The organism is Bathymodiolus japonicus methanotrophic gill symbiont (assembly GCF_019721995.1).
GTDB lineage: Bacteria > Pseudomonadota > Gammaproteobacteria > Methylococcales > Methylomonadaceae > Methyloprofundus.
The window spans coordinates 1-52,668 of the sequence record NZ_BLYC01000012.1 but is presented as its reverse complement, the minus strand read 5'-3'; the positions used below and the strand labels follow the sequence as shown (position 1 = coordinate 52,668).

Here is a 52,668-nt window from a genome sequence, read left to right as displayed (position 1 = left end):
GAGGCATAAGTGGTCGCGTTAAGTTTTTGCTGCTTGCTTGGGCTGGGATGCCCAAAACAAGCTTTCGCAAAAATAGCGACTCCCCGATTGCTGTTTTTTTCAGTATGGCAGGTATGATCAATAAAATGTCCATCCGCTGCTTCTATGGTGTATTCGTCAAGTTCCGGGAATGCTTTAAGATAATCAATGCCTTGCGATAGCAGTGTTTCAGAGTGAAGATGATAGCTCTGCTGTTCAAATGCCTCAAGCATACTTGTTCGTCTATGCGACTTCAGTGATTTAAAATACGTTGAGTGGGGAAGCAGCTGGCCATAAATCTGTTCATTGGTTTGGAGGAAATGGCGACCACTATCGGCTACACTGATACAGCGTAATAACCCAAGGCGAATAAAGTCGATATCCTTCAACTCTGGGCATGAACGAGCCCACAAAGGATGACGCTCTGCTAACAGGGCACGTTCCATACTTTCATTGCAGTGTTGGTGAATATGTTCAGAGAGTGGTAGGTCTTTAAGCACGGGTGATATCCGTTTATGAGGTGATTAAAACGGAAATTTTTAGAAAAATTCTTTCGGCAATTGCAAGCTTTATTTGAAATTATTTGTTGTTTTTTTACGGCGCCTACAGAGTGTCTATTTGCTGTTATAAGTGATTAAAATCAAAAATATGGAAATATTCGAGTGGTGCTACCTTCAGGTAGGTTATAGGCTGCTTTGTTTAGGTACTTCTTCTTTCAATGGGAACACTGATGATGTTTATAGCAAACCCCTACTTAATTCCCCTTAGGCAATAGCATTTGAAACGAATGAAAAGACTATTTTTTTTATATAGTTGTAGCATAGTTTCAATTTTACCATAAATAATTATTGGGAAACTTCAGTTTAAAAATCTTTGATGGTTATAGCATAGGCTCTAACGATTTGACTCAGCTTACACTGGGAGTTGATCGGGACAGTACTTTAGTTGCGCATATTTTTGATGAGCGTAATGAGGCAGTGAAGCGCATGTTAAAAATGGCAATTGATGCGTGTAAAAAAGAGGGCAAATATATTGGTATCTGTGGTCATGCTCCCTCTGATTATCCCGAGATCACTGAATTTCTGGTGGAAAATGGTATTAGTTCAATTTCGCTGAACCCCGATTCGGTACTTAAAATGCGTCAGGTTGTTGTGGAGCTAGAAAAAAGACTTATTTAAACCCTCAGTAGGGCGTGACTTTAGCCCGCCATTTTGCTTGGTATTTGATCGTTGGCGTGCTAAAGCAGCGCCCTACAAGGTAATGAGGCAGCAATGAAAAGATTATTTTTTGCTTTATGGCCTAGTGAGCAGACGAGAAAGCAAATTGATAACTTTAATCAATCGCTTAAACTAGATGGATTAAGAAAAGTAAGCTCAGCTAATTTACATATCACTTTGCTGTTTCTGGGCAATACAGATGCTAAAATTGAATGCTTGCTCAGGTAAATGGCAGGGAATATCAGTGTGCAGCCATTTAAATTACAGTTTAATCAGCTGGATTTTTGGCAAAAGCCTAAGATATTATGTTTAACAACGCAACGTTATGATGCGCAATTAACTATTCTGGTTGAAGCCTTAAATCAACTAGTCGAGCAGTGTGGTATACACACTGAAGAAAGACCGTATAAACCACATATTACCTTGGTAAGAAAAGCACAAAAGCCAGTAGATATTAACGTATTGCCGATAGCCTGGCAGGTAAATTCATTTTGTTTAATAGAATCTTGCAGTACGCCTAATGGCGTAGTGTACCAGGTGCTACAGCGCTGGAATTTCGAGGGTTAAAAAATATAAGGTGCGCAGCAGTAAATCCATGTACCTTGGATATACCGCTTCCAGCCCCATCTGCCTTCGCTGAAAATCAGGGAAACGGAGCCTAAGCGAAGTGATGATTTTTAGTCCGCGATAGCCGTAGGGCCGTTATTTTGTCGGAGTCTGAGCGTTAGCGAAGGTGGAGACAAAATAAAAGGCCATCCGACACGGCGTCAAGTCATTTGGAGCCTATGTTCCGACCCCTTGTTGGGTCGGGACGAGGTGACGAGGACGAATCGGGGCCGCCGGAGGCATAAGTGGTCGCGTTAAGTTTTTGCTGCTTGCTTGGGCTGGGATGGGATGCCCAAAACAAGCTTTCGCAAAAATAGCGACTCCCCTAGCTCCGTTATTACTCTTAGGTGCATTATGACACTGTTGGTGGGAGAGGAGTCCATATCATCAGCCTACGGTATTCAAGTTCAATATCAACGATTAAAACGACTCGCCAAAGCTATCCTGATAACGGGCCTTAAATTGCTCCATAGTGAAGTGATGATTCTGTGTACCATGATGCTCAATTTTTATCGAACCCAGTAATGAAGCAATACGGCCAGTGGTAGCCCAGCTATACTCATTCATAATGCCAAACAACAAACCTGCGCGATAAGCATCACCGCAGCCCGTTGGGTCACTTAACTGCTTCGCCTTTGCCGAAGGAATGTCTATACATTCGCCTGCTGTGTATATCTTGGAGCCTTCGCCGCCTAGAGTTATTACCAGCGCATCTACACGTGCGGCAATTTTCTCCAGGCTTAAGCCGGTCCCCTCCTGCATTAATTCAGACTCATAGTCATTAAAGGTCGCCCAGGTTGATAAATCCAGTAATTCCAGCAATTCTTCGCCACTGAACATCGGCATGCCCTGGCCAGGATCAAAGATAAACGGTATTCCAGCATCCGCAAATTCCTGTGCATGCTGCTGCATACCTAGCTTACCATCAGGGGAAACTATGCCTACTTCTATACCCGCATTCTGAGGTACTGAATTTGTATGTGAATCATTCATCGCACCGGGGTGAAAGGCAGTAATCTGGTTATCGTCTTCATCGGTAGTAATATATGCCTGCCCAGTATAATGGTCATTTAGCTTGGAAATATACTCACAAGTGATTTTGCATTGACTCAACCATTGTGCATACGGTTCAAAATCATGACCGACTGTCGCCATAATTTTGGGTTGTTCACCGAGTAATTGTAAATTATAGGCAATATTCCCCGCACATCCGCCAAACTCCCGGCGTATTGCAGGAACTAAAAAAGATACATTTAACATATGTACTTTTTCGGGAAGAATATGGTTTTTGAACTTATCATGAAAAACCATAATGGTATCGTAGGCCATAGACCCACAAATCAATGCACTCATTTATTATTTCCTCTAAATTAAAATTAGCGAACAGGTTAACGCTGCCAGCGCTAACGATAGCATAACCGCTGCCGAACCTATATCTTTTGCCCGACCAGAAAGTTCATGGTGTTCAGGGCCGATTCTATCAATTGCCGTTTCCACCGCTGAATTTAATAACTCCACCACCAGCACAAAAACAACACTAGCAATCAATAAGAGCCTTTCAATTTTATTAGCTGTTAGCCACAACGCCAGAGGGGCTGTTATTAGCAACAATAATAACTCCTGTCTAAACGCTTCCTCATGTTTCCAGACTGCTCTAAATCCCGTGTATGAATAAAACACTGCATTCACAATGCGCTTCAGGCCTTTGGTCTGTTGTCCAGCCATTTTTCCACAATCTCCTGTCAAGTAAAATATGCTTAATGTTTTTTGCTTACTCAAGTCTCACAACAGACTTAAGTCATTGATTTATAACACTGGCTATTATTTGGTCAATTTAACAAAATCATAATAATTACAGTCCTTTAACGTTCTTGCTAGCAAACTATCCACAAAGTTATACACAGCTAATGTGGATAAAGTTTTATGCTTACATTGCTCCTCTGCAAGCTAAATCAAGATATCGCTTGTTCATAACCTTCTGCATCCGGTAAGTTTTCTAAACCATCCTTATTATTAATTTTTAAGCTAAATAACCAGGGGCTGTTATCAGCAGCAACAACAATAATAACTCCTGTCTAAACGCTTCCTCATGTTACCAGACTGCTTTAAATCCCGCGTATGAATAAAACACTACATTCACAATGCGCTTCAGGCCTTTGGTTTGTTGTACAGCCATTTTTCCACAATCTCCTGTCAAGTAAAATCTGAAGTTGCCTAGTTTTTAAAGCATAAGAATATCAGCTAATGCTTATTTTTCTGAAGTATTAGATATTACTAATATTAACGGCATTCCGTTGACTAAAATCCTTGAATTCTTTTTAAAAACAACAGGTTAGTCGTGAATGAGGCCTAGTTTTAGTGTATAATGGAAGTTCCTAACACATTGATTATACAAACAAACCGGCCTCATTCATGTTCATTTTACGCGATACTTTACTTCCGCTTCAAGATCATTTTTCCAAAACCACTTTAGGCCGCGAACGAGCCTCTCTGTTTGTTTACACGATCCTGTCTATTATCGTTCCCTTTACGTCGTCGATGACATCTAATCTTTGGCGTTGCCTTGATACGTTGTTTGGGTTTGAGATCAAGAATAAGCGCTTTTACACTTTCATGGCTTCTTCAACTTTTCCGTGGGCTGGGCTGTGGAAAACTATCTGGGAGCTGATTCCGTCTCCTGAAACAGATGGGCGCATATTGGTTGCACTGGATGACTCCATTATCACTAAAGTAGGCAAGAAGATCTTCGGCTGTGAAGCCATTTTTGACCACGCGGCCAAATCGAATCAAAGCAAATATCCATGGGCACAAAACATTGTATCGGTAGGGTTGCTGAAACAGGTCAAAGGTCGCTGGGCGTGCTTATTTTTAGATTTCCGACTTTATCTGCCCTTAAAAACAATTCAGGCAAAAAAAGAAACCGCCACGATAAGAGGTGATGTCGTTCCTTTCCAGACCAAGATGGCTCAGGCGGCTCAAATGCTGATTGCAATTGCAGAACATTTTTCCACCGCTCCGATATTGACAGTCACTGATAGCTGGTTTGGCAACAATGGCCTATGGAAACCTGTTTACAAAGCTATCGGAAGCCGGTTTAATATTCTCTCTAGGTTAAGGTGCAATAATGTACTGTACGATCGTCCAGAAAAAAGAAAACCCAAGCAGAGGGGGCGGAATAAAAAGTACGGGCAGCGTCTAGGGTCAGCCACAGACATGGCAAAAACAGTACAACAAAAGGCCTGATCGTATGCCGTGGATCTCTATGGAAAACAGCGTGAAGTCAGGGCTTATAGTCGCGTTGTCATGCTGAAAACATTGAAACGACCCTTTCAGGTTGTCTGGGTGTTTCGTCGCACACAGTGGATTGCTTTGTTTACGAACGATCTAAGTTTATCCGTCACACAGATTATTGAGTATTATGGTGCGCGATGGAAAATCGAATCCGGGTTCAAAGAGCTCAAGCAAGACATAGGGAGTCAGAAAAGTCAGTGTCGAAATGCGCAGGCAGTGACCAACCATTTGAACTTCTGTATGATGGCAACAACGCTGACGTAGATTTACGCGGATCGTTTAAAAACCAATCCGGAACGTCGGCACAAAGTGAAGGGGCGAGCCAGTTTCGCCTTTTCAGATATCCGCCGCATCATTGCCGAAGCGGCTTTGGATCCGGATTTTGAAAGGGTTTGCCCCAAATACAGCAGCTCCCCTGTAAATTCGGTGGTAGCCGTTTTATTGCGAATGGTTCCTTGATGAATTTCTAAGAAACTTCAGGTAAAATATGCTTACGCTGAAAATCAGGGAAACGGAGCCTAAGCGAAGTGATGATTTTTAGTCCGCCGCTGAAAATCATGGAAACGGAGCTTAGCGAAGTGGTGATTTTTAGTCCCTGATAGGCGACAGGGCAATTCGCTGATTCGACGTGTGCTAGCAGCACGCGAGAGGAGCAAGAATTGCATTCCGAATAGCCGTCCAGCCAGTGAGGTAGTAATGACGAAGCGGCTTTTGTGCGTAGTCGTTGCGGACGCAGGGCGTTCAGGGCATCTCCCATCCGCTGCGTAGGTGAACGAATTATGGCGACAGGAGTCCCGGAATTTCGTGAGGTAGCATGGCGCGCCTGGATAGCCGTAGGGCCGTTATTTTGCCGGAGTCTGAGCGTTAGCGAAGGTGGAGACAAAATAAAAGGCCATCCGACACGGCGTCAAGTCATTTGGAGCCTATGTTCCGACCCCTTGTTGGGTCGGGACGAGGTGACGAGGACGAATCGGGGCCGCCGGAGGCATAAGTGGTCGCGTTAAGTTTTTGCTGCTTGCTTGGGCTGGGATGCCCAAAACAAGCAGCAAAAATAGCGACTCCCCCGCTGTCAGCCCCGGACGGGCTGATAGTCTCCAGAAGGCGCAGGGAAATTTGCCAATCCGAAGTGCGCGATAGCGCGCGAGGGAGGCTAAAATTTTATCCCGAATAGCCGTAGAGCCATTTGTGGTAGCCATGACTGAGCTGCTTTGTGCTCAGTCTGTGGCGGACGCAGGGCGGCTGGAGCATCTCCTATTCGCTGCGTAGGTGAACGAATTACGGCGACAGGAGTCCCGGAATTTCGTGAGGTAGCATGGCGCGCCTGGAATGTTTTTTGCTTACTCAAGTCTCACAACAGACTTAAGTCGTTGATTTATAGCACTGTCTATTATTTGGTCAATTTAATAAAATCATAATAATTACAGTCCTTTAACGTTCTTGCTAGCAAACTATCCACAAAGTTGTACACAGCTAATGTGGATAAAGTTTTATGCTTACATTGCTCCTCTGCAAGCTAAATCAAGATATCGCTTGTTCATAACCTTCTGCATCCAGCAAGTTTTCTAAATCATCCTTATTATTAATTTTTAAGCTAAATAACCAGGTGTTAAACGCGTCTTCATTCACTTGCTCCGGCGCATCGGCTAAAGTTTCATTCACCGCCATCACAGTTCCCGCTATTGGGCTAAATAAATCCGAGGCTGTTTTAACTGACTCAACAACCGCACACTGCTCTTCCATAGCTAACTGACGCCCTACTTCAGGTAACTCTATATAGACTAGGTCACCTAACTCTTCCTGCGCAAAATCGGTAATGCCCACTTTAATAATATTATCGTCTTCTAACTTCACCCACTCATGAGTGACTGCATATTTTAGATCTTCCGGGGTTTGACTCATTCTCGTTTTACCTTCGTTTTTAATTATTATCAGTGTGGGTATTTTATCCTAAATTCTGCTTTTGACCGCTAATATTACCATCAGTGTTCCCCTATCAATTGATGCCGTGAGACTAACCTCGCCACAAGAGAGCTCATAAAGCACTGTAAAGACATTCCTGTTATTATTGCGTTTTGAACTGCCCGAATGGTATACGAGCTGATACGAGATATTCTTGCCTGGAAAAATAATGGATTCACAAAACGATCTCGTTTTTGAGCCTGTTGCTGCCTTATCTCCAGAGCCTCGCTATATTTTTTATCCGATGGATGAATCAATTCTGGCTGTTGTGTTTTTGAACTCTCTTCAAACACGCGCATTAAATTATAGCTCATTGCAGTCAGGCGCATTTGATTTTCAAGTGAGCGGGTATTGGAAGACCAAGCTTTAGTTTCCTTGAAATTACTTTTAGTGTTATTGAATGTCTTTTCAATCGTCCATCGCTTGAAATACAGCATGGCAATGGTTCCAGGGTTAATAGTCATTGGCAAGGTTGTCACAAACCGGTGAAGTTTTCCGGTTTCTGGATCACGGTAATCCACCACGTTAAATTTGATGCCCTTGTTTTCGTACACACTGTATGCTTCAACCCCTGTATTGATCTCATGGCGGGAGTCAAAAGGGATAGACTCAACCAGAGTCGCAATTGAATTTTCTTTTAGCATTGAAATCATGTAATTAGCATGTCGTTTCTGCCGATCCCACCAGACAAAGTCGGTGACGGCTTTATCGTAGACATAGAGATGTTTCTGAGAGCTGTTATTTCCCTTGTTTTGCTTTTCAATATGATCTCGTAACACAGGTATTTCTTGATGCCTCTGAGTTCCGTTTGTCACCAGACAAAGAAATCTGAGCAACCCACTTCTGAGATTCAACGCGTAAATCCCCCCAGCCGCATAAACTTTCCCCTTGCTGTTTTTTTCAGTATGGCAGGCATGATCAATAAAATGTCCATCCGCTGCTTCTATGGTGTATTCGTCAAGTTCCGGGAATGCTTTAAGATAATCAATGCCTTGCGACAGCAGTGTTTCAGCGTGAAGATGATAGCTCTGCTGTTCAAATGCCTCAAGCATACTTGTTCGTCTATGCGACTTCAGTGATTTAAAATACGTTGAGTGGGGAAGCAGCTGGCCATAAATCTGTTCATTGGTTTGGAGGAAATGGCGACCACTATCGACTACACTGATACAGCGTAATAACCCAAGGCGAATAAAGTCGATATCCTTCAACTCTGGGCATGAACGAGCCCACAAAGGATGACGCTCTGCTAACAGGGAACGTTCCATACTTTCATTGCAGTGTTGGTGAATATGTTCAGAGAGTGGTAGGTCTTTAAGCATGGGTGATATCCGTTTATGAGGTGATTAAAACGGAAATTTTTAGAAAAATTTTTTCGGCAATTGCAAGCTTTATTTGAAATTATTTGTTGTTTTTTTACGGTGCCTACAGAGTGTCTATTTTCTGTTATAAGTGATTAAAATCAAAAAGATGGAAATATTCGAGTGGTGCTACCTTCAGGTAGGTTATAGGCTGCTTTGTTTAGGTACTTCTTCTTTCAATGGGAACACTGATGAATATTACAGCGAATACTTTATAACTGAAGTTTCCTAGTTTTTAAAGCATAAGAATATCAGCTAATGCTTATTTTTCTGAAATATTAGATATCATTAATATTAATGGCATTCCGTTGACTAAAATACTTTAATTCTTTTTAAAAACAACAGGTTAGTCGTTAATGAGGCCTAGTTTTACTGTATAATGAAAGTTTATAACACATTGATTATACAAATAAAACGACCTCATTCATGTTCATTTTACGCGATACTTTACTTCCGCTTCAAGATCATTTTTCCAAAACCACTTTAGGCCGCGAACGAGCCTCTCTGTTTGTTTACACGATCCTGTCTATTATCGTTCCCTTTACGTCGTCGATGACATCTAATCTTTGGCGTTGCCTTGATACGTTGTTTGGGTTTGAGATCAAGAATAAGCGCTTTTACACTTTCATGGCTTCTTCAACTTTTCCGTGGGCTGGGCTGTGGAAAACTATCTGGGAGCTGATTCCGTCTCCTGAAACAGATGGGCGCATATTGGTTGCACTGGATGACTTCATTATCACTAAAGTAGGCAAGAAGATCTTCGGCTGTGAAGCCATTTTTGACCACGCGGCCAAATCGAATCAAAGCAAACCGCTGTCAGCCCCGGACGGGCTGATAGTCTCCAGAAGGCGCAGGGAAATTTGCCAATCCGAAGTGCGCGATAGCGCGCGAGGGAGGCTAAAATTTTATCCCGAATAGCCGTAGAGCCATTTGTGGTAGCCATGACTGAGCTGCTTTGTGCTCAGTCTGTGGCGGACGCAGGGCGGCTGGAGCATCTCCTATTCGCTGCGTAGGTGAACGAATTACGGCGACAGGAGTCCCGGAATTTCGTGAGGTAGCATGGCGCGCCTGTATCCATGGGCACAAAACATTGTATCGGTAGGGTTGCTGAAACAGGTCAAAGGTCGCTGGGCGTGCTTATTTTTAGATTTCCGACGCTGAAAATCCTGGAAACGGAGCTTTAGCGAAGTGAAGATTTTTAGTCCGCGATAGCCGTAGGGCCGTTGTTTTGTCGGAGTCTGAGCGTTAGCGAAGGTGGAGACAAAATAAAAGGCCATCCGACACGGCGTCAAGTCATTTGGAGCCTATGTTCCGACCCCTTGTTGGGTCGGGACGAGGTGACGAGGACGAATCGGGGCCGCCGGAGGCATAAGTGGTCGCGTTAAGTTTTTGCTGCTTGCTTGGGCTGGGATGCCCAAAACAAGCTTTCGCAAAAATAGCGACTCCCCAATTTTATCTCCCCTTAAAAACAATTCAGGCAAAAAAAGAAACCGCCACGATAAGAGGTGATGTCGTTCCTTTCCAGACCAAGATGGCTCAGGCGGCTCAAATGCTGATTGCAATTGCAGAACATTTTTCCACCGCTCCGATATTGACAGTCACTGATAGCTGGTTTGGCAACAATGGCCTATGGAAGCCTGTTTACAAAGCTATCGGAAGCCGGTTTAATATTCTCTCTAGGTTAAGGTGCAATAATGTACTGTACGATCGTCCAGCGCTGAAAATCATGGAAACGGAGCTTAGCGAAGTGGTGATTTTTAGTCCCTGATAGGCGACAGGGCAATTCGCTGATTCGACGTGTGCTAGCAGCACGCGAGAGGAGCAAGAATTGCATTCCGAATAGCCGTCCAGCCAGTGAGGTAGTAATGACGAAGCGGCTTTTGTGCGTAGTCGTTGCGGACGCAGGGCTTTCAGGGCATCTCCCATCCGCTGCGTAGGTGAACGAATTATGGCGACAGGAGTCCCGGAATTTCGTGAGGTAGCATGGCGCGCCTGAAAAAAGAAAACCCAAGCAGAGGGGGCGGAATAAAAAGTACGGGCAGCGTCTGGGGTCAGCCACAGACATGGCAAAAACAGTACAACAAAAGGCCCGATCGTATACCGTGAATCTCTATGGAAAACAGCGTGAAGTCAGGGCTTATAGTCGCGTTGTCATGCTGAAAACATTGAAACGACCCGTTCAGGTTGTCTGGGGGTTTCGTCACACACAGTGGATTGCTTTGTTTACGACCGATCTAAGTTTATCCGTCACCATCAGTGTTCCCCTATCAATTGATGCCGTGAAACTAACCTCGCCACAAGAGAGCTCATAAAGCACTGTAAAGACATTCCTGTTATTATTGCGTTTTGAACTGCCCGAATGGTATACGAGCTGATACGAGATATTCTTGCCTGGAAAAATAATGGATTCACAAAACGATCTCGTTTTTGAGCCTGTTGCTGCCTAATCTCCAGAGCCTCGCTATATTTTTTATCCGATGGATGAATCAATTCTGGCTGTTGTGTTTTTGAAATCTCTTCAAACACGCGCATTAAATTATAGCTCATTGCAGTCAGGCGCATTTGATTTTCAAGTGAGCGGGTATTGGAAGACCAAGCTTTAGTTTCCTTGAAATTACTTTTACTGGATGTTCAAGTTTTTGATATTGAGAAGGTAAAATCAGGTATTCTGAGGTTGTTGTAATTTTATCGGTGTAAGCCCATGTTAATGAATGCCCCAGCCACCTTTATCCAAAGCTATATTGACGATTTAAATGATGCGCTCAATCAGCTAAAACCCGGAGCCGCTTTGACACGGATTCAAGCCGCTTGGTTGGGCACTTGTTTAACGGGCATACTGCTAATGAACTCTGTTTGCTGGGCTAACCTATCTTCGTCACTTTTATCTCTTCAAGTCATTGATTTATAATTCGCATTAAAAATTCATCGTAAAAATCCCTTTAGAATCAATGGTGTTTTTTTTGAGGGTCTCTGTAGTGCCATCTTAACTTGCTCTGCCCCTTGATTTTCCCTGGTTTTTCACCGATGCTAGTGGTATGTATATTCGAAGAACCAAAACAAAAAGCCTTGAAGACGGCTCAGCTTATTTCACTTACCGCATTGTAGAATCTGTGCGTATAGGAAAACAAGTCAAGCAACGTACATTGCTCAATATAGGTGCGGACTTTACGATTGATAAAAAGTACTGGCCCTTGCTGACGGCCAGAATCGAACAATTACAGCAAGGTTTGGAACCACATCAGGAAGAGCTATTCAATTTAGCCGATGATTTAAATCAACTTCTGGAAGCAACAGCCCAGCGCTATAGCTCACTGATGACTGCAAAACTGTCACAACCGCTAGATTCAAAAACAACAACGCGAGATTTTCATCATGTCGATATTAATCATGTCGAAGCCATTAATGCCCGTAGTATTGGTGTTGAAACCCTGGCACTGCATGCCCCGCACAGCAGTTACAGCTAGACGAGAAACTCATGGCGCTGGGCTTTAATAAAGTAGATACGGCGACGGCCCAGGGCACTATCATAGGACGTATGGTTTCACCCAGCAGTGAACTGCAAACACATGACTGGTTGCAAAATCGAACAGGCCTGGGCGAATTACTGGGTCATGACTACGGTAACACCAGCCTGACGCGATTATATACAGTCAGTGACAAGCTACTCAAACATCAGGCAACTCTTGAATATTTTCTGGCTGACCGAGAGCAGACGTTGTTCAATTTAAACCGCAAGATTGTATTGTACGATCTGACCAATACTTATTTTGAAGGCCAGTGCGCCCGAAACCCGAAAGCGAAATTCGGTCGCTCTAAAGAGAAACGCACTGATTGCCCGTTGGTTACTCTGGGGCTGGTTCTGGATGGTGACGGCTTTCCATTGAGTAGTCAGGTTTTTCCCGGCAACGCCAGTGAGCCCGCGACCTTGAAACTGATGCTTGACGAACTGCGAGACAAGGATCCCTTTCATCAAATAAAGCCGGTGGTTATCATGGATGCCGGCATTGCCAGCGCTGACAATATTGCCTGGTTAATCGAACAAGATTATCATTATCTCGTTGTCAGTCGAGAACAACATGTAAAAAACCCAAGAGATCAGAAAACTCCGGTAGCGGTCAGGGATACCCGGGACAGCAATGTTGTTGTTTATCGTGAAGTTGATCAAGAAACCGGGGAAACCCGACTCTCGCTGAAAATCATGGAAACGGAGCTTAGCGAAGTGGTGATTTTTAGCCCCTGATAGGCGACAGGGCAATTCGCTGATTCGACGTGTGCTAGCAGCACGCGAGAGGAGCAAGAATTGCATTCCGAATAGCCGTCCAGCCAGTGAGGTAGTAATGACGAAGCGGCTTTTGTGCGTAGTCGTTGCGGACGCAGGGCGTTCAGGGCATCTCCCATCCGCTGCGTAGGTGAACGAATTATGGCGACAGGAGCCCCAGAATTTCGTGAGGTAGCATGGCGCGCCTGATTGTCATTCAGAACAAAAAGCAAAAAAAGAACAAGGTATCCGTAATCGCTTCCATGCTCGTCTGGAAGAGGCCCTGGAAAAACTGCACACAGGTCTGAGCAAAAAAGGACCCTTAAAAAATACGACAAAATACTGGAACGTATCGGACGACTACGTGAAAAACATAGCCGTGTTGCTGTAGATTACACCATTAACGTTATCGCGGACGCTGAAAATCAGGGAAACGGAGCCTAAGCGAAGTGATGATTTTTAGTCCGCGATAGCCGTAGGGCCGTTATTTTGTCGGAGTCTGAGCGTTAGCGAAGGTGGAGACAAAATAAAAGGCCATCCGACACGGCGTCAAGTCATTTGGAGCCTATGTTCCGACCCCTTGTTGGGTCGGGACGAGGTGACGAGGACGAATCGGGGCCGCCGGAGGCATAAGTGGTCGCGTTAAGTTTTTGCTGCTTGCTTGGGCTGGGATGCCCAAAACAAGCTTTCGCAAAAATAGCGACTCCCCGCTACAGTGCCTGTCGGTTTTTTCTTTTATATGCCGGATCCAGCCTTAAAGCAGTGGGATAAAGAAGATAAACGGTTGAAAAAGAGCGGTATAGCAAAAAAAGATCGGCCTATTAAGCCTGAACGTGACAGTGCCTACCCGACCAAAACAGAGATTGCATTAGGCTTATTAAAAGAGTTTAAAGTTGCGCATAGCCTTATTAAAATTAAAGGCGTACTGGCTGATGCGCTTTATGGTGAAAAAGCCTTTATGGACGAAGCCGCTAAAGAATCTGGAGGCTCGCAGGTGATTAGCCAATTACGTAAAAACCAAAATATTGAATATAGAGGTAGAATAAGGTCAGTCGAGAGCTACTTTAATTCGATTAACAAAGGCATTGATCAGATAATACGTGTACGTGGCGGCAAAGAGATTAAGCGGGGAGTCGCTATTTTTGCGAAAGCTTGTTTTGGGCATCCCAGCCCAAGCAAGCGGCAAAAACTTAACGCGACCACTAATGCCTCCGGCGGCCCCGATTCGTCCTCGTCACCTCGTCCCGACCCAACAAGGGGTCGGAACATAGGCTCCAAATGACTTGACGCCGTGTCGGATGGCCTTTTATTTTGTCTCCACCTTCGCTAACGCTCAGACTCCGACAAAACAACGGCCCTACGGCTATCGCGGACTAAAAATCTTCACTCGCTGTCAGCCCCGGACGGGCTGATAGTCTCCAGAAGGCGCAGGGAAATTTGCCAATCCGAAGTGCGCGATAGCGCGCGAGGGAGGCTAAAATTTTATCCCGAATAGCCGTAGAGCCATTTGTGGTAGCCATGACTGAGCTGCTTTGTGCTCAGTCTGTGGCGGACGCAGGGCGGCTGGAGCATCTCCTATTCGCTGCGTAGGTGAACGAATTACGGCGACAGGAGTCCCGGAATTTCGTGAGGTAGCATGGCGCGCCTGAATATGGTATGGCGCGAAATGGCAGAGAAAATAGTAATGATTTAACTATAATAAATAATAAATGTGTTGCATACTAAAGAACGTGCACGGAATGGCTATATCCCTTATTTTCTATTCTATGCAAATTAAATATTGCTAAAATAATAGTTCATTAAATATGCGTAGTTCTTTATGACTCAATATGTCCCCATCACTGTTTGTCACGACTGTGGATTATTACAGCAGATAAGTGATATGCCTGAGGATGGCGCGGTTAAATGTTGCCAATGTGATGCGACTTTACGTAAGTGTCAGCGTATAGCACCTGCTAAAAGTATTGAGCATACTCTGGCACTGGTTATAACCGCTCTGGTTTTATTGGTGATCTCCAATGTTTACCCTATTATCCAGGTAGATGCAGAAGGCCACGAGATGGCAGCCACATTATTTGGTTGTGTGAAATACCTGTTTAATAATGAGATGGAATTTCTTGCCGGGCTGGTGTTTTTAACCACTATTGGCGCACCTGTTATACAATTGGCAGGTTTATTGTATATTCTTTTGCCGGTTCATTTTAATCGAATCCCTCCTTTTGCACCGCAAATGTACCGTTTAGTGCGTATTGTTACCTCATGGAGTATGCTAGAGGTGTTAATGCTGGGTATTCTGGTTTCAGTGGTTAAATTATCTGCATTAGCCACTGTGGTGCCAAGCATTGCATTATGGACTTTCGCTTTGCTAATGATTTTTATCGCTGCTATTTTGAATGACCTGGACACCGAGATGCTTTGGGGACAGATTAGCCCCAAAGTTCAAGGAGTAGAGCTACAAAAATTTAAGTCGGGAGTACAATTAATTAATTGGCATAACTGTCATTTATTATGCACAGTTACTGCCGGGCATGAATCCAGCTGCCCCCGTTGTGATGCTCCAATACATCTACGCAAACCAGATAGTTTTAATCGTTGCACAGCACTAGTTATAGCCGCTTTTGTTATGTATATTCCGGCTAATTTATTACCGGTTATGGAGGTTACCAGTTTAGGAAAAACTGAGGGTGATACGATTATTAGTGGCGTTATTTATCTGGCAACATCTGGAGACCTGCCGTTAGCGATCATCCTGTTTATCGCAAGTATCTGTGTGCCCACTATTAAATTAGCCATCCTGTCATTTCTATTGATTTCAGTACACTTTAAATCACAATGGCGCCCTAAGGAACGAACTCACCTGTATCGACTTACCGAATTTATTGGACGCTGGTCGATGGTGGATATTTTTGTCGATACATTAATGGCTGCTTTAATTCAAATTTCGGGGCTGATGGTGATAGAAGTCGGTGCGGGAGCGGTTGCCTTTGGCGCCGTAGTGGTATTAACTATGTTAGCCGCAATGGCGTTTGACCCCCGATTAATCTGGGATAATATGGAGAAAGTAAATGAGTGAGCCGAGTCAGGGTGAAATGATGAATCACTTGCCTGAGAGCAATATTCAGGCACGGTCAAAAATCTCTATCGTCTGGATAGTACCTGTGGTGGCTATTTTAATTGGTGCCTGGATAGGCTTCAAAGCCTGGTCTGAAATGGGGCCAAAGATTAGCATTACTTTCAAGACAGCGGATGGCTTGCAGGCTGGAAAAACTAAAATAAAATATAAGAATGTCGAGATCGGTGTAGTACAGAGCATTCATATCAATCATAAGACAGACGATGTGATTGTCAAAGCCGAAATGGTTAATGATGTCAAATCCTTTCTTACCGATAAAACACGATTCTGGGTTGTTCGAGCGCGTATTAATGCTAGCGGTGTATCAGGTCTGGATACTCTTCTGTCCGGTGCTTATGTCGGTATAGACTTAAGTGCAGATGGCAAGCAAACAAGAAAATTTAAAGGCCTGGAAATTCCACCCGTGATTACGGGGAAAATCCCCGGCAAACATTTTGTATTGCATACCAAAGATCTGGGTTCTATTGAAAGAGATGTGCCTATTTTTTATCGAAAATTTAGTGTCGGTAGTGTCGAAGATGTCAAACTTAATGATGATGGTGAGTCAGTTACGGTCAAAATTTTTATCAAGGCACCCTTTGATCAATGGGTAAATCACACGACTAAATTCTGGAATGCCAGTGGTGTTGATTTTTCATTAACTTCTGATGGTCTTGATGTAGATACTGAATCTCTAGTCTCGTTACTCATTGGTGGAATAGCATTTGAAACAAGCGACTTGAGTAGCGATATTACGCAATCAAAAAGTAACAGCAAGTTTATATTGCATGCAAGTCATGCAGATGCGTTAAAAAAATATTACACACTTGGATTTCATTATATACTTAATTTTTCTGAGTCTGTACGAGGTCTATCAGTAGGTGCGCCCGTTGATTTCAGAGGCCTGCAAGTTGGTGAGGTGACTGAGATTGCACTCTCGTATGATGTTGAGCTGAATGAAATTACTGTTCCGGTAACCATAATGATTGATTATGGTAGGCTTGCAATGAAAGGAAACACAAAAGATTCACAGCAGATTTTTGAAACGCATAAAGGCCGTACTGAGTATTTTGTCAAGCAGGGTCTAAGGGCGCAATTGCAAACGGGAAGTCTATTGACGGGGCAGTTGTATGTTTCTATGGATTTATTTCCTGATGCTAAACCAGCAACAATAGACTGGAGTTTAGAACCCCCCGAATTTCCTACAGAACCAGGAACCATGGCGGAGCTTAAACTTCATTTAAGTAGCATTTTGGAAAAAGTGGATGCTATGATGACCCAGGTTAAAGAGTTGAGCTATAAGCTGAATCATAATCTGGAGCCTGAATTATCTGGCACTTTGAAGCGCGCTGAAAGTACCCTGGTCACTATTCAGGATACCTTGAAAAATGATTCACCACTGCAACAGGATTTGCAAATCGCATTACGCGAATTTACTAAAGCGGCTCGCTCGATTAGAACCCTGACTGATTATCTGGAAAGACATCCGGAATCATTAATACAAGGAAAAAAAGGAGACTAAAGATGCATAACAATACTAATTTATCTGTAGCGCTTATTTCATTAACTTTGTTTTTCGCAGGCTGCGGAAGCTCTCCTATTGCCAAGCTGTATATTCTGGATGCAACGGATAGTCATAATTCGATACCAGCAGTGACTATGGAAGGTCACAGTGTTGTTGTCAAGGTTGGTCCTGTCTCGATTGCGGATACCTTGAATCAATCACAGATTGTTACGCGCACTGGGCCAAATATGTTGGTTGCGGATGAATTTAACCGCTGGAGTGGTGACTTGCAGAGTAATATTACAAGTGTGATTGGTGAAAACATTTCCACATTACTTCCTACGGATCAGGTTATTTTAAGTCAGGAAATAGCCTTGTTACCGATTGATTTTCAGGTGCTGGTTAATATCCGGGAATTTGATGGTCCATTGGGAGGTGTTGTCACCTTAAATGCTGACTGGACGGTTGCGGCTAAAAGTAAAGATAAAACCGTCGTTAGCAAAAAATCAGTGCTACAGGAAAATACTGATGGCACAGACTATCAGGCTTATGTTGCTGCGCAAAGCAGCTTATTGGAAAAGTTGAGTCAGGAAATTACTGCAGAGATTAGAAAGCAGCTGATTAAATAAGACAGTGTAGGGCGTGGCTTTACTATAAATATTAAGGAGACAAGATGAGTATTTTAGCCAGTAAAATGTCAACAATAGACAAGGTGATTTATATAAGCCTAGTTTTGCTTGCCCTTTTAGGCATGGCAATCACCAATTTTTCCCCAGCTGATGCACATATATACTGGTTATTCATGACTCTGGTTTTTGCAATAGGAGCGATTGTGACCGGATGGCATAAAGCAGATGATAAAAAGGCAAAAGCACGGTTGGTAACTGCGCAATTAATTCACTGGGGTAGCACGCTGATTGCTGTAATGGTGGTGTATGCTTTTTTGCATTCAGGTCAGATCCAGAATGAAACAGTGTCACTTATCATTATGTTGATTCTGTCATTATCAACCTTTTTAGACGGCATTCATGTCGGCTGGCACTTCTACATGCTTGGCGTTCTATTGGCCATTTCTACAGTGATTATTACTTATTTAGATGAGTATATCTGGATCATCGCCATTATCGCTTTGGTTTTTATTGGTTTATCTTTTCTCTGGAATAAGTATATAGGCCGCAATAAAAAATAAAACGTTCTAGCTTTCGCGTGCTGAATATAAGGACTCCGCATCAGTGTTCCCCTATCAATTGATGCCGTGAGACTAACCTCGCCACAAGAGAGCTCATAAAGCACTGTAAAGACATTCCTGTTATTATTGCGTTTTGAACTGCCCGAATGGTATACGAGCTGATACGAGATATTCTTGCCTGGAAAAATAATGGATTCACAAAACGATCTCGTTTTTGAGCCTGTTGCTGCCTTATCTCCAGAGCCTCGCTATATTTTTTATCCGATGGATGAATCAATTCTGGCTGTTGTGTTTTTGAACTCTCTTCAAACACGCGCATTAAATTATAGCTCATTGCAGTCAGGCGCATTTGATTTTCAAGTGAGCGGGTATTGGAAGACCAAGCTTTAGTTTCCTTGAAATTACTTTTAGTGTTATTGAATGTCTTTTCAATCGTCCATCGCTTGAAATACAGCATGGCAATGGTTCCAGGGTTAATAGTCATTGGCAAGGTTGTCACAAACCGGTGAAGTTTTCCGGTTTCTGGATCACGGTAATCCACCACGTTAAATTTGATGCCCTTGTTTTCGTACACACTGTATGCTTCAACCCCTGTATTGATCTCATGGCGGGAGTCAAAAGGGATAGACTCAACCAGAGTCGCAATTGAATTTTCTTTTAGCATTGAAATCATGTAATTAGCATGTCGTTTCTGCCGATCCCACCAGACAAAGTCGGTGACGGCTTTATCGTAGACATAGAGATGTTTCTGAGAGCTGTTATTTCCCTTGTTTTGCTTTTCAATATGATCTCGTAACACAGGTATTTCTTGATGCCTCTGAGTTCCGTTTGTCACCAGACAAAGAAATCTGAGCAACCCACTTCTGAGATTCAACGCGTAAATCCCCCCAGCCGCATAAACTTTCCCCTTGCTGTTTTTTTCAGTATGGCAGGCATGATCAATAAAATGTCCATCCGCTGCTTCTATGGTGTATTCGTCAAGTTCCGGGAATGCTTTAAGATAATCAATGCCTTGCGACAGCAGTGTTTCAGCGTGAAGATGATAGCTCTGCTGTTCAAATGCCTCAAGCATACTTGTTCGTCTATGCGACTTCAGTGATTTAAAATACGTTGAGTGGGGAAGCAGCTGGCCATAAATCTGTTCATTGGTTTGGAGGAAATGGCGACCACTATCGACTACACTGATACAGCGTAATAACCCAAGGCGAATAAAGTCGATATCCTTCAACTCTGGGCATGAACGAGCCCACAAAGGATGACGCTCTGCTAACAGGGAACGTTCCATACTTTCATTGCAGTGTTGGTGAATATGTTCAGAGAGTGGTAGGTCTTTAAGCATGGGTGATATCCGTTTATGAGGTGATTAAAACGGAAATTTTTAGAAAAATTTTTTCGGCAATTGCAAGCTTTATTTGAAATTATTTGTTGTTTTTTTACGGTGCCTACAGAGTGTCTATTTGCTGTTATAAGTGATTAAAATCAAAAAGATGGAAATATTCGAGTGGTGCTACCTTCAGGTAGGTTATAGGCTGCTTTGTTTAGGTACTTCTTCTTTCAATGGGAACACTGATGCTGGAATAAGTATATAGGCCGCAATAAAAAATAAAACGTTCTAGCTTTCGCGTGCTGAATATAAGGACTCCGCTGTTGCATAACTGAAGTTTCCCAATAATTATTTATGGTAAAATTGAAACTATGCTACAACTATATGAAAAAAACAGTCTTTTCATTCGTTTCAAATGCTATTGCCTAAGGGGAATTAAGTAGGGGTTTGCTATAAACATCATCAGTGTTCCCATTGAAAGAAGAAGTACCTAAACAAAGCAGCCTATAACCTACCTGAATGGTAAATACTCAGCGTGTTTTTTAACTTTAAAATCAAATGGATATATTTTAATTTAACCTGACTTTAGTCATTTTCACCTTTAAAAAGGGGTGAAAATTGGACTAAAATCCAGAGAGATACATTAATTATTATTTTAAATCAATCTGTTATGAGTTTAAATTACGCTGAGTAGTTACCCTGAATGTAGCACCACTCGAAATTTCCATCTTTTTGATTTTAATCACTTATAACAGCAAATAGACACTCTGTAGGCACCGTAAAAAAACAACAAATAATTTCAAATAAAGCTTGCAATTGCCGAAGAAATTTTCTAAAAATTTCCGTTTTAATCACCTCATAAACGGATATCACCCATGCTTAAAGACCTACCACTCTCTGAACATATTCACCAACACTGCAATGAAAGTATGGAACGTGCCCTGTTAGCAGAGCGTCATCCTTTGTGGGCTCGTTCATGCCCAGAGTTGAAGGATATCGACTTTATTCGCCTTGGGTTATTACGCTGTATCAGTGTAGTCGATAGTGGCCGCCGCTGAAAATCATGGAAACGTAGCTTAGCGAAGTGGTGATTTTTAGTCCCTGATAGGCGACAGGGCAATTCGCTGATTCGACGTGTGCTAGCAGCACGCGAGAGGAGCAAGAATTGCATTCCGAATAGCCGTCCAGCCAGTGAGGTAGTAATGACGAAGCGGCTTTTGTGCGTAGTCGTTGCGGACGCAGGGCGTTCAGGGCATCTCCCATCCGCTGCGTAGGTGAACGAATTATGGCGACAGGAGTCCCGGAATTTCGTGAGGTAGCATGGCGCGCCTGCATTTCCTCCAAACCAATGAACAGATTTATGGCCAGCTGCTTCCCCACTCAACGTATTTTAAATCACTGAAGTCGCATAGACGAACAAGTATGCTTGAGGCATTTGAACAGCAGAGCTATCATCTTCACTCTGAAACACTGCTATCGCAAGGCATTGATTATATTAAAGCATTCCCGGAACTTGACGAATACACCATAGAAGCAGCGGATGGACATTTTATTGATCATACCTGCCATACTGAAAAAAACAGCAAGGGGAAAGTTTATGCGGCCGGGGGGATTTACGCGTTGAATCTCAGAAGTGGGTTGCTCAGATTTCTTTGTCTAGTGACAAACGGAACTCAGAGGCATCAAGAAATACCTGTGTTACGAGATCATATTGAAAAGCAAAACAAGGGAAATAACAGCTCTCAGAAACATCTCTATGTCTACGATAAAGCCGTCACCGACTTTGTCTGGTGGGATCGGCAGAAACGACATGCTAATTACATGATTTCAATGCTAACGCTGAAAATCCTGGAAACGGAGCTTTAGCGAAGTGAAGATTTTTAGTCCGCGATAGCCGTAGGGCCGTTGTTTTGTCGGAGTCTGAGCGTTAGCGAAGGTGGAGACAAAATAAAAGGCCATCCGACACGGCGTCAAGTCATTTGGAGCCTATGTTCCGACCCCTTGTTGGGTCGGGACGAGGTGACGAGGACGAATCGGGGCCGCCGGAGGCATAAGTGGTCGCGTTAAGTTTTTGCTGCTTGCTTGGGCTGGGATGCCCAAAACAAGCTTTCGCAAAAATAGCGACTCCCCGAGCATGACCATTACTTTACCCACGGATAACGATACAATCATTCACCTGCGAACCACAAGCAAAGCAGAAACCAGACAAAAACAAATATACACTGCGTTGAATATTAACCCCGACCCGATTGGAAAAGTTAAAACGATCGTTGATATGAAACCTGTAGTGCCAACTGGGGCCGATTGAAAATTTGACTCATTGAAATAATGGGAAATTGACTGTATATGTCACGAAGATAGGTTAAAGGTACTCTGTCCTTGATTACAGATGCTCATGAAATTGCCGAAGGCAGTTTCGTACAACTAATATTAGAGAGCAAAGCTAAAGCGAACTATAAAGGTAATAGTACGATTGGTCGGGCAAGGATGAGCAGTGATTTATTTTTGTCATATATTAATGGTAAGCCAGAAATGACGGGAAAAATAAACGCCACAATTTAAGGGTACAGATTTTTTCGGCCAGAAAAAATCTGTACAGACCCGGAAAGGTAAATTTAGCCTTGTTAGTAAATTAACAGGGAAAGGTGGGAGAATACATGAAATTGCTGCAAACATAAATGGAGAAGTCAGTTTTGCACTAGAAAATGAAACGATAAGCAGAAGTGAAATGGAGATAGTCTTTCTCAATCCAGTGGGCTGGTTTTTCAGTCAGGGTATTTCTGCTGATGAAATACAGATCTCATGCGGCCTGGCACAATATAAGATTAAGCAGGGCATTATCAACTCCAACGTTTTTTTTATAGACGGGCCTAAGCTGTTAATTCGGGGAAAAGAACAGATTAATTTAGCGAATGAAACGATTAATTCTATCTATCATTTGCAAAAAAAGAATATTCTTAGCAATGCTATTTTGCCTGTTTCATTTGATAGCGATGTTCCTATTAAAGTGACTGGCCATCTGGCTAATCCCACAGTAGAGCAGGCACCTCTGGATTCTATTGAAGCTAAAGCAAACCGCTATGTTTTTGCCCCGATTGCAACAGTCCCGCGAGAGATATTAGGAGCTGTATTAGATATTTTGGGGGATGGATAAAGAAACGCAGAGTCCGTGTAATAAATGCCTGCAGAATTAACTCTGTTGAGGCCTGTAGGGCGGACTTTAGTCCGCGATTATATCCGCAGGGTGGGCTTTGGGAGAAAGCGGACTGAAGTCCGCTCTACAGCAAAGCAAGTAGTGCTATGACTCTAAGATTTCCTTAGCTTTTTCAAAAGCTGCAATAAAGTCTAAATAAACTGGCTTATTACCTGATAGCATAGCGCTAAGCAGGGCATGCTGCACTTTGTATTTAATATTACCTACCGCTAAGGGGCCGACTGCAACCGCATTTTTTGTACCTCCCAATGGCGTACCAAAATCATTGACGTGTACCCCGGCAATACCCGCAGGTGGTACGGCATTAACATCACCGACTACTTTAAGTTGTTTGGCGTGGCCTAATACTTCGGTACTTAAAATCTGAATACCTGCTTTAGCTGTACAAAAAATCAAATCCACATCTTCGATAAGTTTTATTTTATCTTCATCAAAGGTCGCGACAGTGCCAGATAAATTACATTCAAAACGGCGGTTATACTCGTCAGCCAGGCTTTGAGCCTCATCCTCGGAGAAATGATCTACCAGAATAGTTTCTGCGCCAGCTAGGGAGGCAATAACACCGGTTGCAATGCCGACCGGGCCTGTGCCACCAAAAACCAGAGCTTTACAGTCTTTTAGCTGTTTATTAAATTTAGCATTGAGCTCTTTTTCCACACAGGCAACCAGCGCGGCAGCAGTGGTAAATGCGCCACTAGGATCAGCTAAAACCGAAACCTCAAAAGGTGGAACCATGGATTTTTTTGCACTATTGAGCATATCTATTGCCACACCTAAATCCCGGCCACCAATAAAAATACCAGTTTGCTTAACACCTTTAGGCCCACGCGAGAAAATAACATCCTGAGTCATTCGATGCATGCTTTCCGGTTTGACATTGGCATAAGGCATTAAAATGTCGAAATCGCAGTCTAATGCCATATTGACATCAAAAGGACTGTTATTAGGCAGCGGGTCAAACATGTGTAATATGCTTCTTTTAGCCATGAGGTTTCCTTAGGTAGTTAGTCGAGTTGATCGAATGAGTCGCACAAAATTAAGTGCATTATTTGGCTGCCTGGATAAACTCGCGAGCCGTTGCAAAAGCGTGTTCAAAATGTAAGAAAATAGGTTTTTCTACTTCGGTCATTTTCTTTAAAAGCATGCTTTGAACCTGATATTTTACATTGCCAATGGCTAATGCACCAACACCTATAGCTCCGCTGTTAGACCCCACAATGGCTGTACCATTATCAAAAGCATCTAATCCAACGACACCTGAGGGTGGCACTGCATTTACATCTGCGGCTACTTTTAATTGAGTTGCAGAGGTAACTAGTTCAGCACTTAATAATTCAATGCCTGCTGCGCCAGTGGCAAAAACGACATCAGCAGTTTTAATATACTCTGCTTTCTTGGTATCAACACCTGCCGCAATGCTAATTTTACCTGCGCCAAATTTCTGGTTACACATATCTGCAATACGCTGAGCCTTGTCTAATTGACGCCCGATAATTGTTACATTCGCGCCCGCTTGAGCCGCCAGAACTGAAACGATTTGGCCAACGGGTCCTGTGCCACCTAAAGCTAAAATTGTTTTATCTTCCAGAGTGGTATCAAATTCTGTATTTAATTTATCTTCAACAACAGCAACCATTGCTGCAGCCTTTGTAAATGCACCACTAGGGTCTGCAAATACGGAGACTTCAAAGGGAGTAAACATCGATTTTTGTGCGCTTGCCAGCATATCCATTGCTTGCTGTGTGTCGCGACCGCCTATAAAAATTCCGGTATTTTTTAAACCTTTTGGACTACGCGAAAAAATTGTATCCTGAACCAGGCTACAGACTACATCAGGCTCAACATTTATATAAGGTATCGCTGCCAGCCCGCCCGCCCGCATCAACAGTCATATTGACATCAAAAGGACTGAGGTTTTTTGCAGTAGTGAACATATGCAAGATAAATGGTTTGGTCATGGTTTCCTCTATAAATGCAACTTAATAAATATTAATCAACATACAAGTATAAAATAAAAATCATGTCAGCACATTGAAATTTTTAAATTCTAATAGGGTAAATTATATATGGGCTTTGATATGTACTTCTGTTTACAATTTCAGATTAGGCATTGTGCCAGTTACTAGCCATTGGGAACATTCTTAACCAAGCTCTTGTTCTGCATATTGTTGATATAATAATGACTCGTCTTTTTGCAGGATATCACGCCAGCGGTCATTAGTGCCTTTATGGATAAAAGTCTGTGGTAACTACTCAGCGTACGCTTAAAATCAGGGAAACGGAGCCTAAGCGGAGTGATGATTTTTAGTCTCTGGTAGGCGACAGGGCAATTCGCTGATCCGAAGTGCGCTAGTAGCGCGCGAGGGAGGCAAGAATTGCATTCCGAATAGCCGTCCAGCCATTTGAGGTAGACTTAACTGAGCAGGGTTTTGTGCGTAGTTGAGTAGTTGAGACGGACGCAGGGCGACCAGGGCATCTCCCATTCGCTGCGTAGGCGAATGAATGTTGGTGACAGGAGTCCCAGAATGTTGTGAGGTAGCATGGCGCGCCTGAGTTTCGGTTGAGTAATAATTTGCTCAACCTGTGCATATGCCTTTCCTCAGTTGTCTCTATTCTCTTTAATACAAAAAAACAAATTATAAGCTTTAGTCAACTGGCGGCGTTAATATGGTATTTTTTGGATTCTGGGTGGTATCTAGTTCAGGGTAATCCTGAGTATAGTGCAAGCCACGGCTTTCTTTACGTGCCAGGGCACTTTGGATAATCAAGTCAGCAACAATTACCAGGTTGCGTAGTTCTAATAAATCGTTGCTGATACGGTAATGATGATAGTAATCGGCTATTTCATTTTTCAATAATTCCAGACGGTGAGCTGCTCTGTGCAGGCGTTTGTTGCTACGCACTATGCCGACATAATCCCACATAAAACGGCGCAACTCGTCCCAGTTGTGTGCAATCATGACTTCTTCATCCGAGTCTATCACTTGTGATTCATCCCAGTCTGGAATGACGGGCATAGATTCATCAAGTTTATGTCTCAGAATGTCTTCTCTGGCACGCTCGGCAAACACCAGGCATTCTAATAATGAATTACTCGCCATACGATTCGCACCGTGAAGTCCTGTATGTGCGACCTCTCCCAGGGCGTAAAGACCGGCGATATCGGTTTTTGCATAGCTGTCGGTCATTACACCACCACAGGTATAGTGGGCGGCAGGCACGACTGGAATTGGGCTTTTGGTAATATCAATATTAAGTTTAAGACATTGTTGATAAATCGATGGAAAGTGACTTTTAATAAACACGGCAGGTTTATGGCTAATATCCAGATACACGCAATCTATTCCGTGTTTCTTGATTTGATGATCGATGGCACGGGCAACAATATCCCGCGGTGCGAGTTCGGCTCTAGCGTCATAGTGCTGCATAAACGTTGAACCATTGGGTAATATCAATTTACCGCCTTCACCGCGCACTGCTTCGCTGATTAAAAATGAATTGTTATCCGGGTGATACAGGCATGTCGGGTGGAACTGCATAAATTCCATATTGGCAATACGACAGCCCGCACGCCAGGCCAGGGCAATGCCGTCACCGGTGGATATATGCGGGTTTGTGGTATACAGGTAGACTTTGTTCGCACCACCAGTGGCAAGTGCAACGGTGCTTGCTGTAAAGGTTTTTACCTGTTTACTATGTGTATCTAAAACATAGGCACCTAAGATGCGTTGCTGCTTAAAGCCCAGCTTATGCGCGGTAATTAAATCAATGGCGTTGTGATGTTCTAGTAATACGATATTAGGGTGTCGCCTAGCTTTATCTATCAGTGATAACGAGAGCGCTTTCCCGGTTGCGTCATCATGATGCACGATACGCCGTTCTGAATGCCCGCCTTCCTGGTTTAGGTGTAATTCAGCATCGCCTTTTTTATTTTGTCTTTCGGTAAAAGACATACCTTGATGACGCAAAAAGTCGATACTTTTTTTGCCATACTCGACTGTCAGCCTGACTATCTCGGGGTCACATAAACCAGCGCCGGAAATGATGGTATCTTGTATATGCGATTCAATTGATGTCGGCTGAGAGTCCAGTACTGCAGAGATACCACCTTGGGCATAATAGGTGCTGCCTTCTGTCAGTGCAAATTTGGATAACACTGCAACCTGGTACCGGTCTGCCAGTTTAAGTGCCAGGCTTAGGCCTGCTCCTCCACTTCCTATAATGAGTACATCGTAGCTTTGCTTCTTAGGCATGACTTACGGCTCGATACTGAGAAATAGAACGAATATGGGCTATCATTAAGCTAAAACTCGCAGTTGAGTACGCAGATTTATTCACAAAATCATGAAGCGGGGTATACTCACCCAGCAGGTGGTAAGTGTTTATGATCATTTTATTAAATATTCAGTTGCTTAGTAAGCTGAAGTTTCCCAATTATTGAGTAGCTGAAATACACCATGCTGGTGTATCGAGGTTTATTTTAGGTGGTTTTGCCATGTTTATAGCAAACCCCTACTTAATTCCCCTTAGGCAATAGCATTTGAACCGAATGAAAAGACTATTTTTTTCATATAGTTGTAGCATAGTTTCAATTTTACCATAAATAATTATTGGGAAACTTCAGCTTAGTAAGCTGCATGGCGATCAACTATGTTTTCTAGGGTTAAGGTGTATTCTTCAATTTCCGTAGGATTATTATACTTCACGTGACTAGGCATGCGTATGCCTAATTCAGACGTATTTTTTGTAGGTAGGGTGTTCAGAGCTGGGTGATCAGGAAGAATTTTTGAGGAGGATTTATTTTGCATATTAAACACTTGCTATTTTTGTGTGCTTTTGGTGTTAGTTTTTTTCATTTCAGAGTATTGTCTGTGCCGAGGTCACTACTGGGCAGGTGGTTTCGTTCGACATCTCACGTGATAGCTTGCAAGAGAAAATGGATAAGCTGGCAGCTAAGCCAGGAGTCGACCCAGAAAGTAAAGCCAGAGAGATGAACCTGTATCAACTGTCGGATGAAAATATCGCTGATCAGCAATGGTTTACGTTTCTAGCCGGTTACTATCAAGACATATTGAAGACTGCAGCAGAAACACTAAGAAATAAGCCAACTTCCACAATGATCCGGGAGTATGCAGAGTTATTTAATCCGGACCAGCACTATTCAGAACAACAACTAGCATTGCAGATCGTTAACTCAAAAGGAATGTTGCGCACGCTGAATGATAAATTAAGCAAGCTAGAAACTGAGTTAAATAAATTGAAGCTACGCCCCCAGCAGATAAGACAGGAAACACTCAGCGCTGAGAAGCGCTTAAAGCAGGCTAAAGTTGATATCTGAAGTTTCCCAATTATTGAGTAGCTGAAATACACAATGCTGGTGTATCGAGGTTTATTTTAGGTGGTTTTGCCATGTTTATCATCAGTGTTCCCATTGAAAGAAGAAGTACCTAAACAAAGCAGCCTATGACCTACCTGAAGGTAGCACCACTCGAATATTTCCATCTTTTTGATTTTAATCACTTATAACAGCAAATAGACACTCTGTAGGCACCGTAAAAAAACAACAAATAATTTCAAATAAAGCTTGCAATTGCCGAAAAAAATTTTCTAAAAATTTCCGTTTTAATCACCTCATAAACGGATATCACCCATGCTTAAAGACCTACCACTCTCTGAACATATTCACCAACACTGCAATGAAAGTATGGAACGTGCCCTGTTAGCAGAGCGTCATCCTTTGTGGGCTCGTTCATGCCCAGAGTTGAAGGATATCGACTTTATTCGCCTTGGGTTATTACGCTGTATCAGTGTAGTCGATAGTGGTCGTCATTTCCTCCAAACCAATGAACAGATTTATGGCCAGCTGCTTCCCCACTCAACGTATTTTGAATCACTGAAGTCGCATAGACGAACAAGTATGCTTGAGGCATTTGAACAGCAGAGCTATCATCTTCACGCTGAAACACTGCTATCGCAAGGCATTGATTATCTTAAAGCATTCCCAGAACTTGACGAATACACCATAGAAGCAGCGGATGGACATTTTATTGATCATGCCTGCCGTACTGAAAAAAACAGCAAGGGGAAAGTTTATGCGGCCGGGGAGATTTACGCGTTGAATCTCAGAAGTGGGTTGCTCAGATTTTTTTGTCTGGTGACAAACGGAACTCAGAGACATCTCTATGTCTACGATAAAGCCGTCACCGACTTTATCTGGTGGGATCGGCAGAAACGACATGCTAATTACATGATTTCAATGCTAAAAGAAAATTCAATTGCGACTCTGGTTGAGTCTATCCCTTTTGACTCCCAGCATGAGATCAATACAGGAGTTGAAGCATACAGTGTGTACGAAAACAAGGGCATCAAATTTAACGTGGTGGATTACCGTGATCCAGAAACCGGAAAACTTCACCGGTTTGTGACAACCTTGCCAATGACTATTAACCCTGGAACCATTGCCATGCTGTATTTCAAGCGATGGACGATTGAAAAGACATTCAATAACACTAAAACTCGATGTTCAAGTTTTTGATATTGAGAAGGTAAAATCAGGTATTCTGAGGTTGTTGTAATTTTATCGGTGTAAGCCCATGTTAATGAATGCCCCAGCCACCTTTATCCAAAGCTATATTGACGATTTAAATGATGCGCTCAATCAGCTAAAACCCGGAGCCGCTTTGACACGGATTCAAGCCGCTTGGTTGGGCACTTGTTTAACGGGCATACTGCTAATGAACTCTGTTTGCTGGGCTAAGTTTGAGCGAGCAAGCCTTGGAGACTGCAAAGTAGCCGCATTATCCTGGGTGTTTTGTAAAGCAAGTATACCCTGGGACTGGTTGCTACGGGTGAGTGTGGTCTTAATTTTAAAACGTTATGGCATTACTGAAGGTGTGTTGGCCTTTGATGAATCAGACCGAGCACGATCTAAGTCTACAAAACGTATTTATAAGGTTTACAAGCAGAAACACAAAGGCTCCGGCGGGTATGTTAATGGACAAACGATAGTATTATTGCTGCTAGTTACCTCATCCATTACAGTGCCTGTCGGTTTTTTCTTTTATATGCCGGATCCAGCCTTAAAGCAGTGGGATAAAGAAGATAAACGGTTGAAAAAGAGCGGTATAGCAAAAAAAGATCGGCCTATTAAGCCTGAACGTGACAGTGCCTACCCGACCAAAACAGAGATTGCATTAGGCTTATTAAAAGAGTTTAAAGTTGCGCATAGCCTGATTAAAATTAAAGGCGTACTGGCTGATGCGCTGTATGGTGAAAAAGCCTTTATGGACGAAGCCGCTAAAGAATCTGGAGGCTCGCAGGTGATTAGCCAATTACGTAAAAACCAAAATATTGAATATAGAGGTAGAATAAGGTCAGTCGAGAGCTACTTTAATTCGATTAACAAAGGCATTGATCAGATAATACGTGTACGTGGCGGCAAAGAGATTAAAGTGACTGTCAGCAGTGCACGATTGAAGGTGAGTTCTCACAGTAAAAAACGCTTTGTCATTGCCTTAAAATATGAGGGTGAAAACGACTATCGCTATTTAGTGGCGACAGACCTGACTTGGCGCACACAAGATATTATTCAAGCCTATACGTTGAGATGGCTGATTGAGGTTTTCTTTGAGGACTGGAAGCTTTATGAAGGATGGGGGCGTGAGGCCAAACAATTAGATGAAGAGGGATCAAGCCGTGGCCTGATTCTGAGTCTTTTGTTTGACCATTGCCTTCTCCTTCACCCAGAGCAAATAGCCCGCATTGAAAGCAAACTACCTGCGTATACCGTAGGAAGCTTACAGCGCAAGTCTCAAATGGATGTACTGCTTGAGTTCATCACGTCATTGCTAGAGTTTCCAGATCCTGGTGATAAGCTGAAAGAGTTAGGTGAATTAATAAAGGATGTGTTTCAACTGATGCCATCAGGAAAACATATGATTGGCAGAGATTTCAGGCGCGCCATGCTACCTCACGAAATTCCGGGACTCCTGTCGCCATAATTCGTTCACCTACGCAGCGGATGGGAGATGCCCTGAACGCCCTGCGTCCGCAACGACTACGCACAAAAGCCGCTTCGTCATTACTACCTCACTGGCTGGACGGCTATTCGGAATGCAATTCTTGCTCCTCTCGCGTGCTGCTAGCACACGTCGAATCAGCGAATTGCCCTGTCGCCTATCAGGGACTAAAAATCACCACTTCGCTAAGCTCCGTTCCATGATTTTCAGCGAGGGCGCTTAGAGCCAACACCATCATTAAAGTATTGTTCTGCTGGGTGAAGGTAAGAGTTTGATGGCAATGGGCTGGAAAAACTTGAACATCGAGTAAAAGTAATTTCAAGGAAACTAAAGCTTGGTCTTCCAATACCCGCTCACTTGAAAATCAAATGCGCCTGACTGCAATGAGCTATAATTTAATGCGCGTGTTTGAAGAGATTTCAAAAACACAACAGCCAGAATTGATTCATCCATCGGATAAAAAATATAGCGAGGCTCTGGAGATTAGGCAGCAACAGGCTCAAAAACGAGATCGTTTTGTGAATCCATCGCTGAAAATCATGGAAACGGAGCTTAGCGAAGTGGTGATTTTTAGCCCCTGATAGGCGACAGGGCAATTCGCTGATTCGACGTGTGCTAGCAGCACGCGAGAGGAGCAAGAATTGCATTCCGAATAGCCGTCCAGCCAGTGAGGTAGTAATGACGAAGCGGCTTTTGTGCGTAGTCGTTGCGGACGCAGGGCGTTCAGGGCATCTCCCATCCGCTGCGTAGGTGAACGAATTATGGCGACAGGAGTCCCAGAATTTCGTGAGGTAGCATGGCGCGCCTGTATTTTTCCAGGCAAGAATATCTCGTATCAGCTCGTATACCATTCGGGCAGTTCAAAACGCAATAATAACAGGAATGTCTTTACAGTGCTTTATGAGCTCTCTTGTGGCGAGGTTAGTTTCACGGCCTCAATCGCTGTCAGCCCCGGATGGGCTGATAGTCTCCAGAAGGCGCAGGGAAATTTTCCAATCCGAAGTGCGCGATAGCGCGCGAGGGAGGCTAAAATTTTATCCCGAATAGCCGTAGAGCCATTTGAGGTAGCCATGACTGAGCTGCTTTGTGCTCAGTCTGTGGCGGACGCAGGGCGGCTGGAGCATCTCCTATTCGCTGCGTAGGTGAACGAATTACGGCGACAGGAGTCCCGGAATTTCGTGAGGTAGCATGGCGCGCATGTGATAGGGTAACACTGATGAAATTTTTAGAAAATTTTTTTCGGCAATTGCAAGCTTTATTTGAAATTATTTGTTGTTCTTTTACGGTGCCTACAGAGTGTCTATTTGCTGTTATAAGTGATTAAAATCAAAAAGATGGAGATATTCGAGTGGTGCTACCTTCAGGTAGGTTATAGGCTGCTTTGTTTAGGTGCTTCTTCTTTCAATGGGAACACTGATGGAAGATCATGGAAACGGAGCTTAGCGAAGTGTTGATTTTTAGTCCCTGATAGGCGACAGGGCAATTTGCTGATTCGACGTGTGCTAGCAGCACGCGAGAGGAGCAAGAATTGCATTCCGAATAGCCGTCCAGCCAGTGAGGTAGTAATGACGAAGCGGCTTTTGTGCGTAGTCGTTGCGGACGCAGGGCGTTCAGGGCATCTCCCATCCGCTGCGTAGGTGAACGAATTATGGCGACAGGAGTCCCGGAATTTCGTGAGGTAGCATGGCGCGCCTGTGCGTATTTTAAGCTTCGTAAAGAGAAAGGTATAAATTATGATATGGCTTATGATATTATGACCGATGTTAGTTACTTTGGAACCATGATGGTGCATTTAAATCATGCCGATGGCATGGTTTCCGGAGCGGTTCATACCACACAGCATACGATACGCCCGGCCTTCCAGATTATTAAAACCAAGCCAGGTACTTCTATAGCTGAGGTTTCCCAATTATTGAGTAGCTGAAATACACAATGCTGGTGTATCGAGGTTTATTTTAGGTGGTTTTGCCATGTTTATAGCAAACCCCTACTTAATTCCCCTTAGGCAATAGCATTTGAAACGAATGAAAAGACTATTTTTTTCATATAGTTGTAGCATAGTTTCAATTTTACCATAAATAATTATTGGGAAACTTCAGTTCTATCGCTGAAAATCAGGGAAACGGAGCCTAAGCGAAGTGATGATTTTTAGTCCGCGATAGCCGTAGGGCCGTTATTTTGTCGGAGTCTGAGCGTTAGCGAAGGTGGAGACAAAATAAAAGGCCATCCGACACGGCGTCAAGTCATTTGGAGCCTATGTTCCGACCCCTTGTTGGGTCGGGACGAGGTGACGAGGACGAATCGGGGCCGCCGGAGGCATAAGTGGTCGCGTTAAGTTTTTGCTGCTTGCTTGGGCTGGGATGCCCAAAACAAGCTTTCGCAAAAATAGCGACTCCCCGCAGTATCTAGTGTTTTTTTTATGTGCCTGGAAGATCGGGTGTTAGTTTATGGCGATTGTGCGATAAACCCTGATCCAGATGCACAACAATTAGCTGAAATTGCAGTGAGTGCTTGCGACTGCAAAGATGTATAATATATCACCTCGTGTCGCGATGCTGTCTTATTCCACGGGAGAATCAGGTAAAGGAAAGGCAGTGGATAAAGTACGTCAGGCAGTGGCCATAGCCAGAAAGTCTCATCCTGAATTAAAGATAGAAGGACCGATGCAATATGATGCGGCAGTCGATGCCAGCGTTGTGCGGACAAAATTGCCTGATAGTGAGGTGGCAGGACAGGCAAATGTATTTATTTTTCCTGACCTCAATACCGGGAATAATACCTATAAAGCTGTGCGGCGCTCTTCTGGTGCAATAGCAATAGACCCAATTTTACAAGGCTTGAATAAGCCTGTAAATGATTTAAGTCGTGGCTGTACAGTAACCGATATCGTAAATACGGTTGTTATGACAGCCATACAATCACAATCTGAAAACTAAACTAAAAATAGAGGATTAAGCTATATGTTTCAATTATTACTTGATACAGCTGACGTAAAAAAAATCGCTGAAATTAACGAATATCTACCGGTAAAAGGGGTCACAACTAACCCATCAATTATGGCAGGTTCTGGTACAGGCGTTAATCATGTTTTACCAGCTATTGTAGAAGTTTTAGGAGAGGATACACTACTTTTTGTACAGGCATTAAGTACAACTGTTGATGGTATTGTTGAGGAAGCAAAGCAACTATCAGCAATGCCATACAAAAATATTACAGTCAAAATTCCTACTACGCCTATTGGCTTGGCTGCAATGAAACAATTACGTAATACTAATATTCGTACTTTAGCAACAGCTATTTATACAGTACAACAAGGTTTTTTAGCGGCATTAAATGGCGCTGATTATATGTCACCTTATCTAAATCGTATTGATACGCTTAATAATAATGGTGTGGGTGTTTGTGCGGAAATTCAGCACTTATTAGAAGTGCATGATTTACCAACCATTCTTACTCCAGCAAGTTTTAAGTCGACTCAGCAAGTTATGGATGTTTTGGCAACGGGTTGTAGCGCGATTACATTACCTGTTGATGTGATTGAGCAAATGGTTAATTTCCCAGCGGTTCAACCTGCGGTAGAGAAGTTTAATAAAGACTGGTCAGCTGCTTTTGGTGATAAACTGTCTTATAACAGCTAAGATTGTTATAACAACCGTCATACTGGATTTTGCAGGCCATGGAAGGCTGCGCGGTTGAATACATAGAAGAGAAACCTCCGTTTCTCTTCATTTACGTAGCGCAGGCCAGCATATAGACTAATGGACTACTCACCTGGGGAAGCAATGTAAGGTGCAGCAGAATATGTTGCAACAAACATTTATGCTCGAATGGTGTTTATGTTGTTGTATAAGTTAGATACCCAAAACCAACTGATGCAATAAATGAACCTAGCCGCTATTAAAATGTATGAACACAGATAAAAACATATCGATAAAAGTAAAATCAAAAACTGAACGCCGTATCATGGAAGAACCAGAGCTTGAAATGATATCGGAATGGAATTATAAAAGAATCGCTTATGCACTTATTGTGCTAATCCTGTTAGTGATTATTCCCGCTTATTATTTCAGTAGCCAGGATAATAGCGACTCAGAAAAATCACCTCCCTTAAAGATGCAAGTTGCTAATCAGGCCGCTGTTAGGCAAGACTCTCTAGATAAATCAGCATTAGAACCCACTCAAAACCAGCTATTACAGAGCCAGAATCTGTAAAAGTGATCTCTTCAGCAGTGGTAATCAAAGAAACAATCAGCGTTGAACCGCAGGTACCAACCGAAGAAATAATTGGTAAACCAGCGACTGCTCAAATTACGGCAAAACAACCGGTAGAGAATATAGCTATACAAAACGCGCAAGCAGAGCGGGATATTATTCAAAGCATAGATTTAAACCCTTATATAGCCCGTGCACAACTTGCACAGGGGGTTACTAAACTAGAGCCTTATGGCAATATAGAATTACCTATTCTTGTTGATAGCAGTAAAGCATATGGCGTGACATATTTTACTGAAGTCATTAATATGCAAGGAGCGGCTATTTAGCATGAATGGCTTAAAGAAGGTCATTCTGTTTATAAACGGAAAATTAATATCCGCGGTAATCGATGGCGAATTTCTACCAGTAAGCTCTTTCCTTATAATTCTATAGGTCGGTGGCAAGTACGTACTATTACCCAGCAAGGTGATATATTGCATAAAATCGATTTTTCTTTACAAAAAAGATAAATATAATAGTGTTTTTTATTATTTTTGTTATAGTTAATCGGCAGTGATTTTTTTCTGCATGGAAATAATCACTTAACAACTATAATCGTCTTTTAAAAGGTTAAAACAATTATGACTGATTTAAATAATTTATCTGTCAATGAATTACAATCAATGATAGAAAATGCGGAGTCAGCGTTAAAAAACAAACAGGCAAGTAAGCGTAAAGAAGTATTTGCACAGATTAAAGAGCTAGCGGCTTCTGTCGGTGTTACAGTTGAAATACACGAAGCTGAAAAAAAGCAAAAACGTAAGGGTATAAAGGTAGCACCGAAGTATCGCAATCCTGATGATGCCAGTCAGACATGGACAGGTCGGGGGGTAATGCCTAGGTGGATGCGTGCACTTACTGAAGCAGGCCATGATAAATCAGAATATTCGATTTAGGCGATTGTAGGAAAAGAATACACCAGATTGCGCAGGATTTTTGTTTGTCTCCAAGGCGCGATAACATGCACATAGTCATTCTATGTAACTGCTGTCACAACGCAGAAGACGGGCAAAAAGACCAGTAAAGTGGTATATTTTTTGACAGAAACCACCTTAGTTCTGTTGTTTATGCAAGACAAAGAAGCGGCCAATAGCGTCGCTTTTTTTATACGTACGATTAACCCTGTCATAACCTTGTAAACCGCTGAATATTAAAAATAATGATCGTAAAAACTTGTCACCTGTTGGATGAGTGTCCACCGTTGCACAGTTTTGTGAATAAATCTGTGTACGAAATCCTGCCTTACAGATTTTGCTAAGGGCTATGCCATTGCCTGCGAGCTTTGCCTTGACTTTCATGTACAGATTTTCCACAAATTCTGTACTCAACTGCGGTTTCTAGGTTAAATAATATTAAAATGTGGATACAAAAAGAATTTCATTTAGCTGCAAAGCCGAGAGGTTTTCATTTAATAACGAATGAAGTCTCGCAGGCTGTACAAGATATTGAGCGAATTGAATGTGGCTTGTTTAATTTATTTATTAAACATACCTCTGCTTCATTAACCATTAATGAAAATGCAGATGCTACTGTTAGAGCAGATTTTGAAAGCCACTTTAATAAATTTGTTCCGGAAAGAGCACCTTATTATCGACATGACTACGAAGGTGATGATGATATGCCCGCATATTTAAAAAGCAGTATATTAGGTGCCAGTATTAACATACCTATTAGCCAGGGCAGGTTAAACCTGGGTATATGGCAAGGTATTTATTTATGTGAACATCGAAATCATGGTGGTAGTCGTACCGTTGTAGCAACGATTTCAGGAGCGGTATATGACTAAAGCAGTCATCAGTGTTCCCATTGAAAGAAGAAGTACCTAAACAAAGCAGCCTATGACCTACCTGAAGGTAGCACCACTCGAATATTTCCATCTTTTTGATTTTAATCACTTATAACAGCAAATAGACACTCTGTAGGCACCGTAAAAAAACAACAAATAATTTCAAATAAAGCTTGCAATTGCCGAAGAAATTTTCTAAAAATTTCCGTTTTAATCACCTCATAAACGGATATCACCCATGCTTAAAGACCTACCACTCTCTGAACATATTCACCAACACTGCAATGAAAGTATGGAACGTGCCCTGTTAGCAGAGCGTCATCCTTTGTGGGCTCGTTCATGCCCAGAGTTGAAGGATATCGACTTTATTCGGCTTGGGTTATTACGCTGTATCAGTGTAGTCGATAGTGGTCGTCATTTCCTCCAAACCAATGAACAGATTTATGGCCAGCTGCTTCCCCACTCAACGTATTTTGAATCACTGAAGTCGCATAGACGAACAAGTATGCTTGAGGCATTTGAACAGCAGAGCTATCATCTTCACGCTGAAACACTTCTATCGCAAGGCATTGATTATCTTAAAGCATTCCCGGAACTTGACGAATACACCATAGAAGCAGCGGATGGACATTTTATTGATCATGCCTGCCATACTGAAAAAAACAGCAAGGGGAAAGTTTATGCGGCCGGGGGGATTTACGCGTTGAATCTCAGAAGTGGGTTGCTCAGATTTCTTTGTCTGGTGACAAACGGAACTCAGAGACATCAAGAAATACCTGTGTTACGAGATCATATTGAAAAGTAAAACAAGGGAAATAACAGCTCTCAGAAACATCTCTATGTCTACGATAAAGCCGTCACCGACTTTGTCTGGTGGGATCGGCAGAAACGACATGCTAATTACATGATTTCAATGCTAAAAGAAAATTCAATTGCGACTCTGGTTGAGTCTATCCCTTTTGACTCCCGCCATGAGATCAATACAGGGGTTGAAGCATAAAGTGTGTACGAAAACAAGGGCATCAAATTTAACGTGGTGGATTACCGTAATCCAGAAACCGGAAAACTTCACCGGTTTGTGACAACCTTGCCAATGACTATTAACCCTGGAACCATTGCCATGCTGTATTTCAAGCGATGGACGATTGAAAAGACATTCAATAACACTAAAACTCGATGTTCAAGTTTTTTAACTGATTGATTTTATTGATAATTTTACTGACAAAGAAAGCATCAACATCATTGTAAATCAATCACTTATAAAACAAAGCCGGAAAAATTTACTTTTCTTAGCCCAGTTATAGCTGAAAACTTGAACATCGAGTAAAAGTAATTTCAAGGAAACTAAAGCTTGGTCTTCCAATACCCGCTCACTTGAAAATCAAATGCGCCTGACTGCAATGAGCTATAATTTAATGCGCGTGTTTGAAGATATTTCAAAAACACAACAGCCAGAATTGATTCATCCATCGGATAAAAAATATAGCGAGGCTCTGGAGATTAGGCAGCAACAGGCTCAAAAACGAGATCGTTTTGTGAATCCATTATTTTTCCAGGCAAGAATATCTCGTATCATCTCGTATACCATTCGGGCAGTTCAAAACGCAATAATAACAGGAATGTCTTTACAGTGCTTTATGAGCTCTCTTGTGGCGAGGTTAGTTTCACGGCCTCAATTGATAGGGGAACACTGATGAAAGCAGTTGCTTTGGCATTTGAAGAATATGGTGATGCTGATGCGCCAGCCTTATTGATATCACATGGTTTTTTTGCATCGTCACGTAATTGGCGACAAATTGCCAGGAAATTAGCTGAGCATTTTCATATCTATCTTTTAGATATGCGTAATCATGGGGACTCTCCGCACGTTAGCGTCATGGATTATCCATCTATGGCTGCAGATATTGAATTCTTTCTCGATAGCCAGGAATTATCTAATGCAAATATATTAGGCCATAGTATGGGAGGAAAAGCTGCCATGTGGCTAGCCTTATCACGGCCTGAGTATATTAATAAGTTAATTGTAGCGGATATTTCCCCGTTTAGTTATCGGCATAGTTTTGATAACCTTATTCAGACATTAAAGCAATTGCCCCTGGAAGAACTAACTAATCGCAAACAGGCGGATCGTTTATTAAGTAGCGCAATACCTGAATCGAGTTTTAGGCAGTTTTTACTGCAGAACCTGGTTTTAAAAGAAGGTAAATATAGCTGGCGTATAGATTTAGATGTTTTTGCGCAGACTGCAGATAATATTATTGCTTTTCCTGATACGGATGGGTTAAATATTTATCTGGATAAAGTATTATTTTTAGCAGGTGAAAAATCTAATTATATTGATCAGCAGAGTGTTAAAAAATTATTCCCCAATGCTGTCATTAAAACGATAGACGGTGCAGGGCACTGGTTACATGCGGAGCAGCCTGAACTGTTTTGTGATGCTGTGAATGAATTTTTGCATGAGTCAAACCATGTATAAAACAGCCAACATAATTTACCTGATTACGTACAAGGCTCAGCCATTATGACAAAAATACTTAATATTAGTTCTTTATAAAAAAACCGACTTCGTCATTCCCGAAGTCTTTTACCGGGAATCTATTGCTTGGACCTATAGATTTCAGCTAATAACATGCAGAAATGACGAACGTATTTGAAAGTGGCTGAGGGTTATAAAAATCAGGTAAATCTATACGTAGCCTCTTTCGGCGCTAAACCGAAATATGCAATGAGCGTCCACTTAAAGCCAGTGCGCTTTCATGTATTGCTTCGGAGATAGTCGGATGGGCATGTATAGTGCGTGCCAGGTCTTCTGCTGTCGCTGAAAATTCCATCGCAAGTACTGCTTCTGCAATGAGTTCTGATGCCATGGCGCCTATAATATGCACGCCTAAGATAATTTCTGTATCTGCCTGCATAATCATTTTTACCATCCCTGTGGTTGCTCCCTTGATTTGTGAGCGACTGGTTGCGCTAAAGGGGAAGGTGCTGGTTTTGATATTTTCACCTATGGCCAGCAGGTTTTGTTCTGTTTGACCTACCCAGGCTATTTCAGGATCGGTATAGATGACATTTGGAATTGTATGATAGTTAATGGGCGAGTGTTGGTCTGCGATATGTTCGGCAACAAAAATCCCTTCTTCGATACCTTTATGTGCCAACATAGGTCCAGACTGGGTAAGGTCTCCAATTGCATAAACACCGGGTAGTGTTGAGCAGCAATTCTCATCGACATGTACGAAACCATCTTCATCTAACAGCAGGTCAGCAGATGCTGCGATGAGTGTTTCTGTATTGGGTTTTCTGCCAGATGCAACCACTAGCTTTTCAAAGCTACACTGATGTCGTCCTTGGTTATCTTCATATTCAATATTAATCAGCTCTTGATTTATTTCGGTCGAAATAACCCGTGCGCACAGGCGGATATCCAGTCCCTGTTGAGTGTAAATTTTAAAGGCTTCATCAGATATTTCCTGATCAGCCATGGTCATAAATGCCTCTTGTGCCTCCAGCAAGACAACTTTTGTGCCTAATTTATTCCAGATACCTGCAAGTTGGATACCTATAGCTCCGGCACCAATAATTCCCAATGTTTTTGGGATGCTTTGTAAGTTTAGTGCGGTTTGTATATCCAGAATACTGTCATTATCTATAGGAGCGAAGCTTAGCGCTATAGGGCTGGAGCCAGCAGCAAGGATGATTTTATCAGCAGTTATAACCCTGGGTAGTTTATCACTAAAGGGGATGATTTCTACCCGGTTAGGGTTGATAAGCTGGGCATGGGCTTTGATCGTTTCAACTTTATTATCGATAAATATCTTTTCGATCTGCTTATTTAAAAGTTTAACTATTGAGTCCTTGCGCCTCTGCATGGAGGGAATATCGGCCTGGATATTATCAACGCTGATGCCATGATCAGCGATGCCATTGTTAACTAGATTGAATACTTTAGCAGACTCCAGCAGCGCTACTGCAGAGATACATCCGCCATTGACATAGTTACCGCCCAAACAGTGAGTATTTTTGCTGGAGTCCCAGTTATCAATGCATGCTGTTTTAAGGCCTAGTTGCGTAGCGCGGTCGGCAGCAACATAGCCTGCCGGCCCTGCTCCTATAACGATAACATCGAAATCTTTTTTTAGTTCAGACATGATGATCCTGGCCTAAATATTAAGTAGTAAATGCGCTGGTGACTCCAGTCCTTCTTTAATGGCGACTAAAAACTGCACGGCATCTCGCCCGTCTACCAGGCGATGATCATAGGATAAAGCAAGGTACATAACGGGGCGAATAACGATTTCACCATTTTCAACCACAGGTCGTTCAGTAATCGCGTGCATTCCCAGTATGGCACACTGTGGTGGATTTAGAATTGGCGTGGACAACATTGAGCCAAAGATACCGCCATTAGTAATGGTAAATGTACCACCATTTAGCTCCTCATAAGAGAGCGTGCCGGCTTTAGATTTTTCACCAAAATCAACAATATTCTTTTCTATGCCGGCAAAATCCAATTGATCGGCATCACGCAATACCGGGACAATCAGCCCACGGGGAGAGGCAACAGCAATACCCACATCATAGTATCCGTGATAGATAATATCCTCACCATCTATCGATGCATTAATTGCAGGAAAGCGCTTAAGTGCTTCTATCGATGCTTTAATAAAAAACGACATAAAACCTAGCTTAACATTATGCTTAGCAATAAAATGCTCTTGATATTGTTTGCGCAGGTCGATGACACTTTGCATGTTGACCTCGTTAAAGGTAGTTAGCATGGCGGCATTCTGCTGCGCCTGTAATAAACGCTCTGCAACTTTTGCGCGCAAGCGAGTCATGGGTACGCGCTGTTCAGAGCGTACACCGTTACTGCTCATTACTGGTTTGGAGTTGCTGCTGGGCTCTGATTTTTGTGCAGGTGCAGTTTCTGGCTGAGGCGCAGTTTTTGGTTCAGGAGTAGCTGGCGAGGTAGTGTCCGAAGTATTACTTGCCAGGTAGTCCAATACATCACTTTTAGTGATACGTCCACCTTTTCCGGTGCCTGAAATTAACGCTGGGTCCAGGTTGTTTTCAAATATTATGCGCCGTACCGCAGGGCTTAAGGGGATTTCTGTACTTGTAGTCTCAGGCTTCACAACAGTTGAGGGTGCAGGTTTAACATTAGTGTCTATTTTTGCCAGTAAATCCCCTCCTTTAACAGTACTTCCATCATCTACAAGTATTTCAGTAAGTACGCCGGATCCGGGAGCTGGCACTTCGAGTACGACTTTATCGGTTTCCAGGTCGACCAGGTTTTCATCCTTATTAACAGTATCGCCTACTTGCTTGTGCCAAGCGATTAACGTTGCATCTGCAACAGATTCAGGTAAAGTAGGAACGTGAATTTCTAAGCTCATGATGTTTTCCTTGTGGCAGTAGTTTGACCATATAGCGCCGATTCTACTACTTCTTTTTGTTGTTCTAGGTGCTTTGCTAAACTACCCACCGCCGGTGATGCAGAAGCTGGGCGACCACAGTAAATTAATTCCAGATGATCCGGTTTAAAAATTGAAAAATTATGTCGTGATTGATACCATGCCCCCTGATTTTGCGGCTCTTCCTGGCACCAGACGACGGTTTCTATATTTGGGTAGCGGGTAAATATCAGGGAGTAATCACGAATTGGAAAGGGGTACAATTGCTCAATCCTGACAATGGCTACATTTTCTGGGTTGTTCTGTGTACGTGCATCCAGTAAATCATAATAAACCTTGCCCGAGCAAAGGATTAGGCGGGTGACTTTTTGCGCATCGATAGTCACGTCCGTTTCAGGAATAATGGTGTGAAAATGTCCATCTACCAGATCTTCCAGTGTTGAAACTGCGGCTTTATGCCGGAGTAAACTTTTTGGCGACATGATGATAAGCGGCTTACGATAAGTACGTATGACTTGTCTGCGTAATAAATGAAAGATCTGTGCCGGGGTTGAGGGTACACAGACTTGCATATTCTGGTCAGCACATAATTGCAAATAGCGCTCCAGTCGTGCCGATGAATGTTCCGGTCCTTGTCCTTCCAGACCATGTGGTAATAGCATTACTAATCCTGATAAGCGTCCCCATTTGCTTTCGCCTGAGCTGATAAACTGGTCGATTACTACCTGTGCTCCATTGGCAAAATCACCAAACTGGGCTTCCCAGATAGTCAGTGTTTCGGGAACGGTTGAGCTGTATCCGTATTCAAAGCCTAGTACACCCGCTTCCGAAAGAATGGAGTCAAATACTTGTGCGCGCCCTTGCTGCACATCCAGGTGTTTGATGGGAATATAGGATTCGCCATTTAGCTGGTTATGTAAAATAACATGCCGATGGAAAAAGGTGCCACGCCCAACATCCTGGCCTACCAGGCGCACATTAAATTGATCCATCAGTAGTGTTGCATAGGCCATGTTTTCGGCAAAGCCCCAGTCTAGTGGCATTGCCCCGGCAGCCATTTTCCGGCGATTGTCCATGATCTTTACCACCCGGGGATGTAGTTCAAATCCTGGCGGTAAGCGGTGTGACTGGTTATTGCAAAAGCGTATGCGCTCCAGAGCAACCCTGGTATCACAGGCACTGTCCCATTGCTGACCCACATATTTATCCCAAAGTTTGGAATAGGAATAATTAGAGTCATTAATGGGGCGAGATACTGTTTTTCCAGCATTCAGTAAATCTTGATACGATTGCTCTATAGCCCGTACCTGTTGCTCGGTTAAAACCACCTGCTCAATCAGTTTAGTTGCATAAAGAGTGCAGGTGGTGGGCAGTGCATTAATTTGCTTGTACATCATAGGCTGAGTTGTCGATGGTTCATCAGCTTCATTATGTCCACGGCGTCGATAGCAAATTAAATCAATGACCACATCCTTATTAAAAGTTGCGCGGTAATCTATTGCCATTTGGGTTACAAAAAGCACAGCTTCCGGGTCATCGCCATTTACATGAAAGACCGGAGCTTGAATCATATTGGCAACATCGGTGCAATACAGCGTCGAGCGGGCATCGAATGGATTGCTAGTGGTAAAGCCGATCTGATTGTTAATTACGATATGGATAGTGCCACCAGTTGCAAATGCTCGGGTTTGTGCCATATTCAGAGTTTCCATTACAATGCCTTGCCCAGCAAATGCGGCATCGCCATGAATAAGAATAGGAATAACAGTATTGGTGCTGTTTTTTCCGTACCTGTCTTGACGTGCCTTGACTGTACCTTCAACGACAGGGTTGATAATCTCTAAATGCGAGGGGTTGAATGCCATGGTGACATGAGCCTCGCCACCTTCGGTTTGCATATTAGAGGAAAAGCCCATATGGTACTTGACATCACCGGTAATGACTCCTCTGTCAGTGGTCGCTGTACCTTTAAATTCACTGAAAAGTTGTGCAGGGCTTTTACCCAGGATATTAATTAAAACATTAAGGCGTCCTCGATGTGCCATACCAATAACCAGTTCTTTGGTATTATGACGCCCCGAGCGTTGAATAATCTCATCCAGTATGGGAATCAGACTTTCGCCGCCTTCAAGTGAAAAGCGCTTTTGACCGACAAAATTCCGATGCAGGTATTTTTCTATGCCCTCAGCAGCTATTAACTGTTCTAATAGCCAGAGTCTTTTTTTATCATCAATATTTTCACCTGGCTTAGTGCCCTCCAGGCGATTTTTAATCCAGCGCTTAATATCTGCATCAAAGATATGCATATATTCAGTGCCGACATTACCACAATAAATCTCTTTCAGTGTGCTGATAATATCTTTTAATGGTAAACGATCGACGCCGTATAAAGTTCCCGTATCAAACAGGGTGTCCATATTCGGCTCAGATAAGCCATAATAATTAGGATCCAGGTCTGGTACATTACGATGGATTTTTCCCAGTGGATTATTGGTTGCCATTTCATGCCCGTGGGAGCGGTAATGATTTATTAGTCGAGCAACGGCTGACTGTTTTTTTACACTTTCTTCAGTAAAGCCCTGTAATTCAGCGATACGCGAGGGGGTAGAAGTAGCCAGCAGAGCAAAGCGTTCCACCACAGGACTATGTGCAATATCACGTCTATCGTGTGTTTGTGGGAGTTGGAAAAATTTCTCTCGCCAGGTATGTTCGATAGAATCGGGGTCTTCGAGAAATTTTTCGTAGAGATTTTCTATATAAGGGGCATTACTTCCATACAGAGCAGAGGTATCTTGAAAAAATTTAAGCAAGTCACTCATGAATAAATCCAGTTTATCGTACAGGTTTCAGTATGTTCGGCTGTAAGCTGTATAGTACCAAGAAAGTTTAGCTTGGTGAAAGACTAAGTGAATTAAAATTTATCTACGTATGGCATAATCGCAGGCAAAAACAATAGCCTAAAAATAGACTTAATGATAATGAACAGCTCTGATAATCAATGGCAATTCTGGATTGACCGTGGTGGCACCTTTACCGATATCGTTGCACGCAAGCCCAGTGGTCGATTAATTAGCCATAAGTTACTATCAGAAAATTCGCAACAATATCACGATGCTGCCCTGCAAGGGATTAAAGAGTTGTTACAATAGGATAGTGAGCAGCAGGCATGCAAAATTTCTACTGTAAAAATGGGTACCACGGTGGGTACGAATGCGCTATTGGAGCGACAAGGTGAGCCGACCGTTTTACTAACTGAAGTTTCCCAATAATTATTTATGGTAAAATTGAAACTATGCTACAACTATATGAAAAAAACAGTCTTTTCATTCGTTTCAAATGCTATTGCCTAAGGGGAATTAAGTAGGGGTTTGCTATAAACATGGCAAAACCACCTAAAATAAACCTCGATACACCAGCATTGTGTATTTCAGCTACTCAATAATTGGGAAACTTCAGTTTTGTTAATGATGGCATCCGCTTAAAATCAGGGAAACGGAGCCTAAGCGGAGTGATGATTTTTAGTCCCTGGTAGGCGACAGGGCAATTCGCTGATCCGAAGTGCGCTAGTAGCGCGCGAGGGAGGCAAGAATTGCATTCCGAATAGCCGTCCAGCCATTTGAGACGGACGCAGGGCGACCAGGGCATCTCCCATTCGCTGCGTAGGCGAATGAATGTTGGTGACAGGAGTCCCAGAATGTTGTGAGGTAGCATGGCGCGCCTGTTTTCTTTCTTTTGGGTATTGAGTTGTCATGGTTTTATTTTTCCGCCCCTTGTTTGAGTTATTATTTTTCAAATAAGGCGAAAACTATCCTGACACGGAGGGGAATCGGTGCGCCAAGTATTAGGGACACTAAGCAGTGGCAGCTTTGAGATGAGCATGGACGAGGGTGCAAAAATTGTTGTCTGCATAAAAATTAATCAGCAGCAAAGAACTGCAACAATTGACTTTACAGGCACCAGTGCACAATTAGATAGTAACTTTAATGCTCCTGCCGCAGTTTGCAAGGCTGCTGTTTTATATGTGTTTCGTACCCTGGTTAAAGATGATATCCCATTAAACGCAGGTTGCCTGCAACCTTTAAAAATCATTATTCCACAAAACCCAATGCTCAACCCCCTATACCCTGCTGAAGTCGTGGCGGGTAATGTTGAGACATCACAATATATCGTTGATACTCTGTATGGTGCTTTAGGTGTGCTGGCGAGTTCGCAAGGAACCATGAACAACTTTACCTTTGGTAATGTATTACGAAACCATCTGCGGTGGTGCAGGCGCTGATTTTGATGGCTGTGATGCAGTGCATACGCATATGACCAATTCCATAATTACTGACCCCGAAGTTTTAGAGTGGCGCTTTCCGGTATTATTAGATGAATTTTCTATACGTCAAAATAGCGGTGGTGCAGGCAAACATCAGGGTGGTAATGCTGTGGTTCGGAAAATAACATTTTTAAATCCGATGACCGTGAGTATCTTATCCAGCCACAGATTAAAGCCGGGCTTCGGCTTGCAGGGTGGGTTAGCTGGCAGTTTAGGGCAGAATACTGTATTGCGCTATAACGGTGAAATTGTTAAATTGACTGGCTGTGCAGAGGTAAATATGCAGCAGGGTGACAGCCTGATTATTGAAACACCTGGTGGTGGCTATGGATATCAAGATTAGGAATAGGGCGCTTGTAACTTGTTTGTGAGACACTGATGAAATTTCGATTTTACCATGAAGTTCATGAAGGGCTTGAAGTTACAATACCTTTTCTTCATTCTCTTCATGAGCTTCATGGTTAGAAAACAAGTTAGGTAACACGCAATAAATAACCTATCAATATTGCGCAGGATTTTTGTTCGCCTTCAAGGCGTAGACACGGCGCATAGGCGGCTACGGTGTGCCACGAGAGCAAATTTTTTATTTTTTCTCGTAACGGTAAGAAAGATGAAGGATGGCCCTTCGGTGGCGACTTCCAGTAGTCGTTATCAAACCACCGTGAGTTGCGTTGATTAAGAGTCAGGGTGATAAGCGTCACGGGAAAAGGCAGGACAAAGATTCTGTCAGGTGTGAAATTCGGAGATGAGCGCAAGCGAACCACTGATGAAGTGTCGAAAGCATGTACGGTGATATCAAAAATGGAGCTTCGTAACTGTTCCATGATGAGTTTAAGGGTAAACTGGTTACTGCTTAAATGGTGTCCGGCATAAAAGTGGCATGAACTTATTTTAGGCTTTTTTACGGAACGTGGGGAAACGTTTGTTGATACCGAGCAATTTGCAGGGACTTGTTACAAAGCCGCCAACTGGATCTACGTAGGTAAAACTAAAGGGCGTGGCAAGTTAGGGCCGGCTGGCAAACAAAGTGTGCAAATCAATGACTTATGGCTTTATCCGCTGAGCCGTCAGTTTAGAAGCCGCCTAACTCGCTGATTCTAGGTAGTATGTGTTAGCCGAATATTTACGAACGTGGGAACCTATCGTACTGATGTTAAGGGAGAAACCCAAGCGGAAGCCCCGCAAGGGTCTTAGTACCGATGCAGAACACAGGGGCGGACCAGCTCGTAGTAGTGATGAAGTTTCTGTAATGGAAATGGAGCGAAGGGGCTGACATGCCTATGAGCAACCTTTAGTCAACCAGAAAAGGGCTGAACTAAAGGTTTATTCAAACTTGGTAATTGCAAGGGGCATGAAGAGCCGTATGAAGCGAGAGTTTCAAGTACGGATCTGTGAGAGCCTGAGGGGGAAGATCCTTGGGCGACTCGACTAAAGTCACTACAACGCAGAAGACGGACAAAAAGACAAGCAAGGTGGGTGGGTTATTTCTTGCGAGTTACCTTACCACACACCAGCGGGTTAAAAGACTGTGAAAGTATCCGTCATTTGGAGTATAAAAACATGTTTTTATACTCCTCACAGCAATCAATACAATAACTTAAAAACTGAAAGATGCATTTATTGAATACTTTCACAGTCAGTAAAGCCGCGTACGACATCAGGGGGTGTTAATCGACCAGATGTAATCAACGACCAGATCCAGTTCCTCGGGGCTTAGAATATTGTTTTTGCCAAAGGGAGGCATGCTGGTTTGTGGGTTGAATTCTGTGGCATCCCAGATAATCGCTTTGAGTTGAGCTTTTGTTTGATATTTTGCTCGCATATTAATTAGCGCTGGGCCTATATTCCCCGGGTCTTCTCCATCTTCAATAATATGACAGGCAAGGCAATTGCCTTTGCTACGCTGAAAGCTTAGGTCTTTGCCTTGTAGCCAGGCGCTTCTGCATATCAGGGTAGGTGCAAGCAGCTAGTAGCAGGCTTAAAGCTATAGATAACTGTATTTTCATTTGAATAATGGCTGGTATGCCAGAGTCGATTGATAGGGTGTTGCGGAAAAAACCCCTCCGATAACGGCTAACAGGTCAGCCCCTGCATCGAGTAATACTGCGCCATTATCAGGTAATATGCCGCCTATTGCGACGATAGGGACTTTGATTCGGAGTTTAGCTTGCTCTAAGCTAGCAATATGCGCTGCTGCGGCCAGAGGTTTAGAGCTGGAAGGGAAGAATCGCCCAAAGGCCACGTAATCAGCAGAGTCTTGCTGTGCTTGTAATGCCAGTTCGACACTGTCATAACAGGACACGCCAATAATAGCGCTTGAACCTAATAGCTCGCGTGCATGACTAAGTAAACCATCTTCTTTGCCAATATGTACACCGTCTGCGCCTATATGTTTAGCTAAAGTAATATTATCATTAATAATCAGAGGAATATTACCTGCGTGGCAGAGTTCTTTCAATGCACCTGCCAGGTAAGTTGGATCTATAGGCCGTTTATCCCGATATTGCAAGACCTTAATGCCACCTTTGATAGCCTCACTGATATCAGCAATGATTTGTTCAACTGTTTTGTTTTCAGTCTTTGTTATGGCGTATAGGCCAGTTTTAGGGAAATTCATTAGCAAAATGTCATGATAAAAACTTAGACATGTTCTTGCATCCAGAATAGGCGATTAGGAATATGCTGGCCTTTGCCAGGCTGATAAGCTGCGTGTAAGCTATTCCAGGTATATTCCTGCGCTTCCTGTACGCAGGTTTCTACTTTTAGGTCATGCGCCATTAATGCAGCGATACTTGATGCCAGGGTACAACCTGAGCCATGATAGCTATGCGGTAATCTATCCCAGTTGTATGTTTCTATTACTGCTCTTTTATGGAAAAGTTGATTGCTAACTACGGTGCTTTGCTCATGCGAGCCGGTAATCAATACGTATTCACAGCCGAGCTCTAATAGTTTTATGCCCGATGATTGTAGGTCATTAGATTTTGTAAGCTGGCGAGCCTCAAGGCTATTTGGGGTAAGTATTGTGGTACGCGGGAGCAACAGTTCTATGATGGATTGTATCAATGCATTACTGGATAAGGATGCTCCACCGCCTGCCGCAAGAATAGGATCTAGGACTACCGGTATTGTAGGATTTTCGCTTAAAATAGTGCTGATGGCCTTAGCTATTTGCTCATGACCTATTAAGCCAATTTTTATGGCTTTTACAGGTAAATCCTCTAAAATAGTCTGCGCTTGGGAAATAATTGCTTCAGGCGATTGCGGCAGCATTTCTTTTACATTGCTGGTATTTTGCTCTGTTAACGCGGTAATAACGTTTGCAGCATGACATTGATGACTAGTGATGGTTTCAATATCCGCTTGTATGCCTGCACCACCACTAGGGTCATGACCAGAAAAACAAAGCACAACGGGTTTAGTTATTTGCGTCATAATTAATAAAATTTGATCATAAAATATGTTGCTATTTAACCAGAATGTTATTCATAAATCCTTATTGATTTTTAGCTTTATGTTATTTTCTGGTTGTACAACGGCTAAGGACCCACTTGGGATCTATAAAATTACTCAAATCAGGACTGATGCCAAGGCAATATTCAAGCGCCAGAATGCGGTCGTAAGTGAGGTCATGATGCTAACGATGGATGAAGAGAATAATACTTTGTCCGAGGCTGAGCAGGAAATGATGGATGCCTGTTTTGAATTAAATGCTTATGCTATACGCGTGCGTGACAAGCAAGGTATAATACTCCCCATTGTCCAGACCAATTTATTAAATAGTTAAGATAGCCCTTCCCTTTTTATATTAATAATTTGTTATTATTGCGCCGCAGGCGTTTTGATACTACTCTTTGCCGACTGCGGTGAAATGTGGTTAAAGGGTGAATTAGTGTGGGTAAGTTCGTGGGAAACGGCTTTATCGTTTTCCATCAGCTTATCCACACGTTCCGTAGGAAATTCACGCTTTGTCCACATGGAGTCCGCCTGCAGGGACTCTCACGTATAGACCGGTTTTTTTTATAATAAACCTCCGCTGGCGTTCGATAGTCCAAGGACTGATGAATTCGCCTGTGATTGTAAAATTCAAAATAGTCTTTCAGCCCTAAATATGCTTCATTCACTGTCTGAAAGTCATTCAGATAGACCTTTTCATATTTGACTGATCGCCACAATCGTTCAACAAGAATATTATCCAATGCGCGGCCTCTGCCATCCATGCTAACACGGATTCCTTTCTCCAATAAGGGCCCTGTAAATCGATTCGTTGTGAATTGACTTCCCTGGTCCGTATTAAAGATTTCACACTGTGATGAACTTTATAATCCCCCAGCAAATCCAGACAAGAAATCAAAGCAATCTTATTCCAAATTAGTTACTATTTGTAAAAAATTGGAGTATTAAAATGAGCAGAAAAAGAACGGTCTACAGTGCTGAATTTAAAAGCAAGTTGGTATTAGAAGTTTTAAAGAATGAAAAAACACTGCAAGAAATTGCCAGTGCAAATAACATCACACCTAAGAACCTACAAAACTGGAAAAAAATATTCTTAGACAATGCAGAAATAGCAATGGAGCCCTCCAAAGCCGTTAAAGATTACAAAGAGGATCTATTAGCAGCTCAAGAACAAAATGAGATGCTCACAAAAATCGTAGGAAAAATGACGGTTGAAAAGGAGTGGCTCGAAAAAAAGCTAAAAAGCTTGGACTCATCTGATAGAAAACAGTTGATTGAGCCCAAGCTTAACACTCTACCTCTAACACAGCAGTGTGCATTATTAGGATTAAATAGAAGCAATCTCTATTACAAAAAAAGAGAGAATAAAAAGAAAGAAGAGATCAAAACTCAGATTAATCACATTTTTAAAGACATCCCTATTTATGGTGCGGCTAAAGTACACCAGCAGTTGCTTGAAGGTGGTTTTAAAGTCAGTTTAAACACGGTGGCGAGTTATCGGCAGCAGATGGGCTTGAAAGCCGTATTAGCGGTAAAACAAGTCAATACAACGATCCCCATAAAAGAACATAAAAAATATACTTATAAGCTTAGAGATCTTGATATATCACACGCTAACCAAGTTTGGAGTACAGATATAACCTATATTAAAACCAAAGAAGGGATGGTTTATTTAGCGGCGATTATTGATTGGCACTCAAAAGCAGTGCTCGCCCATAAAATATCAAACACAATGGATTCTTTTTTAGTTATGGATGTATTAGATGAAGCGCTTTCTCTCTACGGAACACCTGAAATTTTTAATACGGATCAAGGCAGTCAATACACCAGTGAAATTCATACCCAACGACTAAAAAACAAAGGCATTACTATTTCTATGGATGGAAAAGGACGAGCAACGGATAATATTTGTATTGAACGGTTTTGGCGAAGTGCAAAATGTGAGCGTATTTATTTAAATGAATATGGTTCAATTAGAGCGTTAATAGAAGATGTTGATGACTATATTGAGTTTTATAATCATCAACGGTTTCATGAAACCCTGGACTATAAAAAACCAATGAATGTATATAGAGAAAGTATTTTAGCTAATGAACAGCAGAATGAAGCGGCTTAGGAATATGGAATAAGGATTGTTGAAAAATCTGTCTTGACTCTTTGGGGTGCTATATAATTCACCTAACTCTTTCAGCTTATCACCAGGATCTGGAAACTCTAGCAATGACGTGATGAACTCAAGCAGTACATCCATTTGAGACTTGCGCTGTAAGCTTCCTACGGTATACGCAGGTAGTTTGCTTTCAATGCGGGCTATTTGCTCTGGGTGAAGGAGAAGGCAATGGTCAAACAAAAGACTCAGAATCAGG

At 42.7% G+C, this 52,668-nt stretch carries 67 protein-coding genes and 13 pseudogenes (1 of these 80 only partly in view); 44 read left to right on the top strand and 36 right to left on the bottom strand.

Translation table 11 applies throughout. The features are described from left to right. Positions 1–518 carry the 5' portion of a hypothetical protein gene (locus K6984_RS16035; protein WP_221896435.1) on the bottom strand. The gene continues 70 nt to the left of window position 1, outside the view, so the window shows 518 of its 588 coding nt (coding positions 1–518); its start codon is at positions 516–518; its stop codon lies beyond the left edge, outside the window. Between the two features lie 363 nt (positions 519–881). On the opposite strand from K6984_RS16035, the pseudogene K6984_RS16030 reads away from it, so the two are divergent. From K6984_RS16030 to K6984_RS16020, 3 genes and pseudogenes are all read left to right on the top strand, one after another. Continuing rightward, positions 882–1,196 (top strand): annotated as a pseudogene (locus K6984_RS16030) (putative PEP-binding protein); the annotation flags it as partial. 93 nt (positions 1,197–1,289) lie between these two features. After that, positions 1,290–1,463 carry a 2'-5' RNA ligase family protein gene (locus K6984_RS16025; protein WP_221896434.1) on the top strand — a complete coding sequence of 58 codons (174 nt, stop codon included), beginning with the start codon at positions 1,290–1,292 and terminating at the stop codon, positions 1,461–1,463. An 18-nt stretch (positions 1,464–1,481) separates the two neighbouring features. Then, positions 1,482–1,802, top strand: coding sequence for a 2'-5' RNA ligase family protein (locus tag K6984_RS16020; protein WP_221896433.1), 321 nt, complete (start codon positions 1,482–1,484; stop codon positions 1,800–1,802). Positions 1,803–2,261: 459 nt separating this feature from the next. Here the strand turns inward: K6984_RS16020 and K6984_RS16015 are convergent, their stop codons facing one another. Together K6984_RS16015 and K6984_RS16010 are read right to left on the bottom strand one after the other, a co-directional pair. Further along, positions 2,262–3,194 (bottom strand): carbohydrate kinase family protein, encoded by a 933-nt coding sequence (locus tag K6984_RS16015; protein WP_221896432.1) that lies wholly within the window; start codon positions 3,192–3,194, stop codon positions 2,262–2,264. Between the two features lie 12 nt (positions 3,195–3,206). Then, on the bottom strand, positions 3,207–3,566 hold the full coding sequence (locus K6984_RS16010; RefSeq protein WP_221896491.1) for a diacylglycerol kinase: 360 nt from the start codon (positions 3,564–3,566) through the stop codon (positions 3,207–3,209). A gap of 687 nt (positions 3,567–4,253) precedes the next feature. Between K6984_RS16010 and K6984_RS36305 the strand changes: the two are divergent. Then, a pseudogene (locus tag K6984_RS36305) lies at positions 4,254–5,591 on the top strand (IS701 family transposase). A 7-nt stretch (positions 5,592–5,598) separates the two neighbouring features. Here the strand turns inward: K6984_RS36305 and K6984_RS16000 are convergent. Further along, the gene (locus K6984_RS16000; protein ID WP_221896431.1) at positions 5,599–5,889 is read right to left on the bottom strand and encodes a hypothetical protein; all 291 of its coding nucleotides are present in this window, start codon (positions 5,887–5,889) and stop codon (positions 5,599–5,601) included. Between K6984_RS16000 and K6984_RS15995 the strand changes: the two genes are divergently transcribed. Further along, a complete protein-coding gene (locus tag K6984_RS15995) occupies positions 5,846–6,136 on the top strand; it encodes a hypothetical protein (RefSeq protein WP_221896430.1) in 291 nt (96 codons plus the stop codon). The genes K6984_RS16000 and K6984_RS15995 overlap by 44 nt on opposite strands. Here K6984_RS15995 and K6984_RS15990 read toward each other — a convergent pair. Beyond that, on the bottom strand, positions 6,056–6,328 hold the full coding sequence (locus tag K6984_RS15990) for a hypothetical protein (protein ID WP_221896429.1): 273 nt from the start codon (positions 6,326–6,328) through the stop codon (positions 6,056–6,058). The two genes, K6984_RS15995 and K6984_RS15990, sit on opposite strands and share 81 nt — an antisense overlap. A 12-nt stretch (positions 6,329–6,340) precedes the next feature. Between K6984_RS15990 and K6984_RS15985 the strand changes: the two genes are divergently transcribed. After that, positions 6,341–6,547 carry a hypothetical protein gene (locus K6984_RS15985; RefSeq protein ID WP_221896428.1) on the top strand — a complete coding sequence of 69 codons (207 nt, stop codon included), beginning with the start codon at positions 6,341–6,343 and terminating at the stop codon, positions 6,545–6,547. Positions 6,548–6,650: 103 nt separating this feature from the next. Here K6984_RS15985 and gcvH read toward each other — a convergent pair whose 3' ends face one another. Both gcvH and K6984_RS15975 read right to left on the bottom strand, forming a co-directional pair. Then, complete coding sequence (gene gcvH, locus K6984_RS15980) at positions 6,651–7,031, bottom strand: glycine cleavage system protein GcvH (RefSeq protein WP_221896427.1); 381 nt, start codon at positions 7,029–7,031, stop codon at positions 6,651–6,653. Between the two features lie 80 nt (positions 7,032–7,111). Beyond that, positions 7,112–8,410, bottom strand: coding sequence for a transposase (locus K6984_RS15975; protein WP_221893851.1), 1,299 nt, complete (start codon positions 8,408–8,410; stop codon positions 7,112–7,114). Positions 8,411–8,875: 465 nt separating this feature from the next. Here K6984_RS15975 and K6984_RS36940 point away from each other — a divergent pair. Further along, positions 8,876–9,259 (top strand): annotated as a pseudogene (locus K6984_RS36940) (IS701 family transposase); the annotation flags it as partial. On the opposite strand, the gene K6984_RS15970 reads toward K6984_RS36940, so the two are convergent. The 4 genes from K6984_RS15970 to K6984_RS15960 form a co-directional block, all read right to left on the bottom strand. Next, a complete protein-coding gene (locus K6984_RS15970) occupies positions 9,189–9,392 on the bottom strand; it encodes a hypothetical protein (RefSeq protein WP_221896426.1) in 204 nt (67 codons plus the stop codon). The pseudogene K6984_RS36940 and the gene K6984_RS15970 sit on opposite strands and share 71 nt — an antisense overlap. A 79-nt stretch (positions 9,393–9,471) precedes the next feature. Continuing rightward, positions 9,472–9,726, bottom strand: a complete 255-nt coding sequence (locus tag K6984_RS15965) for a hypothetical protein (RefSeq protein WP_221896425.1) — start codon at positions 9,724–9,726, stop codon at positions 9,472–9,474. Positions 9,727–9,753: 27 nt separating this feature from the next. Then, complete coding sequence (locus tag K6984_RS33870) at positions 9,754–9,882, bottom strand: hypothetical protein (protein WP_263458596.1); 129 nt, start codon at positions 9,880–9,882, stop codon at positions 9,754–9,756. A gap of 208 nt (positions 9,883–10,090) precedes the next feature. Further along, positions 10,091–10,375 (bottom strand): hypothetical protein, encoded by a 285-nt coding sequence (locus tag K6984_RS15960; protein ID WP_221896424.1) that lies wholly within the window; start codon positions 10,373–10,375, stop codon positions 10,091–10,093. Positions 10,376–10,512: 137 nt separating this feature from the next. Here K6984_RS15960 and K6984_RS15955 point away from each other — a divergent pair, with 137 nt between their 5' ends. Beyond that, the gene (locus tag K6984_RS15955; RefSeq protein ID WP_221896423.1) at positions 10,513–10,761 is read left to right on the top strand and encodes a hypothetical protein; all 249 of its coding nucleotides are present in this window, start codon (positions 10,513–10,515) and stop codon (positions 10,759–10,761) included. On the opposite strand, the gene K6984_RS15950 is transcribed toward K6984_RS15955, so the two are convergent. After that, complete coding sequence (locus K6984_RS15950) at positions 10,703–11,011, bottom strand: hypothetical protein (RefSeq protein WP_221896422.1); 309 nt, start codon at positions 11,009–11,011, stop codon at positions 10,703–10,705. The two genes, K6984_RS15955 and K6984_RS15950, sit on opposite strands and share 59 nt — an antisense overlap. Positions 11,012–11,150: 139 nt before the next feature. Here K6984_RS15950 and K6984_RS15945 point away from each other — a divergent pair, with 139 nt between their 5' ends. Together K6984_RS15945 and K6984_RS36300 are read left to right on the top strand one after the other, a co-directional pair. Beyond that, positions 11,151–11,357 carry a hypothetical protein gene (locus K6984_RS15945; protein ID WP_221896421.1) on the top strand — a complete coding sequence of 69 codons (207 nt, stop codon included), beginning with the start codon at positions 11,151–11,153 and terminating at the stop codon, positions 11,355–11,357. Positions 11,358–11,484: 127 nt separating this feature from the next. Continuing rightward, a pseudogene (locus tag K6984_RS36300) lies at positions 11,485–12,635 on the top strand (IS1634 family transposase); the annotation flags it as partial. Here K6984_RS36300 and K6984_RS15930 read toward each other — a convergent pair. Further along, complete coding sequence (locus tag K6984_RS15930) at positions 12,611–12,847, bottom strand: hypothetical protein (protein WP_221896419.1); 237 nt, start codon at positions 12,845–12,847, stop codon at positions 12,611–12,613. The pseudogene K6984_RS36300 and the gene K6984_RS15930 overlap by 25 nt on opposite strands. A 425-nt stretch (positions 12,848–13,272) precedes the next feature. Next, positions 13,273–13,401, bottom strand: a complete 129-nt coding sequence (locus tag K6984_RS33865) for a hypothetical protein (protein ID WP_263458596.1) — start codon at positions 13,399–13,401, stop codon at positions 13,273–13,275. Positions 13,402–13,422: 21 nt separating this feature from the next. On the opposite strand from K6984_RS33865, the gene K6984_RS15925 reads away from it, so the two are divergent. Next, positions 13,423–13,989, top strand: a complete 567-nt coding sequence (locus tag K6984_RS15925) for a hypothetical protein (RefSeq protein WP_221896418.1) — start codon at positions 13,423–13,425, stop codon at positions 13,987–13,989. Between the two features lie 91 nt (positions 13,990–14,080). Here the strand turns inward: K6984_RS15925 and K6984_RS15920 are convergent, their stop codons facing one another. Then, positions 14,081–14,227 carry a hypothetical protein gene (locus K6984_RS15920; protein WP_221896417.1) on the bottom strand — a complete coding sequence of 49 codons (147 nt, stop codon included), beginning with the start codon at positions 14,225–14,227 and terminating at the stop codon, positions 14,081–14,083. Between the two features lie 299 nt (positions 14,228–14,526). On the opposite strand from K6984_RS15920, the gene K6984_RS15915 reads away from it, so the two are divergent. From K6984_RS15915 to K6984_RS15900, 4 genes are read left to right on the top strand one after another with little or no spacing between them, the layout of a single operon-like run. Then, positions 14,527–15,780, top strand: coding sequence for a paraquat-inducible protein A (locus K6984_RS15915; protein WP_221896416.1), 1,254 nt, complete (start codon positions 14,527–14,529; stop codon positions 15,778–15,780). Further along, the gene (locus tag K6984_RS15910; RefSeq protein ID WP_221896415.1) at positions 15,773–17,341 is read left to right on the top strand and encodes a PqiB family protein; all 1,569 of its coding nucleotides are present in this window, start codon (positions 15,773–15,775) and stop codon (positions 17,339–17,341) included. The genes K6984_RS15915 and K6984_RS15910 overlap by 8 nt, the downstream gene beginning before the upstream one ends. 2 nt (positions 17,342–17,343) lie before the next feature. Beyond that, positions 17,344–17,952 (top strand): PqiC family protein, encoded by a 609-nt coding sequence (locus tag K6984_RS15905; protein ID WP_221896414.1) that lies wholly within the window; start codon positions 17,344–17,346, stop codon positions 17,950–17,952. Between the two features lie 44 nt (positions 17,953–17,996). Continuing rightward, a complete protein-coding gene (locus tag K6984_RS15900; protein ID WP_221896413.1) occupies positions 17,997–18,512 on the top strand; it encodes a hypothetical protein in 516 nt (171 codons plus the stop codon). A 40-nt stretch (positions 18,513–18,552) separates the two neighbouring features. Here K6984_RS15900 and K6984_RS15895 read toward each other — a convergent pair whose 3' ends face one another. Then, positions 18,553–19,851, bottom strand: a complete 1,299-nt coding sequence (locus tag K6984_RS15895) for a transposase (protein ID WP_221893851.1) — start codon at positions 19,849–19,851, stop codon at positions 18,553–18,555. 860 nt (positions 19,852–20,711) lie between these two features. Between K6984_RS15895 and K6984_RS15890 the strand changes: the two genes are divergently transcribed. Further along, positions 20,712–20,894, top strand: coding sequence for a hypothetical protein (locus tag K6984_RS15890; protein WP_221896412.1), 183 nt, complete (start codon positions 20,712–20,714; stop codon positions 20,892–20,894). Here K6984_RS15890 and K6984_RS15885 read toward each other — a convergent pair. Beyond that, complete coding sequence (locus K6984_RS15885) at positions 20,866–21,099, bottom strand: hypothetical protein (RefSeq protein ID WP_221896411.1); 234 nt, start codon at positions 21,097–21,099, stop codon at positions 20,866–20,868. The two genes, K6984_RS15890 and K6984_RS15885, sit on opposite strands and share 29 nt — an antisense overlap. Here K6984_RS15885 and K6984_RS15880 point away from each other — a divergent pair. Next, positions 21,056–21,238, top strand: coding sequence for a hypothetical protein (locus K6984_RS15880; protein ID WP_221896410.1), 183 nt, complete (start codon positions 21,056–21,058; stop codon positions 21,236–21,238). The two genes, K6984_RS15885 and K6984_RS15880, sit on opposite strands and share 44 nt — an antisense overlap. Beyond that, positions 21,157–21,702: a hypothetical protein gene (locus tag K6984_RS15875; RefSeq protein WP_221896409.1), complete on the top strand. Its 546-nt coding sequence runs from the start codon at positions 21,157–21,159 to the stop codon at positions 21,700–21,702. The genes K6984_RS15880 and K6984_RS15875 overlap by 82 nt, the downstream gene beginning before the upstream one ends. Here the strand turns inward: K6984_RS15875 and K6984_RS33860 are convergent. Further along, the gene (locus K6984_RS33860) at positions 21,670–21,795 is read right to left on the bottom strand and encodes a hypothetical protein (protein ID WP_263458618.1); all 126 of its coding nucleotides are present in this window, start codon (positions 21,793–21,795) and stop codon (positions 21,670–21,672) included. The genes K6984_RS15875 and K6984_RS33860 overlap by 33 nt on opposite strands. Before the next feature lie 27 nt (positions 21,796–21,822). Then, positions 21,823–21,951 carry a hypothetical protein gene (locus tag K6984_RS33855; protein ID WP_263458596.1) on the bottom strand — a complete coding sequence of 43 codons (129 nt, stop codon included), beginning with the start codon at positions 21,949–21,951 and terminating at the stop codon, positions 21,823–21,825. Between the two features lie 13 nt (positions 21,952–21,964). Here K6984_RS33855 and K6984_RS15870 point away from each other — a divergent pair. The 3 genes and pseudogenes from K6984_RS15870 to K6984_RS15860 all read left to right on the top strand — a co-directional run. Further along, positions 21,965–22,144 (top strand): annotated as a pseudogene (locus tag K6984_RS15870) (hypothetical protein); the annotation flags it as partial. 71 nt (positions 22,145–22,215) lie between these two features. Then, positions 22,216–22,398, top strand: coding sequence for a hypothetical protein (locus K6984_RS15865; protein WP_221896407.1), 183 nt, complete (start codon positions 22,216–22,218; stop codon positions 22,396–22,398). A 166-nt stretch (positions 22,399–22,564) separates the two neighbouring features. After that, a complete protein-coding gene (locus K6984_RS15860; RefSeq protein WP_476693193.1) occupies positions 22,565–22,990 on the top strand; it encodes a hypothetical protein in 426 nt (141 codons plus the stop codon). Between the two features lie 144 nt (positions 22,991–23,134). On the opposite strand, the gene K6984_RS15855 is transcribed toward K6984_RS15860, so the two are convergent. From K6984_RS15855 to nadB, 4 genes and pseudogenes are all read right to left on the bottom strand, one after another. Beyond that, on the bottom strand, positions 23,135–24,037 hold the full coding sequence (locus tag K6984_RS15855; protein WP_221896406.1) for an NAD(P)-dependent methylenetetrahydromethanopterin dehydrogenase: 903 nt from the start codon (positions 24,035–24,037) through the stop codon (positions 23,135–23,137). A gap of 58 nt (positions 24,038–24,095) precedes the next feature. Continuing rightward, a pseudogene (locus K6984_RS15850) lies at positions 24,096–25,008 on the bottom strand (NAD(P)-dependent methylenetetrahydromethanopterin dehydrogenase). A gap of 327 nt (positions 25,009–25,335) precedes the next feature. Then, on the bottom strand, positions 25,336–25,533 hold the full coding sequence (locus K6984_RS15845; protein WP_221894617.1) for a hypothetical protein: 198 nt from the start codon (positions 25,531–25,533) through the stop codon (positions 25,336–25,338). 162 nt (positions 25,534–25,695) lie between these two features. Further along, positions 25,696–27,303: an L-aspartate oxidase gene (gene nadB, locus K6984_RS15840; RefSeq protein WP_221896405.1), complete on the bottom strand. Its 1,608-nt coding sequence runs from the start codon at positions 27,301–27,303 to the stop codon at positions 25,696–25,698. Positions 27,304–27,986: 683 nt separating this feature from the next. Here nadB and K6984_RS15835 point away from each other — a divergent pair. The 5 genes from K6984_RS15835 to K6984_RS15815 all read left to right on the top strand — a co-directional run bounded on the left by K6984_RS15835 (position 27,987) and on the right by K6984_RS15815 (position 31,649). Next, positions 27,987–28,388, top strand: a complete 402-nt coding sequence (locus K6984_RS15835; protein WP_221896404.1) for a hypothetical protein — start codon at positions 27,987–27,989, stop codon at positions 28,386–28,388. A 312-nt stretch (positions 28,389–28,700) separates the two neighbouring features. Beyond that, positions 28,701–29,585, top strand: coding sequence for a hypothetical protein (locus K6984_RS15830; RefSeq protein ID WP_221896403.1), 885 nt, complete (start codon positions 28,701–28,703; stop codon positions 29,583–29,585). A 58-nt stretch (positions 29,586–29,643) separates the two neighbouring features. Then, entirely contained in the window at positions 29,644–31,050 is a 1,407-nt protein-coding gene (locus tag K6984_RS15825) for a transposase (protein WP_221896402.1), read from the top strand. A 20-nt stretch (positions 31,051–31,070) separates the two neighbouring features. Continuing rightward, a complete protein-coding gene (locus K6984_RS15820) occupies positions 31,071–31,271 on the top strand; it encodes a hypothetical protein (protein WP_221896401.1) in 201 nt (66 codons plus the stop codon). Positions 31,272–31,436: 165 nt separating this feature from the next. Further along, the gene (locus K6984_RS15815) at positions 31,437–31,649 is read left to right on the top strand and encodes a hypothetical protein (RefSeq protein WP_221896400.1); all 213 of its coding nucleotides are present in this window, start codon (positions 31,437–31,439) and stop codon (positions 31,647–31,649) included. Here K6984_RS15815 and K6984_RS15810 read toward each other — a convergent pair. Further along, positions 31,568–31,807 (bottom strand): hypothetical protein, encoded by a 240-nt coding sequence (locus tag K6984_RS15810; RefSeq protein WP_221896399.1) that lies wholly within the window; start codon positions 31,805–31,807, stop codon positions 31,568–31,570. The genes K6984_RS15815 and K6984_RS15810 overlap by 82 nt on opposite strands. Here K6984_RS15810 and K6984_RS15805 point away from each other — a divergent pair. Beyond that, positions 31,764–32,081 carry a hypothetical protein gene (locus tag K6984_RS15805; RefSeq protein WP_221896398.1) on the top strand — a complete coding sequence of 106 codons (318 nt, stop codon included), beginning with the start codon at positions 31,764–31,766 and terminating at the stop codon, positions 32,079–32,081. The two genes, K6984_RS15810 and K6984_RS15805, sit on opposite strands and share 44 nt — an antisense overlap. A 71-nt stretch (positions 32,082–32,152) precedes the next feature. Next, complete coding sequence (locus tag K6984_RS15800; protein WP_221896397.1) at positions 32,153–32,392, top strand: hypothetical protein; 240 nt, start codon at positions 32,153–32,155, stop codon at positions 32,390–32,392. Between the two features lie 77 nt (positions 32,393–32,469). On the opposite strand, the gene K6984_RS15795 is transcribed toward K6984_RS15800, so the two are convergent. Beyond that, complete coding sequence (locus tag K6984_RS15795; RefSeq protein ID WP_221896396.1) at positions 32,470–32,694, bottom strand: hypothetical protein; 225 nt, start codon at positions 32,692–32,694, stop codon at positions 32,470–32,472. A gap of 73 nt (positions 32,695–32,767) precedes the next feature. On the opposite strand from K6984_RS15795, the pseudogene K6984_RS15790 reads away from it, so the two are divergent. Further along, a pseudogene (locus K6984_RS15790) lies at positions 32,768–32,962 on the top strand (phosphate acyltransferase); the annotation flags it as partial. A gap of 360 nt (positions 32,963–33,322) precedes the next feature. Here the strand turns inward: K6984_RS15790 and K6984_RS33850 are convergent. Continuing rightward, positions 33,323–33,451, bottom strand: a complete 129-nt coding sequence (locus tag K6984_RS33850; protein ID WP_263458596.1) for a hypothetical protein — start codon at positions 33,449–33,451, stop codon at positions 33,323–33,325. A gap of 18 nt (positions 33,452–33,469) precedes the next feature. Here K6984_RS33850 and K6984_RS15785 point away from each other — a divergent pair. The 6 genes and pseudogenes from K6984_RS15785 to K6984_RS15760 form a co-directional block, all read left to right on the top strand. After that, positions 33,470–34,004 (top strand): annotated as a pseudogene (locus K6984_RS15785) (phosphate acyltransferase); the annotation flags it as partial. A 24-nt stretch (positions 34,005–34,028) separates the two neighbouring features. Then, positions 34,029–34,706, top strand: coding sequence for a transaldolase family protein (locus K6984_RS15780; RefSeq protein WP_221896395.1), 678 nt, complete (start codon positions 34,029–34,031; stop codon positions 34,704–34,706). Positions 34,707–34,974: 268 nt separating this feature from the next. Continuing rightward, entirely contained in the window at positions 34,975–35,280 is a 306-nt protein-coding gene (locus K6984_RS15775) for a hypothetical protein (protein WP_221896394.1), read from the top strand. Between the two features lie 17 nt (positions 35,281–35,297). Continuing rightward, positions 35,298–35,609 carry a tetratricopeptide repeat protein gene (locus tag K6984_RS15770; protein ID WP_221896393.1) on the top strand — a complete coding sequence of 104 codons (312 nt, stop codon included), beginning with the start codon at positions 35,298–35,300 and terminating at the stop codon, positions 35,607–35,609. Positions 35,610–35,621: 12 nt separating this feature from the next. Beyond that, a pseudogene (locus K6984_RS36295) lies at positions 35,622–35,792 on the top strand (DUF2914 domain-containing protein); the annotation flags it as partial. Positions 35,793–35,903: 111 nt separating this feature from the next. After that, positions 35,904–36,218, top strand: coding sequence for an H-NS histone family protein (locus K6984_RS15760; protein ID WP_221896392.1), 315 nt, complete (start codon positions 35,904–35,906; stop codon positions 36,216–36,218). Positions 36,219–36,374: 156 nt separating this feature from the next. Here K6984_RS15760 and K6984_RS15755 read toward each other — a convergent pair whose 3' ends face one another. After that, complete coding sequence (locus K6984_RS15755; protein ID WP_221896391.1) at positions 36,375–36,650, bottom strand: hypothetical protein; 276 nt, start codon at positions 36,648–36,650, stop codon at positions 36,375–36,377. Between the two features lie 29 nt (positions 36,651–36,679). Here K6984_RS15755 and K6984_RS15750 point away from each other — a divergent pair, with 29 nt between their 5' ends. From K6984_RS15750 to K6984_RS15730, 5 genes are all read left to right on the top strand, one after another. Beyond that, positions 36,680–37,108: a secondary thiamine-phosphate synthase enzyme YjbQ gene (locus tag K6984_RS15750; RefSeq protein ID WP_221896390.1), complete on the top strand. Its 429-nt coding sequence runs from the start codon at positions 36,680–36,682 to the stop codon at positions 37,106–37,108. A 238-nt stretch (positions 37,109–37,346) separates the two neighbouring features. Next, positions 37,347–37,913, top strand: coding sequence for a hypothetical protein (locus tag K6984_RS15745; RefSeq protein WP_221896389.1), 567 nt, complete (start codon positions 37,347–37,349; stop codon positions 37,911–37,913). A 198-nt stretch (positions 37,914–38,111) separates the two neighbouring features. Next, entirely contained in the window at positions 38,112–38,309 is a 198-nt protein-coding gene (locus tag K6984_RS15740; protein ID WP_221896388.1) for a hypothetical protein, read from the top strand. 184 nt (positions 38,310–38,493) lie between these two features. Continuing rightward, positions 38,494–38,802: a hypothetical protein gene (locus tag K6984_RS15735; protein ID WP_221896387.1), complete on the top strand. Its 309-nt coding sequence runs from the start codon at positions 38,494–38,496 to the stop codon at positions 38,800–38,802. After that, positions 38,802–39,587 carry an alpha/beta fold hydrolase gene (locus tag K6984_RS15730; protein ID WP_221896386.1) on the top strand — a complete coding sequence of 262 codons (786 nt, stop codon included), beginning with the start codon at positions 38,802–38,804 and terminating at the stop codon, positions 39,585–39,587. The genes K6984_RS15735 and K6984_RS15730 overlap by 1 nt, the downstream gene beginning before the upstream one ends. A gap of 232 nt (positions 39,588–39,819) precedes the next feature. Here K6984_RS15730 and lpdA read toward each other — a convergent pair whose 3' ends face one another. From lpdA to K6984_RS15715, 3 genes are read right to left on the bottom strand one after another with little or no spacing between them, the layout of a single operon-like run. Further along, on the bottom strand, positions 39,820–41,259 hold the full coding sequence (lpdA, locus tag K6984_RS15725; RefSeq protein ID WP_221896385.1) for a dihydrolipoyl dehydrogenase: 1,440 nt from the start codon (positions 41,257–41,259) through the stop codon (positions 39,820–39,822). Between the two features lie 12 nt (positions 41,260–41,271). After that, on the bottom strand, positions 41,272–42,507 hold the full coding sequence (gene odhB / locus K6984_RS15720; RefSeq protein WP_221896384.1) for a 2-oxoglutarate dehydrogenase complex dihydrolipoyllysine-residue succinyltransferase: 1,236 nt from the start codon (positions 42,505–42,507) through the stop codon (positions 41,272–41,274). Continuing rightward, entirely contained in the window at positions 42,504–45,344 is a 2,841-nt protein-coding gene (locus tag K6984_RS15715; protein WP_221896383.1) for a 2-oxoglutarate dehydrogenase E1 component, read from the bottom strand. The genes odhB and K6984_RS15715 overlap by 4 nt, the downstream gene beginning before the upstream one ends. Positions 45,345–45,503: 159 nt before the next feature. Here K6984_RS15715 and K6984_RS15710 point away from each other — a divergent pair. After that, positions 45,504–45,776, top strand: a pseudogene (locus K6984_RS15710) (hydantoinase/oxoprolinase N-terminal domain-containing protein); the annotation flags it as partial. Positions 45,777–46,024: 248 nt separating this feature from the next. Here K6984_RS15710 and K6984_RS15705 read toward each other — a convergent pair. Next, on the bottom strand, positions 46,025–46,177 hold the full coding sequence (locus K6984_RS15705; protein ID WP_221896382.1) for a hypothetical protein: 153 nt from the start codon (positions 46,175–46,177) through the stop codon (positions 46,025–46,027). 171 nt (positions 46,178–46,348) lie between these two features. Here K6984_RS15705 and K6984_RS15700 point away from each other — a divergent pair. Beyond that, a pseudogene (locus K6984_RS15700) lies at positions 46,349–47,189 on the top strand (hydantoinase B/oxoprolinase family protein); the annotation flags it as partial. Positions 47,190–48,503: 1,314 nt separating this feature from the next. Here the strand turns inward: K6984_RS15700 and K6984_RS15690 are convergent. The 3 genes from K6984_RS15690 to thiD all read right to left on the bottom strand — a co-directional run bounded on the left by K6984_RS15690 (position 48,504) and on the right by thiD (position 50,281). Then, positions 48,504–48,689, bottom strand: coding sequence for a c-type cytochrome (locus K6984_RS15690; RefSeq protein WP_338024529.1), 186 nt, complete (start codon positions 48,687–48,689; stop codon positions 48,504–48,506). A 159-nt stretch (positions 48,690–48,848) separates the two neighbouring features. Then, a complete protein-coding gene (gene thiE / locus K6984_RS15685; RefSeq protein ID WP_221896486.1) occupies positions 48,849–49,463 on the bottom strand; it encodes a thiamine phosphate synthase in 615 nt (204 codons plus the stop codon). A gap of 23 nt (positions 49,464–49,486) precedes the next feature. After that, positions 49,487–50,281, bottom strand: a complete 795-nt coding sequence (gene thiD, locus K6984_RS15680; RefSeq protein ID WP_221896381.1) for a bifunctional hydroxymethylpyrimidine kinase/phosphomethylpyrimidine kinase — start codon at positions 50,279–50,281, stop codon at positions 49,487–49,489. A gap of 79 nt (positions 50,282–50,360) precedes the next feature. Between thiD and K6984_RS15675 the strand changes: the two genes are divergently transcribed. Further along, positions 50,361–50,633 carry a hypothetical protein gene (locus K6984_RS15675; protein WP_221896380.1) on the top strand — a complete coding sequence of 91 codons (273 nt, stop codon included), beginning with the start codon at positions 50,361–50,363 and terminating at the stop codon, positions 50,631–50,633. A 145-nt stretch (positions 50,634–50,778) separates the two neighbouring features. Here K6984_RS15675 and K6984_RS15670 read toward each other — a convergent pair. After that, positions 50,779–51,150: pseudogene (locus K6984_RS15670) on the bottom strand (transposase); the annotation flags it as partial. Between the two features lie 101 nt (positions 51,151–51,251). On the opposite strand from K6984_RS15670, the gene K6984_RS15665 reads away from it, so the two are divergent. Then, complete coding sequence (locus tag K6984_RS15665) at positions 51,252–52,418, top strand: IS3 family transposase (RefSeq protein ID WP_087870166.1); 1,167 nt, start codon at positions 51,252–51,254, stop codon at positions 52,416–52,418. Here K6984_RS15665 and K6984_RS15660 read toward each other — a convergent pair. Further along, positions 52,386–52,668, bottom strand: a pseudogene (locus K6984_RS15660) (hypothetical protein); the annotation flags it as partial. The gene K6984_RS15665 and the pseudogene K6984_RS15660 sit on opposite strands and share 33 nt — an antisense overlap.

Coding starts and splice junctions, on each gene's coding strand:
- K6984_RS16025 (WP_221896434.1), top strand. CDS start 1,290: ATGAAAAGATTATTTTTTGCTTTATGGCCTAGTGAGCAGACGAGAAAG.
- K6984_RS16015 (WP_221896432.1), bottom strand. CDS start 3,194: ATGAGTGCATTGATTTGTGGGTCTATGGCCTACGATACCATTATGGTT.
- K6984_RS16010 (WP_221896491.1), bottom strand. CDS start 3,566: ATGGCTGGACAACAGACCAAAGGCCTGAAGCGCATTGTGAATGCAGTG.
- K6984_RS16000 (WP_221896431.1), bottom strand. CDS start 5,889: ATGGGAGATGCCCTGAACGCCCTGCGTCCGCAACGACTACGCACAAAA.
- K6984_RS15990 (WP_221896429.1), bottom strand. CDS start 6,328: ATGGCTACCACAAATGGCTCTACGGCTATTCGGGATAAAATTTTAGCC.
- gcvH (WP_221896427.1), bottom strand. CDS start 7,031: ATGAGTCAAACCCCGGAAGATCTAAAATATGCAGTCACTCATGAGTGG.
- K6984_RS15975 (WP_221893851.1), bottom strand. CDS start 8,410: ATGCTTAAAGACCTACCACTCTCTGAACATATTCACCAACACTGCAAT.
- K6984_RS15970 (WP_221896426.1), bottom strand. CDS start 9,392: ATGGCTACCACAAATGGCTCTACGGCTATTCGGGATAAAATTTTAGCC.
- K6984_RS15965 (WP_221896425.1), bottom strand. CDS start 9,726: ATGGCCTTTTATTTTGTCTCCACCTTCGCTAACGCTCAGACTCCGACA.
- K6984_RS15960 (WP_221896424.1), bottom strand. CDS start 10,375: ATGGGAGATGCCCTGAAAGCCCTGCGTCCGCAACGACTACGCACAAAA.
- K6984_RS15955 (WP_221896423.1), top strand. CDS start 10,513: ATGGCAAAAACAGTACAACAAAAGGCCCGATCGTATACCGTGAATCTC.
- K6984_RS15950 (WP_221896422.1), bottom strand. CDS start 11,011: ATGCGCCTGACTGCAATGAGCTATAATTTAATGCGCGTGTTTGAAGAG.
- K6984_RS15945 (WP_221896421.1), top strand. CDS start 11,151: ATGTTAATGAATGCCCCAGCCACCTTTATCCAAAGCTATATTGACGAT.
- K6984_RS15930 (WP_221896419.1), bottom strand. CDS start 12,847: ATGGGAGATGCCCTGAACGCCCTGCGTCCGCAACGACTACGCACAAAA.
- K6984_RS15920 (WP_221896417.1), bottom strand. CDS start 14,227: ATGGCTACCACAAATGGCTCTACGGCTATTCGGGATAAAATTTTAGCC.
- K6984_RS15915 (WP_221896416.1), top strand. CDS start 14,527: ATGACTCAATATGTCCCCATCACTGTTTGTCACGACTGTGGATTATTA.
- K6984_RS15910 (WP_221896415.1), top strand. CDS start 15,773: ATGAGTGAGCCGAGTCAGGGTGAAATGATGAATCACTTGCCTGAGAGC.
- K6984_RS15905 (WP_221896414.1), top strand. CDS start 17,344: ATGCATAACAATACTAATTTATCTGTAGCGCTTATTTCATTAACTTTG.
- K6984_RS15900 (WP_221896413.1), top strand. CDS start 17,997: ATGAGTATTTTAGCCAGTAAAATGTCAACAATAGACAAGGTGATTTAT.
- K6984_RS15895 (WP_221893851.1), bottom strand. CDS start 19,851: ATGCTTAAAGACCTACCACTCTCTGAACATATTCACCAACACTGCAAT.
- K6984_RS15890 (WP_221896412.1), top strand. CDS start 20,712: ATGCTTAAAGACCTACCACTCTCTGAACATATTCACCAACACTGCAAT.
- K6984_RS15885 (WP_221896411.1), bottom strand. CDS start 21,099: ATGGGAGATGCCCTGAACGCCCTGCGTCCGCAACGACTACGCACAAAA.
- K6984_RS15875 (WP_221896409.1), top strand. CDS start 21,157: ATGGCGCGCCTGCATTTCCTCCAAACCAATGAACAGATTTATGGCCAG.
- K6984_RS33860 (WP_263458618.1), bottom strand. CDS start 21,795: ATGGCCTTTTATTTTGTCTCCACCTTCGCTAACGCTCAGACTCCGACA.
- K6984_RS15860 (WP_476693193.1), top strand. CDS start 22,565: ATGGAGATAGTCTTTCTCAATCCAGTGGGCTGGTTTTTCAGTCAGGGT.
- K6984_RS15855 (WP_221896406.1), bottom strand. CDS start 24,037: ATGGCTAAAAGAAGCATATTACACATGTTTGACCCGCTGCCTAATAAC.
- K6984_RS15845 (WP_221894617.1), bottom strand. CDS start 25,533: ATGGGAGATGCCCTGGTCGCCCTGCGTCCGTCTCAACTACTCAACTAC.
- nadB (WP_221896405.1), bottom strand. CDS start 27,303: ATGCCTAAGAAGCAAAGCTACGATGTACTCATTATAGGAAGTGGAGGA.
- K6984_RS15835 (WP_221896404.1), top strand. CDS start 27,987: ATGGATAAGCTGGCAGCTAAGCCAGGAGTCGACCCAGAAAGTAAAGCC.
- K6984_RS15830 (WP_221896403.1), top strand. CDS start 28,701: ATGCTTAAAGACCTACCACTCTCTGAACATATTCACCAACACTGCAAT.
- K6984_RS15825 (WP_221896402.1), top strand. CDS start 29,644: ATGTTAATGAATGCCCCAGCCACCTTTATCCAAAGCTATATTGACGAT.
- K6984_RS15820 (WP_221896401.1), top strand. CDS start 31,071: ATGGGAGATGCCCTGAACGCCCTGCGTCCGCAACGACTACGCACAAAA.
- K6984_RS15815 (WP_221896400.1), top strand. CDS start 31,437: ATGCGCCTGACTGCAATGAGCTATAATTTAATGCGCGTGTTTGAAGAG.
- K6984_RS15810 (WP_221896399.1), bottom strand. CDS start 31,807: ATGGGAGATGCCCTGAACGCCCTGCGTCCGCAACGACTACGCACAAAA.
- K6984_RS15795 (WP_221896396.1), bottom strand. CDS start 32,694: ATGGGAGATGCCCTGAACGCCCTGCGTCCGCAACGACTACGCACAAAA.
- K6984_RS15780 (WP_221896395.1), top strand. CDS start 34,029: ATGTTTCAATTATTACTTGATACAGCTGACGTAAAAAAAATCGCTGAA.
- K6984_RS15775 (WP_221896394.1), top strand. CDS start 34,975: ATGAACACAGATAAAAACATATCGATAAAAGTAAAATCAAAAACTGAA.
- K6984_RS15760 (WP_221896392.1), top strand. CDS start 35,904: ATGACTGATTTAAATAATTTATCTGTCAATGAATTACAATCAATGATA.
- K6984_RS15750 (WP_221896390.1), top strand. CDS start 36,680: ATGTGGATACAAAAAGAATTTCATTTAGCTGCAAAGCCGAGAGGTTTT.
- K6984_RS15745 (WP_221896389.1), top strand. CDS start 37,347: ATGCTTAAAGACCTACCACTCTCTGAACATATTCACCAACACTGCAAT.
- K6984_RS15735 (WP_221896387.1), top strand. CDS start 38,494: ATGCGCCTGACTGCAATGAGCTATAATTTAATGCGCGTGTTTGAAGAT.
- K6984_RS15730 (WP_221896386.1), top strand. CDS start 38,802: ATGAAAGCAGTTGCTTTGGCATTTGAAGAATATGGTGATGCTGATGCG.
- lpdA (WP_221896385.1), bottom strand. CDS start 41,259: ATGTCTGAACTAAAAAAAGATTTCGATGTTATCGTTATAGGAGCAGGG.
- odhB (WP_221896384.1), bottom strand. CDS start 42,507: ATGAGCTTAGAAATTCACGTTCCTACTTTACCTGAATCTGTTGCAGAT.
- K6984_RS15715 (WP_221896383.1), bottom strand. CDS start 45,344: ATGAGTGACTTGCTTAAATTTTTTCAAGATACCTCTGCTCTGTATGGA.
- K6984_RS15705 (WP_221896382.1), bottom strand. CDS start 46,177: ATGGGAGATGCCCTGGTCGCCCTGCGTCCGTCTCAAATGGCTGGACGG.
- thiE (WP_221896486.1), bottom strand. CDS start 49,463: ATGAATTTCCCTAAAACTGGCCTATACGCCATAACAAAGACTGAAAAC.
- thiD (WP_221896381.1), bottom strand. CDS start 50,281: ATGACGCAAATAACTAAACCCGTTGTGCTTTGTTTTTCTGGTCATGAC.
- K6984_RS15675 (WP_221896380.1), top strand. CDS start 50,361: ATGTTATTTTCTGGTTGTACAACGGCTAAGGACCCACTTGGGATCTAT.
- K6984_RS15665 (WP_087870166.1), top strand. CDS start 51,252: ATGAGCAGAAAAAGAACGGTCTACAGTGCTGAATTTAAAAGCAAGTTG.